Here is a 57671-nt window from a genome sequence, read left to right on the forward strand (position 1 = left end):
CCCGCCCTCCCGCCTCCCGGTTCACTGTGTTGCATGCTGTGGCATACCCCCATGTTGTCCCGGCGCCGATGTCTTCCTCCAAGTGTGGCAGCAATTCACGCGTGAACCGGGCGGCCGCCTTTTGCAGAAATATCGCGTATTTCTCGCGGTGCGCGCTTTGCAGGAACTTGTTATGGTTCACCACGGCAGTTGAAAATCGAACGATGCCGCAGGCGCCATTGATCTCACGCAAGGCGGCAATCAGTTGTTCTTGCTCGATTGCGTCTTGGCCGCCTTGAGCAGAGACATCGTCGATACGCCGCCCTCCTGGTCCTGCATTGAGATTGGACACGGTTTGCCCACGGGGCGGGCGCCCGCCTGCCTGCGAGCCTCCGGCCGCGCGATCGCTGCGCCAAGGTTCGCCCTCGCCTGCACGCGGTGAACTTTCTTGTCGGCGGAATGCGTCCCGATGCTGCCGATCAGTCTGGTGCACACCAGCTTGCGAACCTCCGGCCGTTCGACCAGGGCGCCAAGTTTCGCCGCGAGCACCTGCTTGCGAACTTCCGGCGGCCTCATTGCCGCGCCAGGGCTCGCCATCGGAACGCGAGAGGCTTTTTTCTGGGGCTGGCGCGTCACCCTCCGGCACCCAGGAAGATGGACGACGACGCCCAACCGCACGCGGCAACGCCCCGGGGATCACAGGGGGGGCAACTGAGGAGCTGGCAGGCCTGTCTCGAACGGCATCATCGGCAAGGGGCAGGCTGCGAACGGAGGACGTCCCTTCATGTTGAGGCTCAGAGCGCATCCGCGCCACGATGGAAGCGAACGATGGGGCGCCTGTTCCAGGAGCAAAACGTGATTCTGGGCGCGTGCTGCTCGATCCCGGCGGGTTGTCGGTTCTCGCATCCCCAATATGCGACGTCCCGACTCGGCCAATGCCCGTCATTATCCACCTCCGATGTCGGCGACAATGCCGCTGCCTGTGTTGTCAAGTCCGACCACCAGCCGGGCGACCTGTGCCGTCACGACCGCCCTGCGGCCTCCGACGCCGGACATGCCCGCTGCTTTCATCGATTGCGAAGGCGTCTGAAGGACACGCCCGTACCATAGACCTCTTGCAAGTCTTGTCGCCCGCCTTGGACGCCCTCGCTCAAGCCGCATAACCAGACCCGCTTGCATCGGCGCACGGCGACGCCAGCGCAGCCTGCGCCGAAGGCACTCCACAATCGGCCCGATGGAGAACACGGCTTGGCGCGCCCGTACTAACTTAAAGACTGAGACGACCACCCAGGCCCCCGAGCAAACCAGCGCGCATCCGATCGTCACTGCTCGCCGGCCTACCCATCGCGCCAGGCCCTCAACACCGAGAGGCAGATCGCGGGGGCAGGATTTGCTGGCTGAATACGCAAGTAAAGGTCCCCGTTCGCGGCATGACAAGATGTCCACCATCGCTGCAAATCAGTCGGTGCCCCTCGGCAGCCCGCGGCGCTCATTCCAAGCCACCACATAGCCTTGGTTGCTGACAAAAACCTGACTTGCTCGCAACGTCCCAAAAGGGAAAACCGGATTGCTTCTCTTCGGCGCTCAAATCACTGTTTAGGAAGTCGGCCGGAATATTGTTGGCGAGTAGCGCCGTCTCGGATTAGTGGCTCGTCTTCAACTACCAGAACCGCTCGATGTCGGAAACGTACGGCGCTGCCCATCCGTAGCAGGCCTATCCGAAAGCCTCGCTCCGGGGCGTGACTCAGGGGTCATGGATAGAATGCATGCCTCAGCCCGGTTCACGACCAGCGTAATTGGTCATGACAGCTTAACCGGCAAATTGATCGGCCCTCGAAAGCCGAAGCCGCGCCACTCCACCACCTGAGGATCCGGCAGCGTCATATTTGGAAAACGCTCGAATAGCATGGGCAGCATGATTGCCCCTACAGTTTGACGCGAGATTTGCGCGCCTGCACAGTGATGCGGCCCCGAGCCGAAGGACTGATGCGAAATCTTTTGGCGGAAGACGTTGAAGCGCTCTCCGTCTTCGAAGAACTCTTCATCGCGATTGGCCGAAGCTTGGATGGTCATCACGGTATCGCCCTTCGAGATAAGAAAACCGCGAATCTCCGTGTCCTCCCGCACGAGGCGGGAACTCGCCTGAATCGGAGCAATCCACCGCACGCCCTCCTCGAAGGCCTGCCCCCAGCATTGCTGCCTCTTGACCTCCTCCAACTGCTCGGGGTTGGTCAGCAATCCGTAGACGATCGTACCGAGAGCGTCGCGGGGCTCGTTAATTCCCCCGCCAATGGCGATCTTGATGTTGGCATACATCTGACTCATGGGTATCGGATCAGGCGCGTTCACCATGATCGCGAATGCCGAGGGGTTCGGTTCCGCCCTGTGCTTTTCGATTAGGTTGTCGAAGAGCCTGTTCATCTCGGCATTGGCTTCGTCAGATCGCTCGAATGGCTCCGGTTGCCATCCAAAATTGCCCGCCCCGTCGATCAGCCGCTGCGACCAGCGTATCATCTCTGCGTCGGATGCTCCGCAAATCCCGAGGATATGAGCGAGAATGCGGGCCGCCACCGGGCCGCAGATCTCTGCAAACAGATCCACTGTGCCGCCGCGCGGAAGGCGATCCAGATACTCGTTCACGATGTTTCGATAGATTGGCGCCCAATGTTCCGCGATAGTCTTGGGGGCGAAAGCCTTCGCCATGGCCATTCTTTCGCGGGCGTGTTCCGCGCCATCCTTTCGCATCAGAGTATGGGCCTGAAAGGCCGGCTTCATCGGTGTGTTGGGATCATCCGAACTGAAGAGCTCGGGCTGGTCCTTCACCATTTTCGTGTCGGACGCCTTAGTGAGAAACGTCCGCTTCACGGAGGCAACGTGCACCACGGGGGTCTGCGCGCGCATCCGGCGATAGATCGGATATGGGTCGAATGTAAGCTCGTCGATCGTGGATACCCGATCTACTGGCACCAGTCGCATGGCGGGACTTCTCCTCTTAGTTCATTTGATATCAGCCGATGTACGCTACATCCACGGCGGTTACCGCGATTGAGCACACCAAGCCGGGGGCCTTCGACCATTAGGGCGATGAAGCCTGATCCTTATCGCCATGGTTCAAACAGGGCTGCGGCTCTCCGGGTATGCCTCTAGTTTCGGGCGGGGAAAGTTCTGTCAGCCGCCCCAACCCATGGCCTCTTCCTCCGATTTGAACGCTCGCGTTAGATCTCGCGTATTTGGACAGCGCCGTCGGCAAACGCGATTTTCAAACCGCCATGCCAGCCGGTGGCCTTATCACCGAAGAACGCTTGCAGATTCGTCACTTTAACCGCTTTCCGGGGATCGACTCCTGCATTCTCTGCGAGGGTGGCCTTGAAGTGTTATTGGCTTTCGCAGACTTCTCTGAACTCAGAAACTCGCTCGCCTGCTCAATCGGCTTCAATTCATCAGCATTTGCTTCAATTCATCAGCCCTTTGGGCAGCACGCTCCTTCACGCGCGCCACGATCGCATCCAAATTCCTTTGTCACTCAGAACCAGGTATTTTTTCGGCCAGTTCAGATTCGCATTCGGCGCCGAGTGCTCTGACGCCAGTGGCAGCCAAACGGATGTCTGCATCAACCTCCTTCAAAGTTTCCCATTTTCTTTCGTACGGAACGGGGCGCTTCGATTCGACAGCTCTTGATCTGTCTGAGGCGCTGTTATCTCGCATGCCGGGTGGAGTATAGGGGGCGGACTGCGCCTCGCATGGACCAATGTGGAAAAGTCCAAGTGTAAGCGTCGGCGACGTGTGCGAGGTGACGGGACGATCGTGGCAGTCACACACTGGCGTGGTGCTGCCCATCCGCGCGCCTTTGAAATTCTGCTCATAGAACTCGACACAATAAAACGGCTGCCCGCTCGTACACTTTTCGCATTTTCCGCAGTAGGCGTACGAAAGGGCTATCCCCAGGTACAAGTCCCGAGACGGCGGATCCTGTCGCTTCGACCACACCCGATCCCTCGTGTCCCAGCACGAGCGGTAACGGGACCCCGTAACCCTGGTCATGCACCACCACGTCAGTATGACAGACACCAGATGCCACGATGCGGACGAGGATCTCGTCAGACCTAGGCTCGGTGATCAGGATTCGCTCAATCTCACGGGGGCCACCCTTATGGCGGGTAATGGCAGCGGTGGCTTGGGTCATACTCTTCTCCCGAATTCCCGGTCAGCGCGTCCGGCTGCCGCAGACAACCTGAGCGATCAACTTGCCCCGGCTCTTGGATGCCGAAGACGGTCAGCACCGCACGCAGAAAGCTGAGCGCAATGACAGCGACGAACGCGCCTGCCACGCCGCCGCGGTCGCCTCCAAGGGTGACGCCGCTAAGGATCGTGGCTGCAAGGGCGTTCATGAATACCCCGAGGCTCGACCATGCCTACCGAGGTCGCCGACACCTGCAGCAGCGCCCCGAGACAGATGAGAACGCAGCAAGAAGATGCGCCGTGAAGACAATCCGGGCATGTGGATACCGGACACCTGTGCTGCGCGGAGGTTATCGCCAGCCGCCCTGAAGTACTTTCCAATGATCAAGTTGCGGAACGCCAGGGCGACGAGGATCAACGCGATGATCCAGATGATGACACCCCAGGACATGCCGATGAAGCGCGCGTGGGTAAGCTCCCGGATCCCGTGCCGGGATCGATCCGGGCGCACGCCCGGCGCTGAAATATTGCATCAGGCCGACCAGGATTGCCACATGCTGAGTGCCGAGATCACCGCTGAGGCCCTGACGTAGGCTATGAGAACGCCGTTGATGAGGCCCACGACGGTGCCGAGGGCCAGTAGCATCAGGACGCGCACGAAGGCGGCATAGCCGTTCAGCTTTCCCGAACTGGCCAGATAAGATGGACATCGCGAACACACCGGCCACCAGACCGAACTCACTGAGTAATCAGCGGTCTGCATTGTTCATACGCCGCCTGCGCCACCGCCACGCCCCGATCCTTCACCAGGCTACCTCACGCTTGAACTCGCGGCTGAACTTCCTTCTGTGCGTTCCACTACCCATTTCGTTGAACAACTTATTTCGGTGTAGCAGGCCAAAGGACGCGCTTTCACCTTCCTCCGGGTCCAAGCAGCTTTCGATATCCCGCTTGCAGGGCAGCTGTGGCGGGGCATGGCGAAAAACCTAACCTTCTGCTTGCAGAGATAGAGCTACGTTATGACTTTCCGGGCTAAGCGTGCAGACAATACGCTGGTCGGGCGCGACGGATCGGAACGAACAGCCACACCCTACAGGTCTGGGCAGGCAAAAAGACGCACGGGAACGCGAGCGGGCTGCGCAAGCGCCGAGCGAACACCGAACACAACACGCGACGGCCTCGCATCATGTAGTGGTCGGACGGAACATGCGTGGCAGGGTTTCGGCCAGGAGTCGCCAGTCCTCGCGCTCGCCCTCGCCTTCACTGCGCTTGCCGAAGACCTGGATGATCATCTTGCCCTCGGAGTCATAGGCTTCGAGCGAGGTGACGTGACCGTCCTTGGTCGGTTTGCGAACGGCCCAGACCTCGCGAATGTGGTGGGTCCCGAGATGCAGGTGGAAGGTCTCGTCGAGCACATTTATGCACGGCCCGATCGGTTTGACCGACTTGATCGGGCCGGAATGGATCTGGACGCATCCACGATTGCCGACTAGGCACATAATCGGCATCTCGTCTTCAGCCACCTGTTGAAACATGGCGCCGATGGCATTCTTATCGAGCGCCCAAGCGTAATCCTCGCCGACCATACGCATCGCCTGACAGCGTCCGAGCTTCAACGTCTTCAACATGTCGAGGAACTGATGCTCATCGTTCAGCCGGCTCCAGCGGTCGCGCAAGTCCTCCCCCCTGGCGGCTTGGTCCGGAACCTCTGGTTCGCCTTCTGCTCGGCTCCCCTTGACCAACATGATTGGCTCCTGGCTCGAGGTTTCGAGTTGCGCCAGCAGCTGCTTATATCGATGGAGGTCTGAGGCGGGCCCGAGATACACTTTGTGCACCGCCTCGCCGGTGGCATCAAAGAATTGCATGCTGCGTCGAATGTCGTCACCATCGCACTCCTCGATGGCAAAGCCGTACGCCCAAGCTCTCGGGAAGATGCGCAGCTCGATGTCGTTACCGAGCACCATGGCATGGTGATTGCCCGTGACGACCTTGTCGTAGACGCCGATCTTTTCATGCACGGCACTTTCATTGCGGGTCTGCGCCATCACCTCGCCGACCGCTTCGAGGCCGATCAGAACAGTGTTTACGCTTGGTGCAATGCGCACCGCGCCGAAGCCACAATGCGCACCGACCAGTTCCGCTTCCGTTATGCCCAATTTGGCGGCGAGATCGTGCGCGCGTATTTTCGGGTTGTCTTGCCGCGCTTGGCGGATTTCGTGCGCCGATCGTCTCTCGCGCTGGTCCATGTCCTGCCTCTGCTTTCACCTGCTTGTTGAGGATCGGCTGTCTGCCCGATGGTCAATCGACAAAGCACGCCGCAATGCTCGATGCCGACCTGGTGCTCGTCAGGAACAGCGTTCTGCAGGGGAGCGTGCACGATCGCCGTCGAAACCGGCCGTGCCGTCTGAGCAGCAAGGAGCGGATTCCATCGGCGCAGAGTGGATCTGACCGACATGACATGTTGCTTTCCTTCCTTCTTTCCATCGATCGCGAGCGCACGCGCGGGATGATCATGGTCTCTGCCGTCCTCGCCGCATCGCCAACTGAGTTTCAAAAGTCATGCCAATCCGGCTGAACCGCGCAGAAATCCTTCTGCACACTCGTCAATGATCTTACCTGCGAGTTCAGCGGCAACCGAGGCCGGACAATCTGTGACGAACTCGACAAACCCGACAGTGCGTGTCGGGTGCACGACGTCTTTCCAGCAACGGCGCACAAGATTGATGGCAGCGTTGGAGAGATGGCGCCGTGCTGAAACGGTTTTTCCTTTTGGCACGGTTCATGCGACGCCATCCACGAAAACGTCACAAGCTGGGGAGAAGTCTCGCCATGATTACGCTCACCGACAATGCTGTTGCCGCCGCCAAGTCCGCTCTTTCCCGCGCCAGCGAGCCGGCGGAGGGCTTTCGCATTATGGTCCAGAGCGGCGGCTGCGCCGGCTTCAAATACTCAATGGGCCTGGAGAGTGTCTCGCGCCAAGGCGATGTGATCACTGAAACAGATGGGGTCAAGCTGTTTGTCGACGCAGACTCCCAACCCTTTGTCGCTGGCACGACCGTGGACTTCGTCGCTGGGCTCGAATCTTCCGGCTTTGTCTTCGACAACCCCAATGCGCGGGAGAGGTGCGGCTGCGGCAAGTCCTTCAGTTAACTGAGATAGTAGCTATGCGGCCTGTCTACCTCGACAACAACGCAACGACACGGGTCGATCCTGAGGTCGTGCAAGCGATGTTGCCGTTCTTCTCGGATGAATTCGGCAACCCTTCTTCGGCGCACGCTTTCGGCGCCTCGGTCGCGGCGGCTATAATGAAGGCGCGGCGGCGGTTGCAAGCGCTGATTGGCGCGCAGTTCGACGATGAGATCACCTTCACCTCGGGTGGAACAGAAAGCGACAACACAGCAATTCTTTCGGCGCTTGAGGTGTTGCCCAACCGAACCGAGATCGTCACGTCGTCGGTCGAGCATCCCGCCGTCCTGTCGTTATGCGCGCATCTTGAGCAGACCCGCCGTGTGAAGGTCCACAGGATCCCGGTGGACCGCTGTGGCCGGCTTGACCTCGATGCCTACAAAGCCGCGCTCACCCCACACGTGGCAATCGTCTCGATAATGTGGGCGAACAATGAGACTGGTATGATCTTCCCCGTGGCCAAGCTTGCGGAGTTGGCCAAGGAAATCGGCGCGCTATTCCATACCGATGCGGTGCAGGCGGTCGGCAAGATTGAGATAGACCTGAAATCGACGGAAATCGACATGCTGTCGCTCTCCGGCCACAAGCTTCATGGTCCCAAAGGGATCGGCGCACTTTGGGTAAAGCGTGGCGTGCACTTCCGCTCGCTGATCAAGGGCGGGCACCAAGAGCACGACCGGCGTGCCGGCACCGAGAACACTCCCGGCATAGTCGGACTCGGTATGGCAGCCGAACTCGCCTTGAAATTCTTGGACGACGCCGCGACGCGGGTAAAATCGCTCCGCGACCGCCTAGAGGACGGGATCCTCCAGCGCATCCCAGACACTTGCGTCACTGGCGATCCGATGGAGCGGTTGCCAAACACAGCGAACATCTCATTTGAAAATACCGAAAGTGATGCAATCCCACATCTGCTCAGCCGCCTGAGCATCGCCTGCTCCTCCGGCTCCGCCTGCACCTCCGGCTCAATGGAACCGAGTCATGTCCTGAGCGCGATGAAGGCGCCACACGCTGCGGTCCGCTTCTCATTCGCGCGCGACAACAACGAAGCAGACGTCGACCGGGTGCTTGAGGTTATGCCGGCGATCGTGGAGAAGCTGCGTGGCTCTCCCAGTTCCGGCCCGCGTGGGCGGAGGCCAGAAGTCGTGCGAGCAGGTCTAACCCTGAGCGGCGGCAGAACAGGACACTATTCATGAGCCGTGACGTCTTCCTCAACGATACGACCTTGCGCGATGGCGAGCAGGCGCCAGGCGTCGCTTTTACGATGGCGGAAAAGCTGGAGCTCGCCCGGTCTCTTGCGGCCGCCGGCGTCCCGGAGATCGAGATCGGCACGCCGATTATGGGCGCCGAGGAGATCGAAACAATTCGCGCCGCGGTCGCGCGGCGTCTCCCGGCTCGGCTCACGGCCTGGTGCCGGATGAAGTCGCAGGACCTCGAGGCAGCGATTGAGAGCGGCGTCGGCGCCGTCAATCTTTCGCTACCCGCCTCGGACATTCAACTTGCGGCCAAGCTCGGCCTCGATGAGGCAGGAGCGCTCCAGGTCATCGAGGATATGGTCCGGCGTGCAGCCGCTGCTGGCTTCTTCGTCGCTGTCGGCTGCGAGGATGCTTCGCGGGCTGATTTGGATCATCTTGGCCGAGTCATTGAAACTGCTGCGCGCGCCGGGGCAAGCCGCGTCAGGCTGGCCGATACGCTGGGAATTCTCGATCCGTTTTCGACTTTCGAACTTGTAGCCCAGCTCATCGCGAAGTCTGAGGTCGACCTCGAATTTCATGCACACAATGATCTTGGTCTTGCTGCCGCCAACACGCTGGCCGCGATCCGCGCAGGCGCGAGCCATGCCTCCGTCACCGTCCTCGGGCTCGGCGAGCGTGCGGGTAATGCCGCGCTGGAAGAGGTGGCAGTCGCGATGGCCGTGATCGACGGCGCGGATACCGGGATCGAACTGACCGCATTGCCCGACCTCGCTGCCAAGGTGGCTTGCGCTGCCCGCCGGCAAACCGCGGCTATGAAGCCGGTCGTCGGGGCCGATGTTTTCACCCACGAATCCGGCACTCACGTCGCGGGATTGCTGAAGGACACGCGCGCCTATCAGGGGCTAGACCCGGCTCTTGTGGGCCGCTGCAATCGTATCGTCATCGGTAAGCATTCCGGCGCCACCGCGATTACCCGAGTGTTGAGCGACAACGGTCGCGATCTCGATCCGGATCTGGCAGCCGCGATGGTAGCCCGCGTCCGCCGCAAGGCGTCCGAGACCAAATCTGCCGTCACTGCAACTCAACTGGTTGAGCTCTACGATAGTCTGCACAGCGAGGCATGTTCAGAGGGATCTGCGGATCCAGTTGTGGGACGAACGCACCACAGTTGCCGACGAAGGGGAATGCAATGAATTGTTCCGCTGACAACCGCTCCATCGATGTTAGCGACATCCTCGCGCGACTGAAAGGCCTGTCGGCCGCGGAGGAGTTCTTCGCAGTCCTTGGGGTCTCTTATGATCCGAAGGTGCTGAATGTCTCCCGGCTTCATATCATGAAACGCGTGGGCCAATACCTTGCGGAAGAAGATCTATCCGATCTGCCTGACCAAGTGATCGCCGCGCGGGTGCGCGCTACACTGCAACGCGCCTACGAGGACTTCGCGAGCTCCTCGCCGCTTACGCACCGGATTTTCAAGGTGCTCAAAGACCACGATCCGAACAAGCCTCCCACGTCGGACCGCACATTCGTCCCGTTCGACTCCGTCCTGAAGCGGTTCGCAGAAGAATGAGCGCGCGAGATGGTTGCAACGCGCCAATGTCGAGAAGCCTACAAATCCTGTCACCACGAAGGCGATCCCGGAAGGAACCAACCGAGTATCCAGGAAAAGGAGCACGAAAAGCGGTTGGTACGAATGTTGCTGCCAAGGATAAACTGCCAGGCTCAGATCCGGACAGAAGCCCCAAGAGACCGCCAATGCACACCGTAGTCTGCATCAAGCAGGTGCCGGACTCGGCACAGATACGCGTCCATCCCGTTACGAACACGATCATGCGCCAGGGCGTACCCACCATCATCAACCCTTACGACCTATTCGCCCTGGAAGAGGCACTCAGACTGCGTGACGATTATGGCGGCGAGGTCACCGTGCTCACCATGGGTCCGCCGATGGCAGAGGACGCGCTGCGCAAGGCGCTCGGTTACGGCGCTGACCGCGCGGTGCTCCTAACCGACCGCTATTTTGCCGGTTCCGACACGCTGGCGACCTCCTTCGCTCTTTCCCAGGCAATCGCGAAGGTTGGCGAGACGTTCGGCGCGCCAGATATCGTCTTCACTGGGAAGCAGACGATCGATGGCGACACAGCCCAGGTGGGGCCGGGCATCGCCAAGCGCCTCGATCTCCTGCAACTCACTTATGTCGCGAAGATTCCCCGCATTGATCTTGCTGCGCGCGACATCCAAGTCGAGCGCCGGTGTGAAGGCGGCACGCAGATGCTGAAGAGCAGGCTCCCTTGTCTCGTCACCATGCTGGAAGGCACCAACGAGATTCGCCGGGGCTCGCTCGAGGATGCCCTGCGCGCCGCGCGCAGCCCGGTTTTGAGATGGAGTGCGGCCGATGCCGGCATTGATGACCTGACCAGATGCGGCCTGCGCGGCTCCCCGACGGTGGTCAAGCGCGTTTTCGCCCCTACTGCTCGGGCGCAAAAAGCGGCACAAATTGACACCGCCGAAAAGCCCTTGCGCGATATAGCAGACGAGCTGATCGCCGCAATCTTGACCCGCCAACCAGCGCTGGAACATGAGCTGGCCTTCAACGGCGGCGCGTGAGGCAAGGAGAGACGATGTCGAGCGCGAACCAAGAAACCCCTCGCCCTACCGCCGGCCGCGCCGGCATAAAGAAGGAACTGCCCGAGCATTTCAAGGATTACCGCCACGTCTGGGTTTTCATCGAGCTCGAACGCGGCCAGGTCCATCCCGTATCGTTCGAACTGCTCGGCGAAGGCCGCAAGCTTGCCGACAAGCTTAATGTGGAGCTTGCGGGAATCGTGCTCGGACCACCGGCCGAGGCCACTCAGTCTGCGGTCGCCGACGCTTTCGCTTATGGCGCCGATCTTGTCTACAACGTCGAGGCGCCGCTGCTCGCCGACTATCGGAACGAGCCTTTCACCAAGGCCATGACGGAGCTCGTAGACACCCACAAACCCGAGATATTGCTTCTCGGGGCGACCACACTTGGCAGGGATCTTGCCGGTTCGGTGGCGACGACATTGCAGACAGGGCTCACGGCCGACTGCACCGAACTCGACGTTGATGCCGACGGTTCGCTCGCCGCGACCCGTCCGACTTTCGGCGGTTCCTTGTTGTGCACCATCTATACGCTCAATTACCGGCCGCAGATGGCGACAGTGCGACCGAGGGTCATGCCGATGCCGCAGCGGTTGAATAAGCCGGTCGGACGCGTCATCCAGCACCAACTGTCGGTAGCCGAAGACGACATCGTCACCAAGATCCTAGGCTTCCTTCCCGATAGTCAGTCGGCAAAGGCAAATCTTGCCTATGCCGACGTTGTTGTTGCGGGAGGCCTCGGTCTAGGCGCGGCGGAGAACCTGCAGCTTGTGAAGGATCTCGCACGGGCAATCGGCGCCGAGCATGGCTGTTCGCGCCCCTTGGTCCAGAAGGGTTGGCTGTCGGCAGATCGGCAGATCGGCCAAACAGGCAAGACCATCCGTCCCAAGCTTTACATAGCGGCTGGAATTTCCGGCGCCATCCAGCACCGGGTTGGCGTCGAAGGGGCGGATCTCATCGTGGCTATCAACACTGACCCGAACGCGCCGATTTTCGATTTCGCCCACGTCGGGATTGTCACCGACGCGATCCGCTTTCTGCCCGCGCTGACAGAGGCCTTCACGCGGCGACTGTCGCCCCACAGTCGCGATAAAATTGCGAACTAGGGAGCTGGACATGACCAGGGAAAAATTCGACGCCATTGTTGTGGGTGCCGGCATGTCCGGAAACGCAGCAGCTCACACCTTGGCAAGCCAAGGCCTGAACGTGCTGCAGTTGGAGCGGGGAGAATATCCGGGCTCCAAGAATGTCCAGGGTGCAATCATGTACGCTAGCATGCTGGAGAAGATCATCCCGGATTTCCGGGATGACGCGCCTCTCGAGCGCCACCTTGTTGAACAGCGGCTGTGGGTGATGGACGACACATCCCACACCGGGATTCACTATCGGTCGGACGATTTTAACGAGGCGAAGCCCAACCGCTATACGATCATCCGCGCCCAATTCGATAAATGGTTTTCGCGTAAAGTGCGGGAGGCCGGTGCGACGGTTCTGTGCGAGACGACCGTGACCGAACTCGTCCGCGATGCCGAAGACAAAGTGGTCGGCGTCCTCACAGACCGGACCGGCGGAGCGATTTTCGCCGACGTTGTCGTCCTCGCAGAAGGCGTGTCCGGACTGCTTGGCACGAGGGCTGGCCTTCGCGAGATGCCGAAGCCGAAATCCGTGGCGCTCGCCGTCAAGGAAATGCATTTCCTGCCCGAAGAGGTCATCGAGCAGCGGTTCGGGCTCAAGGCCGGCGAAGGCTGCGTGATCGAGGCCGTGGGTACGATCTCCCGCAGCATGGCTGGGCTCGGCTTTCTTTACACCAACAAGGAGTCGATCTCACTGGGCATCGGCTGCCTCGTTTCGGATTTCGCTGCGACGATGGAGAGCCCATATGCCCTTCTCGATGCGTTAAAAAACCATCCTTCGATCCGGCCGCTGATCGCCGGCTCGGAGGTGAAAGAATATGCCGCGCATCTCATCCCGGAAGGTGGCTACAAGGCGATTCCGCAGTTGTTTGGCGATGGTTGGGTCGTGGTCGGCGATGCCGCGCAATTGAACAATGCGGTGCACCGCGAGGGTTCGAACCTCGCCATGACCTCAGGCCGTATCGCGGCTGAGGCGATCGTGCACATCAAGAGCCGCAAGCGTCCAATGACCCGACAGAACCTTGTCCTCTACAAGACCATGCTGGACAAGTCCTTCGTGGTCAAAGACCTAAAGAAATATAAGGATATGCCGGCGCTGCTCCACACCAATTCCCGAAATTTCTTCACGACCTACCCGCGGTTGATGTCGCAGGCGGCTCAGAACGTCGTGCGGGTCGACGGCACTCCGAAGATCGACAAGGAAAAGGCGACCACTGCTGCCTTCATCAGGGCGCGTTCGCGCTGGGGGTTGCTGAGTGACGCGGTTCGCTTGGCATTGGCCTGGCGGTAGGAGACACGAGATGACAATCGCACCGGCACGCATTGAGGAGAAACTTTACCAGAACCGCTACCTGGTCGACCCGGGGCGCCCGCATATAAAAGTGCGACCGCACGAGAAGCCAAGCACCAACTTGCTTGCGCTGACCCGCGTCTGCCCGGCCCAATGTTATGAATTGAACGACGAGGGCCAAGTGGAGATCACCGCCGACGGCTGCATGGAGTGCGGCACCTGTCGGCTATTGTGCGAGGCCAGTGGTGAGATCGAGTGGAATTATCCACGCGGCGGCTTCGGTGTTCTCTTCAAGTTTGGATGACCTACGCACCTACGCTTCGTTGCCATGGCCGCAATTTCCGCAATTGCAGCCAGACAATTTGCAATTGAACAGGGGCTCGTCAATACTGAAGACTCACGACTCGGCAGACCAAAAGGCGCTTTGTGAGGAGCACCCATGCAGCCCCTGAGGTGTTTCTATGGCTCAAATAGTGCGGGAACGGGTTAATGAGATTGGGCTTCGCAATAGCCGCTCACCTATCGAAACCCCGCAAGGGATGAACATTTCGCTCAGGGGAATTTATGAGATATCCGAGATCCTGACCGCACCCACGCGGCTGGAGATCACGCTTGCCAACGTCGTCAACATTCTCGGCTCGTTTCTGCAAATGCGTCATGGAGCAGTGATCGTCCTAGACGCGAAAGGAGAGGTGGAGATTGCTGCAACTACCGGCGATAACCTCGCACCTCAATCAGACCATCGGCGCGTCATACCGCAAGCCGTGGTAGACCGAATCCTCGCCACGGGGACGCCGCTCGTCATAGACGACGTCCGCAAGTCCGAATTATTTCCGGGTGACCTTCAAACGGCTTCGAGCGGCGCCACCATGCCGGTCACCTTCATCGGAGTGCCAGTAGAGGCTGACGATGAAATTCTCGGGACATTGTCGATCGACCGTATCGGGGGCGGCGCAGCCGCCGTGCGTTGCGACGAGGACGTACGCTTCCTGATGATGGTCGCCAACCTTGTCGGCCGGACCATCCGTCTCCATCGTATCCTAAGCACAGATCGCCTGCGGCTTATCGAGGAGCAACGGAGACCGGAGAAATCGCTCGACGAGGAGACCCGCCCTGCCCGGCATCGGCATGTCAAAATCGATGGGATCATCGGGGAAAGTCCCGCACTCAAGCAGGTGCTTGAAACCGTCGCAGTCGTAGCAAGGACCAACTCCACCGTGCTTTTGCGCGGTGAAAGCGGCACGGGCAAGGAATTTTTCGCGCAGGCCATCCATAAGCTTTCATCTCGCAGTAAGAAGGCCTTCGTCAAACTGAACTGCGCCGCGCTGCCTGAAAGCGTTTTGGAATCGGAGTTGTTTGGCCATGAAAAGGGCGCCTTCACCGGAGCTGTCTCGCAGCGCGCCGGCCGTTTCGAATTGGCGCATGGCGGAACCCTGTTACTTGATGAAATCGGTGAGATTTCGCCGGCTTTTCAAGCTAAACTGTTGCGCGTCTTGCAGGAAGGCGAGTTGGAGCGCGTCGGCGGCACCAGGACGCTCACGGTCGACGTCCGGCTTATATGCGCCACGAACAAGGACCTTGAGACGGCTGTCGTGAATGGCGAGTTCAGGGCCGACCTTTACTACCGTATCAATGTGGTGCCAATCGTGCTGCCGCCGCTCAGAGAGCGACCAGGCGATATTCCACGCCTTGCGAAGTCCTTCCTCGATCGATTCAATAGGGAGAACGATCGTGAGCTCGCGTTCGCGCCTTCAGGGCTTGACCTGATCTCGCAATGCTACTTCCCCGGCAACGTCCGTGAGCTGGAAAACTGTGTGCGAAGGACGGCCACGCTTGCGCGTTCGAGCACGATCGCCGCTTCGGATTTCGCCTGCCAGAATAGCCAGTGCTTATCTTCGCTACTCTGGAAAGGAGCCCGCCGTCCAACTGGCAGCAATGCCAGCGATGAGTTCGGCCGCAACAGCACGCCGATTGCATCGCCACTGGAGCCCGGGCGCATCTGCGCATCCGAGGGCGAGGTGGTGCCCGTCAATGCCCCCCGTCCAAATGATCCTGCTTGGGGCGAGACAGGCATGCGTGTGACCGATCGCGCCCGGCTGATCGACGCGATGCAGAAGGCCGGCTGGGTTCAGGCCAAAGCTGCTCGCATCCTCGGCCTCACGCCGCGGCAAGTCGGCTATGCCCTGCGTCGGCATAATATCGAGGTGAAGAAGTTCTAAACGCCTTACGATGTCAAAATCTCCTCGCTGTGTGTTGAACCCGCCAGCGCCGTCTCAAAGGCATCATCCAAAGTCGCAAGCCCGACAAAACTTGTGGCGTAGCGAACAGACGTAATCGCACATGAAATCCGACATGTTGAACTAAAAACAGCCTTTTCGAGCTGGCACAACATTTGCGAACTGAACTGCGACGTCCACCCACGAACGGAGCCGTTCAATGTCCATACCGGCGATTTCGCTTGAGAGTTTGGTCAGTACCAAATCCCTCGACCAGTCGTTGGCGACCGCGAAATCCGCCGGCTGCACATCTTCATGCTGCGGCTCGTCCGAAAAACCGACCGAGATGGACCCCACCGTCTGGCAGAAGATCAATGACCATCCATGCTATTCCGAAGAGGCGCACCATTATTTCGCGCGCATGCATGTAGCGGTCGCGCCAGCCTGCAACATCCAGTGCAACTACTGCAATCGCAAATATGACTGCGCCAATGAAAGCCGGCCCGGAGTGGTATCGGAAAAGCTCGCCCCAGACCAGGCGCTACGCAAGGTTATCGCCGTCGCCAATGAAGTGCCCCAACTTTCCGTGCTCGGCATCGCTGGACCGGGCGACGCCTGTTACGACTGGCAGAAGACTAAGGCGACACTAGAACGTGTCGCCAGGGAAATCCGCGACATCAAGCTGTGCATCTCCACCAACGGACTCGCGCTACCGGATCGTGTTGCCGAGCTTGCTGACATGAATGTCGATCACGTGACAATCACCGTCAACATGGTCGACCCCGCAATCGGGGCAAAGATCTATCCCTGGATCTTTTACAACCATCGCCGCCACGCCGGCATCGACGCTGCCAGGATCCTGCACGAGCGGCAGATGCTGGGCCTGGAGATGCTGACCGCGCGTGGCATCCTCACCAAGATCAATTCGGTGATGATCCCGGGCGTCAACGACAACCACCTGATCGAGGTCAATAAATGGGTCAAGGAGCGCGGAGCGTTCCTGCACAATGTCATGCCGCTGATTTCCGACCCGGCGCACGGTACGCATTTCGGCCTGACGGGGCAGCGCGGCCCGACGGCCTTGGAACTGAAGACGCTCCAGGATCGCCTCGAAGGTGGCGCCAAATTGATGCGACATTGCCGCCAGTGCCGGGCCGACGCTGTCGGCCTGCTTGGCGAGGATCGTGGCCAGGAGTTCACGATCGACCAGATTCCGCACGGCATCACCTACGACGCCAGCAAACGCACGTCCTATCGGGAGGTGGTTGCGAGCGAGCGCGGCGATCACGTTGCGGCCAAGAGCCAGGCGGTCGCGACCGTCAAGGCAGCAGGTTCCGGCAAATCGCTCCTAATCGCAGTGGCGACCAAGGGCGGCGGCCGGATCAACGACCATTTCGGCCATTCGAAGGAATTTCAGGTTTATGAGGCCTCTCCGAGGGGGATCAGCTTCATCGGGCATCGCAAGGTCGAGCAGTATTGCCTCGGCGGCCGAGCCGCTGACGGCGCCCTCGACGGCGTCATAGCTGCCCTCAAGGGCGTCGACATAGTGCTGTGTGCCAAAATCGGAGATTGCCCCAAGGATCAGCTCGCTGGAGCTGGAATCCGGGCAATGGACGTTTATGGCTACGACTATATCGAAACCGCCATCGGCTCGCTTTACGTCGCCGAGTTTGGGAGCGAACCAATGGCGGCGACGGCCTGATCGTCTCGTCCTAACCGAATCAGGAGTTGATAAATGGCCTTCAAGATCGTTGCCTCCCAATGCACGCAATGCGGTGCTTGCGAGTTCGAATGCCCCTCGAGCGCAATCAAGTTCAAGGGCGAGAACTACGTGATCGATCCGGAGCAGTGCACTGAATGCAAAGAGGCCTTCGATACGCAGCAATGCGCCTCCGTATGTCCGGTGCCGAAGACCTGCGTTCCCGCCTGAGCTGCATCCTTTGCTGACAAACTGGAGCCGCGGGAAAGGAAGGAAGCCGGATGGGCCTCGGACGCGAACAGGAGGTTGAGATCCGCAAGCCTCCACGATTTGTGCCGGGCGAGCGGGTCCGCGCCACACGACACGTAAAGAACGACGGTACCTATCCCGGTAGCGAGATAGGCGCAAACCTCGTGCGGAAGGGCGATGAAGGCTATGTTCGCGACATCGGCACTTTTCTCCAACAGTTCTACATCTATGCGGTCGAGTGGCTCGATCGCGGCACCGTCGTTGGCATGCGCGCCCATGAACTGATCAGCCTTGACAAATCCGGAGAACCTTGCAGTGCCGAAATCGCCTGTGGTCACTAACAATGGAACAGCCCAATGAAGCTAATGATCCGCAGGACCGATGCCGGCCTATCGGCCTATGTGCCGAAGAAGGATCTCGAAGAGCCGATCATCAGCGTAGAGCATGAAGAGCTATGGGGAGGGTCCATAACGCTCAGGAACGGCTGGCGGCTCGTCCTGCCCGACCTGCCGCGAGATACACCTTTGCCGATCACCGTCGAGGCTAGGAAGATTTCCGACGAAGAGTGACGCCAACAGGTCGGCAATCTGAGAGCGTCAATGGGAAACGAGCATGGAAACCATCCTGGCCTTGCGCCACCTCATGATCAATCGGGACAGTCATGCCGCAAAGCAGCTTGCACTGCTGAAGAAAGCACTTTGCGCCGATGAGATCATCCCATACCTCGGTCCGGACCTGCCTCGGCTTAGGCACGGGGATCCACCGGTACCGCTCACGCCGCAAGCCGTCGCCTCGGCACTCAACGCGCGGGCGCCAGCTCCTTCGAAGATTCGTGCCAATATGTGGTCGGTCGCTCAATTCATCGAACAGCGTCGGCATCGGCGGACGCTCCAGGCCTGGATGGCCGAGATATTCGCGGGGCCGGTGGCGCCGACCGTCTTTCATGCCTGGCTCGCGACCCTTCCGCTCTCCCTGATCGTCGATAGCTGGTACGACGGCGCCATGCGCGCTGCCCTGGTAGCGACCGGGCGAACTGATGTCGTGGAGGTTCAAGGCGTACCGCGCGCGGACGCAATTGGCGACATCTGGACGAGAACCTACCATTTGTCTGGAATGGAACTCCAATCAGACTCGACGGCAGCGACGGTCCTCTATACGCCGCACGGCAGCATCAAGCCGGCGGCAAACTTCCTCATCGCAGATTCGGATTACGTCGAAGCCCTAACCGAAATCGATATCCAGACGCCTATCCCTCAAGCCGTGAAAGAACGGCGCACCAAGCGCGGTTTCTTTTTCTTCGGCTGTCGGTTCGACGATCAGATGCTGCGCATATACGCCCGGCAGGTGATCAAGCGCTCAAGCGGCCCACACTTTGCGGTTATCGATTCGGCAACGTTGACTAAGAACGAGCGCCGCTTCCTTGCAGCAAACGCAATTACGGTCATAGACATGCCCGCATGCGAAGCCGCAGCTCAACTGGTAGGGACAGGTATCTAGCCGATGGTGGCCAGCTTTGCACATCAGCGGCATTTGGCGGGGGAGTCGTTCGGCTCAAGGCCCTCCAAACGGCACAAGGCCGCTGGGCTGCCCCCTCCAACAGTAAGGCTATTCGTGGCGTGACGAAGCCCGGAAATTGGGTGGCGATCGGAGAAGTGGCCGGTTCAGTCCGGGGCTGGAGCACGATCGCGCGCATTACCCGGATGAATTTGCGGCACCCGTGGCAGGTCACCGGAGCGATCGGCTCGACGCTCGTTGCGGCATCGCTCCAATTGCTGATCCCCGTGCTCCTCGGTAAGGCCATCGACCAGACCCAGACAGCCGTCGGCGGCGGACTAAGCGGAGCGGCCGCGCAAGAGGCGCTGCAGAACTCGGCCCTCCTGCTGCTCACCGTTAGCATGCTGCGCGGCCTGTTCACGCTGGCTCAGAACTATCTTGCCGAAGCGGTCGGACATCACGTCGCGTATGCACTGCGGGTCGCTGTTTATGACAAGATCCAGCGGCTCAGCTTTTCTTTTTATGACCAGGCGCATTCAGCCGATCTGATCACTATCGGCATGCTCGACCTGGAAGGCGTGCGTATGTACTTCGCTGCCTCTCTGGTTCGTGCGGTCCTGCTCGTCATGCTGATCGGGATTGGTGCCCACATATTGATTTCCACCAACGTGTTTCTTGGTCTTCTCGCGCTGAGCTTCGTGCCCTTTGTCGCGTGGCGCTCATCAATCACCCAGCTCAAGCTGCGTGCCACCTGGCTTGATCTGCAGGAGCGGCTTTCCGTCCTCAGCCGCGTGATGGAAGAAAATCTCGTCGGCATCCGGGTTGTCCGCGCGTTTGCAGCGCAGGCTTACGAGATGCTGAAGTTCGACCGCGCCTCTAAGAATGCGCTTAGTCTCATCCTCGAACGGGTCGAGATTTACGTGCGCAACATTTCCGCGATGAATTTCTCGTTCTTTCTCGCCATGGGACTGGTCCTGTGGATCGGCGGCAACAAAGTTGCCGCAGGCGAAATCAGCGTGGGCAAACTTGCTACGTTCCTTTCATTTATGACGATCCTCCAGATGCCGGTTCGCCAGATAGGCGTGATAGTCGATGGCTTCGCCCGGGCCTCAACATGCGGTTCGCGCCTCTTCGGCTTACTCGACCTGGACATTGCGATCAAAGACGCATCAGACGCCGAACCGCTCGAAATCAGCGAGGGCACCTTGCGCTTCGACCATGTTTCATTCGCCTATCCGGCCGCCAAGGAACGCCCAATCCTGAAGAATATCAGTTTTGAAGCCCGCAAGAGCGAGACGGTTGCAATTGTCGGCCCGCCCGGCTCCGGCAAATCGACGGTGGCTCATCTGATCCCTCGTTTTTACGACGTCACCGGCGGTGCCATCACGCTTGACGGCCAGGATATCCGCGACGTCACCCTGGCCACGCTCCGCAGAGCCGTCGCGGTCGTGCAGCAGGATGCATTCGTTTTCACCACGACGATCGAAAACAATATCGCCTATGGCGATCCCTGGGCCAACGCACAGCGGATCGAGCGCGCGAGCGAGTCGGCTCAGCTTCACGACTATATTCTCCGGCTGCCGGCCGGCTATAAGACGGTCGTGCGAGAGCGCGGCGTATCCCTGTCGGGCGGACAGCGTCAGCGCCTGGCGATCGCCCGCACGATGATGCTGCGCCCCTCGGTCATTGTCTTCGACGACTCGACTGCCGCGATCGATGCAGCCACCGAACAGCGCATTCGCTCCGCCATGCGACTCTTTGCCAAGGATCGCGTGACCATCATCATCGGCCACCGCCTGAGTTCGCTCATGCATGCCGACGCAATCCTGTTGATCGAGAACGGCGAGATTGTCGAGCGCGGCACTCATGAAGATCTTCTGGCGAAAGGCGGACGCTACAAGGCTCTTTACGACCTCCAAGTGCGCGCATTTGATGACATGCTGCCCGACCAGAAGGGGGCGAGCTGATGCTCCAGGCCGGCGAAGTCGAGGCGGAACGCAACGATGCTCGAGACGACGACCGGCGCCCGCCGCATGCCGTCGTCGGCTCGCACCGCTTCGAAGAAGAGATGTTCGGATCGGCGTTTGACAAGAATATTGTCCGGCGCATTTGGGCGTTCGTCAGGCCCTACCGCGCCAAATTGATCATCTCGGTTGCCGCGATGTTGATCCTCACCGGTTCACAGCTTCTCATCCCCCTCATCATCCGCTTTGCGATCGACCATGGAATGCAGCCGGGAAGTGGCGATCGCTCAGCTCTGCTTGCGGCCGCCGGCGCTTTCCTTTTCACGATCTCAGTCAATTTTGCTGCCAGCTACACGCAGGAGATCATGGTCTACAAAACGGCGGAGAAGGCTCTGTCCGATATTCGCCGCGCCACGTTTGGTCATCTGCAAGACGTAGCGCTTTCCTTCATGGACAAGACAGAGGTGGGACGGCTGATGTCGCGCCTGCAGGGCGACGTCAATTCCATGCGGGAATTCTTCGAAACCGCAGTGTTTTCGTTGGGCGACATCGCCCTTCTCTTTGGCATCGTCTTCATCATGCTGTGGCTTGATGTTCGCTTGGGGCTCCTTACGTTCTCGGTATTGCCTGTTCTCTTCGTGGTGCGCCTCTTGTGGCTGCCGCGCGCGCGCGATGCCTTCATGGCCGCGAACGAGGCCAATTCGATTTCCAATGGCGCGCTGGCTGAAGCCATTCATGGCGTACGGGCAGTGCAGTCCATGGATCGGCAGCAGGTCAATTCGATGCTTTATGATGATAAAGCGCGCGCCAATCTCAAGACACATCTGACCGCTGCCAAGTACGCACAGATCATGGTGCCGATCGTCGATGGCCTGACGGGCGTTGCCGTAGCTGTCGTCATCGTTGTCGGCGGTTCAATGGTGATGAACGACCGCATCGATGTGGGTGTGATAGTCGCTTTCCTCTTCTACATTCAGCGCTTCTTCGATCCGATCCGCTCGCTCACCTTGCAATATTCGATCATGCAACGGGCGATGGCGTCGGGAAAGCGTCTGATCGAGGTTCTTGATATCAAGATCGAGGTCCAGGACAAACCGAATGCCAGGGTGCTTTCAGCCGACATGGACGGCTCGATCGAGTTCAGGAACGTTACTTTCGGCTATGATCCCGAGCATCCGGTGTTGAACAACGTGTCGTTCCGGGCCGATCCCGGCGAAACCGTCGCCTTGGTCGGGCCGACGGGTTCAGGTAAATCGAGTGCAATGGCCCTCGTCCACCGCTTCTATGATGTCCAGAAGGGCCAGGTGCTGGTCGGCGGCTACGATGTGCGAGATGTCACCCAGAAATCTCTTGGCCGTCAAGTTGCCATGGTGCTACAGGAGCCGTTCCTTTTTACCGGCACGGTCTTTGAGAATATCCGCTACCACCAGGCTGAAGCCACGCGGGAAGAGGTTATCGAGGCCGCCATGGCCGTTGGCGCGCACAGCTTTATCGTGCGCCTTCCTGGTGGATACGACGCCGCTCTAGGTGAGCGTGGCGGCAATCTCTCGCTGGGCCAGCGCCAGCTTATCAGCTTTGCACGTGCGCTTGTCGCAGACGCCAAGATCCTGGTACTCGACGAAGCGACCGCGAATATCGACAGCTACACGGAAATGCAGATCCAGAAGGCACTCGTCACGCTTCTCGAAGGCCGAACTGGCCTCGTTATCGCCCATCGTCTTGCCACAGTGCGGGGCGCCGACCGTATTGTCGTTCTCCAGAACGGCAAGGTCGCCGAAAGCGGAAAACACGACGAGTTGATCAAAATGGGCGGTGTCTATTCCAAACTTTACAGGCTCAACCACGCCTCGTTCGACACCCCCGATGAACAACTCGATACCTCCGAACCAGCGGGCTACAGATCTGAGGCGCGAAACTCCGAGGAGCCACCGCAATGGTGCAGGCGCATTGCCGAGCGGCGATAGCCGGCGCGTCGCCCGCTTGCGGAAGCAAATCGAGCGCCTGCGCAATACCGAGATCGCCACCACCCATGACGAGCATTTGATTGCTACACGGTGCCGGCGTGGCCGACCGTTCTCGCGGCCGAAGACAAGCCCGAAACAAACCGAAGCCGCCGTGGCGGACGCCATCGTAGCGCTGAGCAGGCAACGCTTGAACGGCAAGCACGTCGCCAGCGAAACCGGTGTATCCGAGGCAACCGTGAGTCTGGTGCTGGCACGCGTTGGCCTGTCGTGCCTCAAGGACCAGAAACCTTAGCCGGTGCGCCGCTAGGGGGCGAGCACCCAGCGTGCTCACCGACATCACGAAGCTCGGTCGATCGGCTCTGTGGGGCACCGCATTCCGGGCGATATCCTGGTGCGGTCGAATCGCCATCTCGGCATCGGCTGGGAGTTGGTCCACGTCTGCATCGACGATGCCTCGCGCGTCGCTTTCGTCCAAGTCATGTCCGACCAGCGCAATGAGAGGGCTGTCACCGGGCAGGCAATCACGTAGGATAGCCCATCCCTGGCCATCTCGCAGTCTCGCCTTTCGCCATGATGCCATCACCTTGAGAAATTCTGGAACCTCTCTCTAATGATTGCGGTACTCGACCATTACAATGATCGGACCCCTTCGTGGTCGCAGGTCTGCAGGGCGGGTTCGCAGAACGTGTTAATCGGAAAACACCGCGCTGCGGCTTTTGCAGCCCTTCTCCTCGCGCAGCGGGCGTACGCTCAGCCCGTTTAAGAGCAGTGCCGTGACCGATGTCACTTGCTCGTCGAACGACTATTACGATAAAGCTCCGCGCTAATCAGGAAGCGCTGGGAATTCGAGCGGCGACTTCATTCTTCCACTCGTTTTTATCAGGCGGGAACTATGAGGCGGCAAACGCGACCATTCACCGTGGAAGTCAAACAGAAGCGCCGTTATCAAAAAAACGCGCGTTCCATCTGGGGCGATTTCGACATGGCCGCGGCGAGCGCCGAAACCGCAGAGGAACTCCAGAAGAGCCGGCAGCCAACTCGTCAGCTTGTTGACCCTACTGTTGTAGCCCTCAATGCTGAACCTTGCAAAAACCATCGATGGAGAATTTCATGGCAAATCGCCTGGCAACCGAAACAGTAATTCCTACCGAAACGGCAGCCGAGGCGGAGACGTCAAAACCGGGGGCGAGAACGCCGCGGACGAGGAAGCCAAAGGCTGAGCCGAGCGCGCCTGGCCGGAAGAACGGCGCCAAGCCGATATCCGCGACCACTGAAGCACCGCCATCGGCAGGGATAGGCCGCAAGGTCCGCTCTGCAAATGAGCGCGGCCAGAAGTTTGCTCAAATCGAGACGTTGCTTGGCGGCGGCGCTACTCTCAAGAGCGCGGTGAAGCATGCCGGCATCTCGGAACAGACATACTATGTTTGGAAAAAAGCAGCGACGCCTGCAGCGGACAGTGACGAGCTGAAGGATCTCGTCGCGCTCGAGGAAGAAAACAAGCGGCTAAAGAGCCTGCTTGCGGATCGTCTGCGCAAGGAAAATGCGGAACTGAAGAAAAGGCTTGGGCTAGATTAATCAGACGAGCGTGCGGCTTTCTTTTGCTGCTGGGCTGTGAACGACTGGTTTAGGCTACTGGGTTCACCGTCCGTCGGCGGCGGTTGGAACGATTAAGATTGTCCCCGAGGCGGCCATTTTTTGCGGCAGTAGACTGGCAAACGATCGGGTTCCTCCCGAGGATGAATGCCGCTTTTCCTTGAAGTGTCATAAGGCTGACAACGCATTCTGCAATGCTCGGCGGTGTGGATGAGGCAGCCTTGCGAGTCGGCTGTTCAGCAGGTCGGGAGTAGACGAGATGAAGGCAAAGGCCTTCGGCAGCCCTATTTTCGTGAAGCGTGCCGCTTATGTCGTGCAAGAGATTGCAAGTCTCGAGGACGCTATCGATTTTCTCGATGAGTGGCCCGAGGATCGCAGAGACCTGATCCACGAGACTGCCCTTAAAGCATGTTTTGACGCCTACGATGGGCACAAGCCCTTAAGCACCGCCCGCGCTGCCTTCTACGGCTTCGCGAAGCGGGCCACCATATTGGAAGATCCAACCTCGTCAATGCAGTGGATTGCAGCGGACAGAGTCACACGGTCGGTGTGAACAGCTAACCAGTTCTCATCGTCGTCCGGGACGCGCATGCAGGCGTAGCGTGGAATCCCCGCCTGTGGACCATGCGCTGCCGGGCTATGTCTGCCAGAGGACTTGTCCCTGGCGTAGGGCGACTCCTTGGAAGCGCCCTACGCCACGGATTTACGCTCAGGCAAATCGGGCCATGATGTCGGAATGAATCGTCACTGCAGTGTATAGGGACGCTTCCAGAGGTAAGTCCCCAAACGCGAGCTGGCAAAGAAGATAGTTGGCGCCAGCCATTTCCAATTGACCAAGAAGGGCGTCCCGCACGAAAGCTGCCGTTCCCGCTACGCATAGCTCACTTTCAATCGCCGCTTCGAAGGTCAGCGGTAGGTTTGGTGGGGTGGGGATGCCATTGAGGACGTAAAGAAACTTGAAGCTCTTGAGCCATGTTTCATAAGCAGGTGCCGCGATCGAATAGGCATGCGCATCAGAACGACCAATCACGACCATGCGCAGCAATCCAAGAAACGGCACGGGATTACCTTTGTCCATAGTCTCCTTCCGGCTGGCGCGGAAGGCATCAGTTACTTTGCGGACGGAGGAGCTATGTCCTACGCATGCGAGATTTGCGCCGTTCGCGGCGGCCCAACTTGCAGATTCGGGTCGATTGGTGGCGACCCATGTCGGCGGATGCGGGCGCTGATGGGGGCTAAGCGTCAAGGGAACCTTATTGAGCTCAAAGTGACGGCCTCGATACGATAACTTCCCGCCTTTCATGGCCGCGATTAGGATTTCGCAGGCCTCCGAATAACGGCCCGGCACTGTGTCCGTGCCAATCCCAAAATAATTCAGTTCGGCCGGGAGAGAGCCTCGGCCTAGACCGAGCTCCAACCTGCCACCACTCAGTTGGTCGAGCATGCAGATCTCTTCGAACGCACGAAGCGGATGGTACAAGGTGAGGAGCATGACCAGCGGGCCTATACGCAGCTGGCGGGTGCGCTGTGCGACGCTCGATAAGAAGAGATTTGGCGACGAACCTCTCCCATGTGGGGTGCAGTGGTGCTCTGCGAGATGATAACCATAAAAGCCGAGGTGATCGCACGCCTCCGCCAGCTTCAGGCGATCGGCATATTGTGGGCCGATGTCGCGACCGTCGTCATCCAAGTGATCGAATATTCCGAAGGTCGGCTTCGAAAGAACGTTTTTCACTTTATTGTCTCCAGGATTTTGACGCGGAAAATCCTCGCTCCGGACCAAGGTCTAAGCATCAGGTGAACCAAGTACTTTTAGATATAAAGGTTTCCGCGATGTAATTATGACTTACATAAGCCTCATTGGCTTATTATACATCCGACCGTCTTATCAAAATACTTGCGATCTGATCTAAAAATAGGTCCATATGCTGCCGTGTGCCTATGCTTACTCTTATGCAATCTTGCAGAAATTCTTCGAAAGGAACGGTGACAAGTACTTTGCGCCGCTCTAACGATTGCTGCCACCATCTACCGTCTTGTCCTGTCGGCACGCGGGCCAGCAAGAAATTTGCATGGGAGGGGGTCACGGAAAAACCCAGTTGCGAGAGCGCGAAGGACACGCGCTCCCGCTCCTGCTTGATTTGCCGGTGGTTCTCTTCATAGGCGGCGCGATGCGCAAGGATGCTGATGCCAACCGCATGGCCGATCACGTTCATGTTGAAAGCATTTTGGATGTTGCGCAATCTTCCAATGATTTCAGGATGACCAAATCCAAAACCGATACGAATACCGGCGGCGGCATAGCTTTTGGAAAATGTCCGTAGGAGCAGAATATTGGGATAATTATCGATAAGGCGCAGGCCATTATCCGGTGCGAAGTCGACATAGGCCTCATCCAAAACGATCAGATGATCCGATTGCAACGCGAGGCGTTCGATCTCGGCCACCGGAACGAATGTTCCAGTTGGATTGTTCGGATTGGCTAGAAGAAAGAACTTGGCGCCTTTTGCTGGACCAGAGAGCAATTCCTCTACTGGCAGGGTATTAGATCGACCGCACTCGATTTCAATAAATTGAGCCTCCTGCAACATGGCGAGTTTGCGGTTGAACCAAAAGCCGGGCGATAGCATTGCCACGCTGTCGCCAGGGGCAAGGAAGGCCTTGTAGATGAGTCCCAAAAGTTCGGAGGATCCGTTTCCGACAATCACTTGATCCTTGGTGAGGCCATAGGTGTCGGCCGCGGCTTCCCTCAAGCTGATGTTGTCGAGTTCTGGATACAGATACTGCCGTTCAAGGGCGGCAATTCCACTTTGCATTACGACTTCCGGTAACGGAAATGGATTCTCATTCGCATTTAGCCTGACGTAGCTATCGTTCAGCGAAGGGCGACTGGACGGTAAAGGCTCTAGTTCCCTTGCCACCTGCGAAAACGACGAAAGCACGCTTTCCAGTTTTGGTTCCAACATATCCTCTCCTTTTTTGAGGGCGAAATTATACCCTCTGCTTGCTAAGGTTTATCCCCGCCGATTTCGCTGCACTTAACGTGCAGATTCCAGTATCATTTCATCTAAAGTCATTTCAAAAAATGGGGTTACACTTTCTGACTCAGGCGAATTATTGTTATTATTGCTGTAGGTAAATTTTATCGGCCCGCGCGGCCTGTTTCAGGCGGCGCATAGAATACCCTCTCTTCTCGAGGCAGTGCTTCGGTCACGCGTGCCTCGTCTTTCTTGGGCCGATGTATTGGTGGGTTGCGAACCGGTTGATCTGCGCCAGACTGTTTTTCGCTCACGGCTAACGAGGCGCCACGATATCGCTAGGGAGCGCGTCAACAGCCGACCAGGACCTCCCGATCCTTGTGCTGGATTTGCCAGGGTCAACTCGTTTGAATCCCTCTGGTCGAGACCGTACCGGTGAGCAGCGCTCCAACCGAAAACGCGGCGCGTATTGATGCTCGTTGTTGGCTCAGCGCGGTGGTGCTGCTTTCAGCGCTTTGGATTGCTCAATCCGCGAGTCCTCGCTTGGTGTCTGCGGGTCGACCTCGCTGTGCTTGCGACCGACTAGGCGGATGGACGAGTCGCAACGATGCGGCATCACTCAGTGGCGGTGAGACGGGCGGTTGATCGGCCAGGGTCTCGGCAAGATGATGCCCTGCAAAGGCAGCTTCCAACCGCGCCTCATCCAATTCGCCTTCCCAACGGGCGACCACGAGCGTTGCCACGGCGTTGCCGATGACGTTGGTGAGGGCCCGGCACTCGGACATGAACCGGTCGATACCGAGGATCAATGCCATGCCAGCCACCGGAACGGACGGCACCACAGAAAGAGTGGCGGCCAGCGTGACGAAGCCGGCGCCTGTGACCCCCGCAGCGCCCTTGGAGGAAAGCATCGCAACGAGCAGCAACAGGATCTGATCGCTGATCGAGAGATCGGTATTCGTCGCCTGGGCGATAAAGAGGGCCGCAAGCGTCATATAGATGTTGGTGCCGTCCAGGTTGAAGGAATATCCGGTCGGGATGACGAGCCCTACGACTGAACGATTGGCGCCAGCCTTCTCCATTTTCTCCATGAGAGCAGGCAGCGCGGCCTCCGAGGAGGACGTCCCAAGGACCAAGAGCAGCTCTTCCTTGATGTATCGGATAAGAGAAAGGATCGAGAAGCCGTTGTAACGGCTCACAGCGCCCAGAACTATAAACACGAAGAGAAAGGCCGTGATGTAGAACGTCCCGACCAGCATCGCGAGATTGACGACGGAGGCGATGCCGTACTTCCCGATTGTGAAGGCCATGGCACCGAACGCGCCGATCGGGGCCGCCTTCATCAGAATGCCAACGAGCGCGAAGACGGGCACGGTGAGTGCCTGGAGGAAGGAACTGATCGGCTTTCCCATCTCTCCGACCATCGCAAGGGCAATGCCAAACAGCACCGAGAAGAAAAGGACCTGCAGGATGTCGCCGTCAGCGAACGCGGCCACAATCGTGGTCGGAATGATATTCATCAGAAAGCCCGTCACGGACTGCTCATGGGCCTTCGCGGCATAGGGATTGATGGCCTGAACGTCGAGCGAGGCCGGATCGATGTTGAGGCCGGCGCCCGGTTGGACGACATTGGACACGATGAGGCCGACGATCAGTGCCAGCGTCGAGAAGGTGAGAAAATAGACCATCGCCCTGCCGGCTACCCGGCCGACCTTTTGAAGGTCATGCATGCCGGCGATGCCGGTCGCGACGGTCAAAAAGATCACCGGTGCGATGATCATCTTGACGAGCTTGATGAAGGCGTCACCAAGCGGCTTCATGTTTTCGCCGGCTTCGGGGTAGAAATGGCCGAGCGCGACGCCCATGGCGATGGCGGCAATCACCTGCACGTACAGCCGTGCATAGAAGGGCTTGCGAGGCGCGACGTTCGCGCTAGCGTTCTGTGGGTTCGACATTGATCTCTCTCCCAGACCCGGAAGTTGGCACTGCCTCTCCTCCCCGGGGTTTCTTGATCGCTGCGCTCCGGTCGAACGCTGCTGCGGTGTTTTCCGCAAGAGCCATGCCAAACCGACAGGCCGAGCGGATGGCGCGGTTTCGGTTCTTTTCGGGCGGGTCGCGCCATGTAAGTGTGTGGATTTCCGCACTTTTTGGTTTCATCTGGCGAAATCCGGCACTACTCTGGAGCACTCGGTAGAAGACGACTGCATCAGCGAGGGTGGCTTGCAAAAGGCCCCGTTCAACTTCCTTGGCAGATTGAGTGCCGGCCGATTTCTCTGGCTTGCGGCTTTGTTTGCAGTTCTTGGTCCGGGCCTTGGGTTTTTTGTTTTTGCAGCCGGCCGGATTGCCGGCACCAAAGCTGAGGCGGACCTACGCGACCGCGCTCTTGCGGCGCGCCCACTTGCAGCCGACACTTTGAAAGGAGACGTCGAAAAACAACGACTGATTCCGCGGATCCTGGCTCGTGACGGTGCGGTTCAGGAGATGCTTCGCAGTCCGAGCGCCGGTGGGGAAGCTGCGCTGGATGACAAGCTGCGCGCCGTCGCGCGCGACGCCGCCTCTTCAGTCATTTACGTCATCAACAGTGAGGGAACGACGGTTGCTGCGAGCAACGCCGGCGAGCCTACCAGTTTTGTCGGCCGGGACTTGCGTTTCCGTCACTATTTCGTTGAAGCGATGGCGAGCGGCATGGCCACGCAATACGCACTTGGTACCGTCAGCAAGCGCCCCGGCCTCTTCTTGTCGAGCCGAATCGATGGACCTGAGGGACCACTCGGTGTCGTCGTGGTGAAGGTCGAGCTGGACCGTGTGGAGTCGAGCTGGCGCGAGAGCGGTTTCGTGGTCTTCACGAGCGATGAGCACGGCGTCGTCCTTTCAACCGGCGTGCCTCAATGGCGTTTTAGCGCTCTATCCCCGCTGTCCAAGAAAGAGGCGGAAATCGCCCGCGATCATCTGCAACTGCCTGGCGCGATGTTCGAGCCCGTCCCGCTTTCGCACCGCGGCGGCACACTGGTTACCGCAAGTACCGCGGACAAGGCGGCAGGCTTTGTCGCGGTTTCTCAGGATCTCGGCAAAGTGGTCCCTGGTTGGCGGCTGTCACTGCTCATTCCTGCCGATACAGAGATTTCCGCGGCGATGATGACAGCCCGCACGACAACACTGCTTGCCCTCATGCTCGTGGCATTTGCTGTTTCCGTTATGGTTCGACGGCGGCAGGCGATCCGGCAACGGCAGGACGCGCTTGCGAGCATCAACGCGGAACTGGAACATCGCGTCAACTTGCGTACCGCAGAGCTCCGCCGTTCGAACGAAACGCTCGCAGCTCAGATAGCCGAGCGGGAGAATGCCGAGGCAAGAGTGCGCCGGTTACGTGATGAACTCTCTCAGGCGAACCGCCTCTCAATTCTTGGACAGATCGCAGCCGGAGTTGCCCACGAGATTAACCAGCCGGTGACAGCAATTCGCACCTATGCCGAAAATGCTACACGTCTTCTCCAAGGCGAGAAGCCGCAAGAAACCGCGGGGAATTTGAAATCGATCATTGCTATAACGGGACGCATCGGGGCGATCACCGAAACGCTGCGGTCGTTCTCCCGCCGCGCAACAGGTGCTGTGGGGCCAGTATCGGCGGAAGAAGCGATCGACGGGGCGCTTTCGCTGCTTTCGGGCCGAATCCGAGAATCTAGCGTGACGATCGAACGGAAGCGGACAAATCCGTCTCCGATGGTGATGGCAAGTTGCGTTCGGCTGGAGCAAATCCTGGTCAATCTTCTGCAGAATTCGCTCGATGCCCTGAAGGGCCTGCCGGAGCCGCGGATTGAGATAGCGCTTGCCCAGAACAGAGAAACGGTCGCCCTATCGGTTCGAGACAACGGAACCGGCCTCGCCCCTGAAATTCGCAAGAGCCTCTTCATGCCATTTACCACAAGCAAGGAAAAGGGGCTGGGTCTTGGCCTGGTTATTTCAGCTGAGATCGCCCGGGAGTTCGGCGGCTCGCTGCGACTCGATGCCAGCCACAAAAAGGGGACTTCCTTCACCATCGAACTGAGGCGTGCTGAATGAGTGACGAAAAAGGGAACGTCATCTTCGTTGACGACGACGAGGATCTGCTGCCCGCTGCCGCGCAGATGCTGGAACTTGCCGGCTTTAGCCCTATCGTCCTCAACTCGGCCGAGGCCGCACTCGCCAAAATCGACGAGAACTTCAATGGTACCGTCGTCAGCGACATCCGCATGCCTAGAATGAACGGCCTTCAGCTCTTTGAGCGGCTGAAGGCAATCGATCCCAACATCCCTGTTGTCCTTATCACTGGGCACGGCGACGTCGAACTCGCCGTTGCCGCCATCAAGGACGGCGCTTACGATTTCATCGCTAAGCCATATGAGACTGACCGGCTTTTGGTGACGCTGAATCGCGCTTCCGAAAACCGGCACCTGGTCTTGGAAAACAGGCGCCTTAGAGATGCGGTCGTCCGATCCGCGGGTGATATGCCCCTGTTAGGCAACGCACCGAGTATGACATGGCTGCGCGAAACGCTCCGCCAGATCGCCGATACGGATGTGGATGTCCTTGTCGAGGGTGAAACCGGCGCGGGTAAGGAGGTGGTCGCGGACCTGCTTCACCGCTGGAGCGGACGAAGCACGAAGCCGTTCGTGGCCTTGAACTGCGGGGCGCTGCCCGAAAGTGTTATCGAAAGCGAACTTTTCGGCCACGAAGCAGGCGCGTTTACCGGCGCGCATAGGCGCAGGATCGGTCGTCTCGAATACGCGAATGGCGGCACCCTATTCCTCGACGAAATCGAGTCCATGCCGCCTGCACTCCAGATTAAACTCCTAAGGGTACTGGAGACCCGGCAGGTCACGCCACTCGGTACCAACGAAACCCGCAGCATCAATGTTCGTGTCGTGGCTGCGACGAAGGTCGATCTGGGCGACCCGAACGCTCGCGGTGACTTCAGGGAAGATCTATATTTCCGCCTAAACGTCGTCACGGTCCATATCCCGCCGCTTCGCGAGCGCCGCGAGGACATCCCGATCCTCTTTGCGCATTTCTTGGAACGCGCTTGCAAACGCTTCGGCAAGCCAGTGTGGGAGATAACCGCGGCCGTGCGTAATCATCTCATGGGTCACGACTGGCCCGGCAATGTTCGCGAACTTGCGCATTTCGCCGATCGGGTTGCGTTGGGACTTGAAGGCGCGTCGAATTCGCTTCCCGGAAAAAGAGAAGCCGAACTAAGTCTCTCTCTTTCCGAAAAGGTTAGCCTTTACGAGGCGACCGTGATCCGCAACGCATTGCGGGAATGCGATGGCGACGTGAGGAAGACAACCGAGTTTCTGCAGGTGCCCCGCAAAACCTTCTACGACAAGCTGAAACGTTATGGAATAACCCCGGGCGTGTATCGAAGCAGCAGCGATTGTTAGAAATCCCCTTGATCTCGCTCGACGCGGAAGGGGTGCTATAGGCTTCTTGGCACCGGGAAAATGAAAGCTGCTTGCGCCCAAGAATACACTTCCCCTTTTCGGGTACATCAGTGGCGCGCCCTGCGGTATGCGGATCGGGTCGTCAAAGGGGCGCCTGATGATCGTGCCGTTTGGGATCAGTCCTTTCTGGCTCAGAGGCCTGAGAGACCTCGTGCTGCATATCTGTTCTTTCGGTCAATGCGTGCCACAGAGCTGCGTCGAAGTGCCAACGGGTACGCGCCGTTACCGCCGAGTTCACCAAGAATCGGCTGCGACATTGGCGACATCAAACCGGGCTGACTAATTCTGTCAAATTCTGTGACCCGTCCTCTATGTTCCCCATCACTTCCTGTTGGATTCGAATCATGACTAAGCGGCCCACAATTGCAGATCTCGCCCGCGAAGCAGGGGTTAGCGTAGCGACGGTCGACCGGGTATTGAACGGTCGCCGACTGGTGAAGGAAGAGACTGCACGGCGGGTCTGCGAGGCGGCCCGCGCCATCGGCTACAACGCAGCTGGACTGATGCAGCAACGCACGCAGCGAATTTTGCCAGAGTACCGGCTAGGTTTTATTCTCAGAATGCCAGCCGAACATTTCTATCAGGATTTCGCGCGCGAGATTAAAGCTGCTGTCAGCGCGGCACAGTCCTTCCGGGGCATTCCATTCGTTGAATTTGCGCCGTCGCATAGGCCTGGCGACCTGGTCGCGCTGCTCGAGGACATGGGTGCACGCTGTCACGCGATCGCGATGATGGCGCCGGATCATCCAACCGTCACGGCAGCTGTCGAAGAACTCAAATCGAACGGAACCCCGGTTTTTTCGCTGCTTTCTGATTTTGCAGCTGGCGTGCGCGAGGGCTATCTGGGCCTCAACAACCGCAAGGTTGGGCGGACAGCAGCCTGGATGTTTTCCAAGGTTGCAAAAAGGCCCGGCAAGGTGGCGGTGTTAGTCGTCAGCCATCGTTTTCACGGACCCGAATTGCGAGAAATCGGCTTTCGCTCATACTTCCGTGAGAAGGCGCCAACGTTCGAGGTGTTAGACACGCGCGTGAATCTCGACACGCGGCAAACCACCTACGACGCTACGCTCGATGTTTTAAGACGCGAACCCGAACTTGTCGGTTTGTATGTCGCCGGCGGAGGCACGGAGGGCGCCATCGCTGCGCTCCGGGAAGAGGGCGAAGGTCGGAATCTCCTTGCGATCGTCAATGAGATCACGCCGGAGTCGCGGGCAGCTCTCGCGGACGACGTCATTACCATGGCGGTTGCCACACCCTTGCGCCAACTTTGCCAGGAGTTGGTAACGCTGATGGCCAAGGCAATCGAGACAGGCACCGCAGGGGCGCCATGGCAGACATTCTTGCCGTTCGAGATCTATCTGCCGGAAAATATTTGAGGCGAGATTCGCTTTCTCCGAGCGGTTCGGTCGCGCATGGGTGGAGGCGGAACTGAAGGACGTCGGTGATCAAGCTCGGATGCGCGGGTTGGCTACCGCATTCCCGATTGTGCGTCCGGGGCTGTTCCTATCTTACTGCGGGCGCGGCGTTCGCCGACCACAAAGCGTCTAGTCTAACGGGCATTCCCCTGCCGTGGTCCCGCCTCCGCCCATGCGCGACATGTGCGCCGTCGCGGCGAGCGATTAGGTGACGCGCCTCCCTTGCGACTGCCCAGACGAACTCTTCGATCACACGCTCCAGCCGGTCGCCCCGTTCTTTCGAGACGCGCACCGCCTCGACGATCTCCTGGAGTGCGATCTGATGCGCGGGATGATCGAACCGCTGTTCCTGAAGCCAGCGTAGATAGCGCATAGTTCAGCGCTTCCTTCGCGGATAGCTATGGCCGTGCTTGTGCAGGAATGCGCTCGCCTGCTGGCGATGGACCCGCAGCGCCTCGACCGCGGCCTCCCGCGAGCGAACAAGATCCCGTATGACTCATGTCCTTCATCCGGAGCCCGCACCGCGGTCAGCTCGCCGGCGCGCAGTAGCCGGGCAAGGGAAATGGCGTCTCGGCGGCTCGTCTTCACCCGATCGCTGGGCTTCCTCGGGATCAATGACGCTGCAACCACGGCGCACTCATGCCCGAGGGACCGGATCAGGCGATAAAGGCCGTACCCAGTCGGACCAGCCTCGAAGCGGTATGCACGTAATCAAAGCGGCTGGCGATCCGGCCTATGACCCGCCGCATGCTGGTCGCTGACGCGTCGACCTCACCGAAGAACCGAACCTCTCCTTCCGGCCTGCCTCCGCAATCGAAATAGCGTTCTTCAGCTCCGCAACATCGATTCCGACAAATTCTCTATACTCCGCCACGGCTCATCCACCTGTGGTGAGAATCGGCTCGGCCCCGCCCGAGCACCCCTGGGACGAGCAGTGTAGGGCGAGCCACCTCATCAGCAGAAGCGGACAGACAGTCTTACGATAAATCCCCGCTTTGTGCGTCCATGAGACCGCCGGCGAGCCGGATTGCGCCTTCGGAGCTTGACGGGGAAGATGATTGAATTATACAGCGACGCAAGCAGTTAGGAGAATGCCATGCCTGCTTCCGGCCAGCGCCTTCACTACCGTTTGGTCTGGCTCGCGTGATGAAACGGGCCATCCCCTGGGCATTGCCAAATTGAGCCTGCCCTCGCGGATACCGTTCACGATCGCGGTGGCGGGCTGCCCGATTCTGGTCCTTGGAAACCGTTAAACGGCCGCCGCGCGATTTGTCACCGCAATCCTCAGACTGGCAACCTCGAGCACAACGATGTTCTTTTTGTTCGACGGACGCTTGCTGATGAGATCGCGCCAATGTCGCAGGAGGATATCGAACAACGTCGATGGTTAGGTTGTCGCAGAGCCAATTGAAGAGCAGTCTGTCTCTCGTCGTGGTTCCATGATTAGGCCAGACCTATCGTCGTGGGAGCGAAGGAGAAGGCTCCACAGTTCGACTGCAGCCACATACTAGGCTGGAGGAATGTTTCCTTCGGCCGCTCGGAGCGTTTTTCACGATGCAGTCCAATAACGACGGCAAGATTGTCCCGGTCATCATGGCGGGTGGGGCAGGCACGCGCCTGTGGCCGATCTCGCGCGAGAAGATGCCGAAGCAGTTCGTCGCCCTGATGCAAGACGGACTGTCAACCTTTCAGGCAACCGTGAAGCGGGTTTCGGGACCGGAATTCGCGCGGCCGATCGTCATCAGCGGCAATGACTTCCGCTTCATCGTCGCCGAACAGATGCAGGCGATAGGGATTGAAGGGCAGATAGTGCTCGAACCGGAACGGCGCGATTCCGCCGCTGCTGTGGCAGTTGGCGCATTGCTGACCGAAAGCATCGGTGAGGACGCGGTCTGCCTCATCCTGGCATCAGACCATGTGATTTCAGACGAAGGCAGTTTTACGGCCGACTGCGTACTGGCAGCCCGCGCCGCTTTGAGCGGCCGCATCATGACGCTCGGCATCGCACCAACCGCGCCGGCTACCGCCTATGGTTATATCGCCGTTGGTGAGCGGCTGAAGGAAGAAAACGCCTTTGCGGTCGACCGTTTCGTGGAGAAACCTAACGCCGAGACCGCTGCCAAATACGTTTCCGAAGGCATGCTCTGGAACAGCGGCAACTTCCTCTTTGCGCCGGCAGTGATGCTGCAAGAACTCGAGGCGAACACGCCGGAAATCCTGGCTGCCGCCAGAGAGGCCGTGGAGAAGGCGGTGGTTGATCTCGACTTCCTGCGCCTCGACCCCGAAGCGTTCCGCAAGGCGCCGACGAACTCCATAAACTATGCCGTGATCGAGCGCACGCGCAACGTAGGCGTGGTGCGCGCTGCGTTCGGATGGTCGGAGGTCGGCGCCTGGGATGCGCTCTACGATATCGCGACGCGCGATGAAAATGATAATCTGCTGGAAGGTCCGGTTGTTGCCATGGACACAACCGGCAGCCTGGTGCGCTCCGAAGGCGCGCTGACCACTGTCATTGGTCTGGACAACGTCGTCGTTGTGACCACGTCCGACGCCGTGCTCGTTGTGTCGAGGAACAAGGCGGCCATGGTCAAGGATCTCGTCGCCGGCCTAGTCAGGCTGGGACATGCGGCCGCGACAGAACACCTGCGCATCCATCGCCCCTGGGGCTGGTATCAGCGCATTGACATCGGCGCTCGCTTCCAAGTCAAACATATCTGCGTGAAGCCGGGCGGTACGCTGTCGCTGCAGCGGCACCATCACCGCGCAGAGCACTGGGTGGTGGTGCACGGCACTGCCGAAGTTTCCATCGACGGTGTTGTCAAGTTATATCACGAGAACGAAGCGGCCTACCTGCCGATCGGTTGTGTGCACCGCATGCGCAATCCGGGGAAGATCGATCTGAAGATCATCGAGGTGCAGGTCGGATCTTACACCGGCGAGGACGACATCGTGCGCATCGAAGACATCTACGCGCGGGTCTGATGTCCAGCCTTAAATTCGGCAACAGTGGCCTGCGCGGCTTCGTCACCGGGCTCGCCGGTCAACCCGCGCGCGACTGGACAAAGGCGTTTCTCGCCTATGTAGACGACGCCGGGCTGGCAGGCCCTAGGGCCCTCTATGCACGGGCGCGATCTGCGGTCATCCAGCCCCGGCATTGCCACCGACTGCCTGGAGACCGCCCGCCAGGCCGGCTGGCACCCGGTCGAGTGCGGTGCGCTGCCGACACCGGCGCTGGCGCTGGCCACAATCGCTGCTTCGGCGTCGGCAATCATGGTCACCGGCAGCTATCTCTCAGACGACCGCAACGGCTTGAAGTTCGATGTCGCCGGCGCGGAAATCAATAAGGACGACGAGACCGGCATCGCTGCCAGGATCGGTGCTCTTGCCGAGGCCGGCGGGCCGAGAATCGCGGGGAGCAATCCGCCGGTCACCTCCAAAGCCGCCGAGGCGCTGGACGGATACAGGTGGCGCTATCTCGACTTTTTCAACAGTGACAGCCTGTCAAGCCTTACCGTCGGCCTCTACGAGCATAGCTCCGTGGCGCGTGACCTGTTACGCGACATCCTGGAGGCGCTCGGCGCGAAAGCTGTTTCCTTCGGCCGGTCCAGCGAATTCATTCCGATGGATACGGAAGCACATCGTCCGGAGGATCTGGCCCTGCTGCTCGAGTTTGCGGTGCGCAACAAGGTTGACGCGATTGTCTCTACCGATGGCGACGCCGACCGACCGCTGGTGGCGGACGCTGACGGCACTGTGGTTCGTGGCGACGTGCTCGCCTGCTCTGTGCCGAGTTCCTGGGCCTGCGCACAATCGTCACGCCGCTGACGTCCAGTTCATCGATCGAAAGTTCCGGCATCGCAAGTTCCGTCATGCGCACGAAGATCGGATCGCCGTTCGTCATCGCCCGCTGCCTTCGAATTGCCCAGGCCATCACTTCTGTACTCGGTGACCGAAAGGATCGTCTTCAATCGCTCAACCGACCTACAATTCATTCCGTGGATGAGTTGTATCGAAACAATTGATTTTTGGAATTTTTTGAATGGGGCAAATTCCGTCTGGTTGATTTGAAGCCACGGTCGAGCGCGCCTAGGCAAGCTCGCCTGATACGATTCGCCGAAAGGCTGATTGCGGCTGCTCGTTAGGGTCGTCCCATCGTTCGAAAGCTAGAGGGCGAAGCTTCGGCAGCTGGGGCCCAGTGTCGGGGCTTTGATCAACCTCGCTAGATCGAATGTGTCTGTCGTCGAACTGCACTTTCTTTCAATTGGAAGAGCATCAGTCCGCGTAAGGAAGGGAAAGCAATATGCATCGTCGTCACCTGATCAAAGGGTTCGTTGCACAGGGCGCCTGCCTCATCTGTGCCGCTGCCGCGCGTGCGGATGAGGCCCATTGGGGATACACTGGCCAGGTGGCGCCCGAGCACTGGGCTGATATGGACAGGGAAAATTCCGTCTGTTCGGCGGGCACGCAACAATCACCCATTGATATCACCGACGCCGTCAAGGCCGACATACCGCGTATCACCGTGGATTGGCACAAAGGCCGTGGCAAGATGGTGAATAACGGCCACACCATTCAAATCAATATGCCGCAAGGCAGCACGCTGACCCGTGGGAATCGCACTTTCGAATTGATCCAATTCCATTTTCATGCGCCAAGCGAGCATCGCCTAGCTGGCATGAATTTCCCGATGGAAGCGCATTTCGTGCACAAGGACACAAAGAGCGATAGCTTTGGCGCCCTGGGCGTTTTTCTGATACCGGGCGCGACAAATGCCAGCTTTGCAGGGCTGGCAGCGGCCTTCCCCCCGCAGCCTGGCGCGGCAATGGCCCTCGATATCGATCCCAGTGGGCTTCTCCCGGCCTCGCTCAACTACTGGACTTATGAGGGATCATTGACCACGCCGCCCTGCACCGAGAACGTCGAATGGATGTTGGCAAAAGAACCGGTGGAGGTCGATGCTGGAGATATTGCGCGATTTGCCTCCCTCTACCCCCAGAACGCGCGGCCTATCCGTTCACCTAGCCGGCGCTTCATCCTAGACTTCAACTGAGGCCATACAATGTGGCAGTAAAGAACGTTGGCCGCAGCGGAGGTGGCCGCAGACCGCGAAAGGGGACCGCCTTTGTTGACGCTCCCGATGAAGATGAAAGGGGCGGACCATTGCGGCCGAGATAGCCGCAATGCAGGTCGGTTTCGTTAATGCGCCAGCGGCGTGTCATCGGCACCAAAGCATTCCATAAAATCTTCAGACCGAGGACTTCAGGAGGCAGGTCTGCACACCCTATTATTTCCGTCGGCAAGCCAACCTGAGGATCCTGATATCGCTCGGAAACCGCCTGATAACAAGTGCGTCAGTAATCTCGGGAGCCGGTATCGAACCCAAGGCTGGTCGAATCCTTAACAGAGAAAAAGCCCGCTGCCGAGTAAGGGGGCAGCGAGCTTGATTTGAAAAGGCAGTGCCGGCGGAGAGGGACCGCATTCAGCACCAGCGTCGTATCTGCGAGGAGATACGGCAACGACCATGGCTTACACGCCGTGCCGCCCTCTCATCCCAACAGCTTCCTTCAGGCGAGCAGCTTTCGGTTGGCTGCGGGCGTCATAAACATGGGATGGTTCGCCCGTCCTCCTCGCTCAAGAAGCCGCTTCAGGCGTCCTCGCTTGATCCCCGCGAGCAACGTGTGGGGGATGGAGCCGAACAAGACGCTTCTCCCATAATTCCCGCAATTCTTGGAGGAGTGCTTCATGCCTGACCACATCGTGCGCAATCATGTCGAGAAGATCTGCGAGCACCGCTTCGCCTTCGATACGCATCAGCAGATCGAACACGTCATGTGAAATACGAACACCGTCACGGCTGGAATGATTTGCACGGATTTCGCAGACCGTCTCTTGGCGATCTGGGGCTGTGAATGCGCGGGTTTGGTGCAGCGATACATAAGGTGGCAATGAAACCGCGAGCGCAGTCCAATCCTGCAGCGTTGCAGCCCGCTTTTTGACGAGGAACGACCCGACCACAAGTCCGTCCAGCTCTGTCGTTAGAAACGTGGTTATTGCGTCTGCAACCGAGTCCACGATCGGCTCTGCATTGTTATTAAAGGACGTGTTGAGCAGGATTGGGATGTCGGTCCGCTTCTTGAATGCATTAATAACATCCCAGTAGGCCGGATTGGTGTTGCGCGACACTGTCTGCAGCCGAGCTGTACCGTCGATGTGCGTGATGGCACCGAGCAAGTCACGTTTTGAGTCACGCACCCGAACGACGAAATTCATGAACGGAAATTCGCTTGTACCATCCGGCAGGTCGAAAAATTCGCGCGCATTCTCCTCGAGCACCGATGGCGCGAAGGGTCGATAGCCTTCCCGCTTCTTGACCATTGCGTTGATCCGGTCCTTATTCGCGGCCGGTCGCGGGTCAGCAAGGATGCTGCGGTTACCGAGCGCACGTGGGCCGAACTCCGAGCGACCCTGCACCCATCCGATCACGGCGCCATTGACTATCCAGTCCGCTGCACTGTTTGCCACGTCATCAGTACGTTCAATATCGAGGTGACCGGCCCATGCCGTAAGTTCCTGCTCCACCGCGCGGTCGCCCCCGAGATCGGGGCCCCAATACACTTCCTGTAATCGCTTACGTGGCGCAGGGTGGCCGACTTCGTTAGATATCATTAATGCGGCGCCCAATGCGCAGCCAGCGTCATGCGATGCCGGTTGAACGAAGATGTCTTCGAAGAGCCCTGAATACAGCAGTTTACCGTTCACGGTGCAGTTGTGCGCTACCCCTCCGGCCAAGCACAGCCGCTTCATACCGCTCGTCTCACGATGGTGCCGGAGAATATGAAAAACGATCCGCTCCAGCGCTTCCTGCAATGATGCACTTATATCCCGATGCTGCTGGGTAAACGGCATTCCCTTTCGCCTAACCTGGATGTTGCGGAGCAACGTCGGCCCGATACGGTCGAGGTGGACACGGTAACCCCCGTTGGCGGAGAGCTCGTAGAACTGCTCGAAGAGTTTGCGATAGGGAACGGGATCCCCGTAGGGGGCGAGCCCCATGACCTTGTATTCGTCGAATAAGCCATAGCCGAGATACCGGATCGTCTCGAGATAAAATAGCCCGAGCGAGTTATTGTCCGGGAATGTCTCGATTTGCGTAACGTCGGTTCCGTCCCCCAGAGCCAAGAGCCCGGAGAGAAAATCACCACCGCCATCAATCGAAAGGATCAGGCTTTGTTCGAAGCCGGACATTGCAAAAGCGCTCACAGCGTGCGCCTCATGGTGATTCACGAATGAGATACGCGAAGCATCGACCTCGAAATCGAACTCCTGCGCCAGTAACCTCTGCAGCAACAGTGTAGCATCCAACGGCATGGAGATGTCCGGCTGGGAAACGACCAGGTGTTCGAGCACAGAGTTGCAATAGGCCTCGGTAGAGTAGTACCCGATACGATCGATTTCGCTGAGCTGAACGCCGGCGACTGAGAGACAGTATTGAATCGAATTGCTGGGCAATTTGTTGGAGTGTTTAATCCGATTGAGGCGTTCTTCTTCTATAGCGGCTATTACCTCTCCGTCCCGGACTAGAACCGCGGCGCCGTCATGCATAAATGTATTCGGAAGTTCGAGTCGGCTTTCGTGGACTCTCTCAAGTCCGCCACTCAACCCTAGACACAGCATATCACTCTCCATTCATCATAAAAAGGGACCTCATTGATCTGGCTCAAGACCATTTCCAAGTACACATGCTGCATTTTCGCTGGTTGCCGCGATGAGTAGCTCGGCCACTTTGTGTTCAGAGGTTCTGGAAATAGTCTGCAATCGCGCAGACCCTTCGAGATGCGCGACAGCGGGCACTTTGTCCGCCATTCCTCCGGTGTCTGGTGGTCGAACAACATGTAAGGATCCGGCGTTCCTGGGCTGAATATTTCAGGGGCGCGATCCTCAAGGCAGATCGGTGCCACGGGGCGGAAGTGTTCGCGAAGTTTGATGTTGCTTAGATGGTCCGTCATCTCCGGCGAGGTCGCAGCCGCGAGAATGCTTCTGCCACCAAGTGCGCGCGGTCCGAGATCGGCTCGCCCAGTGAGGAAAATGACGGGTTTGTTGCTGGCGAGAATGGAAGCGAGTTCTCGCATACCGCAAGGTGCGGAATTCCATCCAGAAGGAAGTTGGCTATCTGGCAGAGCCGGCCCGCTGTAGACCGAACATTCCAGAGGTACGAAGCGCTCTTGCGCAACCGTTGCGCTGCAAGCGGTATCGATTGCCGAGCCGCCGTCATTCGGAAATGGGGGCACCCAGACCGCATCGAAGAGCCCCGTCTGACGTGAGGCACTGTTCCCTTTAATATTGAGACCGCAGCCGCCGGCGATACACAAGCTTCGCGCCCCCGAAAAATGTGCGTGCCGCTCGATAGCGGTCACCATTTCGCTGACAAGAAGACGCTCGAGAAAAAGATGAAACGATGCGAGCACATCTTCGCAGGCCTGGTCCCTCAATCGGAGGGCACTGGCTTCGAAGAAGTCATTCACGGACGCAAGCGAGGGCTCAGCGGCGTTGATATCCGCGCGGTAACGGCTGGCCAGCTCTGTGTCGCCCGCAAATCTCTCCTGAAAAAGTTCCTGAAACACCGCCCCGATGTCTTCGGCGACCGCCCCGAGTGCGATGTAGGCCATCAGCTTGCCGGCAACACCGAGGTCCCAGTCACGGGGACCCGACCGCTTATAGGGCACGAAGTGATGGCCCGCTGCTGCATAAACATGGCCTATCACCGGGAACAGGCAATCCAGGAGCCGGGCGCCGTGGCGTTCTACATAATAGAGGCGTGGAAAGATGCACCCGTCCCAGACCAAGCAGAATGCGGGCTCTCCGGTTTTGGCGAATGGGCTGGTGCAGTATGCCGAGGTCACATGGCCGGTAACATGCGGGTAGCTTCTATAAGAGAAAAGCCGGCCATCGATCGAAGTGAGGAGGCCATCGGCATTCCGTTCGACGTAGGGGCCCCCTCTGAGAGTGATCGGAGCCGCCCCGCTAAGGACATGGAACTGCGACTCCACATGCCCGTCCCAGCCGTCGATAAAGAACTGATCACCGGCCCGCGCATCCAGCCCGTGCTCCGCCAAGGCGGAGACAATGGACTCCAGATCATCGATGGCTTGATACCGTCGGTTATTGTCCCGCTTCTCCTCACTCCGAAAACGGGCTAGCAAGCAGTCTTGGTGGGGGGCGTCGCCTTGGCAGTGCAGATGATCGACAGCGATCAACATCTCGTTGAGCATAGCCATGACAGTCTCGGCACCAGCGGCGTGACCCCAGCGCCGACAAGTGGCATCACGCGCCGATCCGAATACCAGGTGCCCCCCTGGAGCAAGCATCCGCACAAGGTTGCGGATAGCTGCGCGCATCTCGGCTATACCATTGAGGTAGTACAGGACCTCCGCCACGACGATCAGATCGAACGGTTCCTCAGTCGAGAACTGTCGAACATCGGAGACTGACCAGGTGATGTGGGTGAGCTCCTTCATCCGACGGCGCGCTCGATCAATCGCTCGCGGCACGAGATCGATTACTGAGAGCCATTGGCAATGGGGCGCTAGCCGTTCGGTGAATGCACCTGCAGCACACCCGACTTCAAGTGCATTTGTGATGGATCCCTGGGAAAGCGACAGCCGGAGCATTTGGGTGTGACGCTCCCGCTCGAACGGGCTGGCATCGAGCAACCACGGATCGTCTGCGGCCAATTCCCGATCTAACAATCGACGACTATTATCCAGACCCAAGATTCATCTGCCTCGATAACGCAACCAACGCTCGCCAGAAGTCGCCAGGGCTGACCAATGCCGTGCAAGATGGCGGATACGATTCTGCACCGCATTCGCGACAATCATGCCGTCCACGCCCCCGGCCAAAAACCGGAACTGGCTACGTCGTCCGAGACCGGAAAACGCTTGCCGGCACGCATAGGCGGCTTGCATTCTTTTACCTGCGGTCCAAAGCAGCGCATAACACGAGACGCTGACAGTGCTGACTGCGCCAAGACGGTCCATGAGATTTTGGTTCGTTGTCTGTCCGAGAAGCAAGCGCATTACAAAACCGCGGTCATGCAATGCGGGAGTGACTTCGCAAGCCGGTATCACTGCCCGGCTTCATTTCGCTGGGAGGGCACTCGTCGTGCAAACGGCGCCGCAAGGACATATATCCCGGAACACTTGAGTCATACGCGATCGCAACGAACCCAGGTCTAGCTCCGGTCTAGTTTCGGCTGCCTTCGAGGGATCGATATTAGAGGTCCCAGTACGTCCGTAGGTCCTTCGAAAGAACTCGGCGAGTTCGACATTTGCAGTTGCAACTCGTCTTCCCAGCACAGCTTCCACCGCACTTGAACGCATACAAAGACTCCTTTTCTGATGATTTTCGAGAGTGCCCATCCGCGATCGTCGCGGCGTGATTTGGCGGGCATCAGGCGCTATCGTCGGCTATCGCGATGCCAGGCAATTGGACCGAGAGAAGCTCGTACGAGGGGACTTTTGCGTTGATGGGGCTCTCTCAAAAGTTGCCGTCGTTCCCGATCCCCACCTTTCATTTCAGGTTTCTAATGCAGCATCCCCCCGGATTGGTAAAATCCATTGTTTGGATAGCAAACATTCATTTCGGGTATAGGTCCGTCCGTTTCAATGTTCTCGATCAAATCTACTCGTTCGCGCGCGATGCTTCTGCTGGTCGCGGTACTTCACGGTGGCGCACAGTTCAGTCTGCCGTCCATGTGGCACCGTTCATCAGGGTTGCGTATCGATTTCGGTGACGAGCAGAGGCACCTCGCCGAGCCAGTAGTGCCCCAAGCCGGCCGGCGCGGGAACACGTCCCGAGTGCGGCGCGCCGATAATCGCCATTCACGTGCGGATTCGTGCGTCGGCGGAGCACTCCCGATAGACTGACCAACGCGGTTTCCTTCTGGGAAGACAAGCACCCGCCAGGCCGGCTGAACCATGACCCTGCGGAGCCAGGCATTGTCGGCAGGCGATAGTCCGCGCTCGCGTCGGCGGCCCCGCTCTCGTCGGGCGACCCGGTGCACCGACGAGACGAGAGAACGGAGCCCATCGACCAAGGCGATCAAAGACTTCCTGGGACACGATCGCAGGCCCACATGAGCCGCGAGCCATAACCAATCGCTACGCAGCTCAGGTGTCGCACCGCCCAGATTCGACCGGTTTGCATTGAAGGCTCTTATCGGTCCCCAGGTCTCTACAAAAGGATCTTGCGAGGTTAATGCTCGACTGCTCCTACCCAAGAGTGGCGCCTGCAATCACCTCCTTCCATTGCCGTTTCCCGACGCCCCGATCGTGGTCGAGCCCATACCGCCCGGGCTACCGCCTGCTTCCTTTTGCCGCTCCGATTTGATTCACAGCTGAGGCACTTTTCAAATGCAGCGTCTCGTGACATTTGCAAAACCTATTGTTCGGATATAATGCATCCATACGCCAGATTGGAAAGAGAAATGCGGTTTAAGGGACTAGATCTGAACCTCCTCGTCGCGCTCGATGCGCTGATGGCTGAACGCAACCTCACGGCGGCGGCTCGCAGCATCAACCTTAGCCAACCAGCCATGAGCGCGGCTGTTGCCCGGCTGCGCGGCTATTTTGGCGATGAGCTGTTTACAATGAGAGGCCGCGAACTCATCCCGACACCGCGAGCCGAGGCGCTCTCCTCCCCGGTTCGCGAGGCGCTGCTACATATTCAGCTCTCGATTATTTCTTGGGAAGAATTTGATCCCAAGAAATCCGACCGCCGGTTCAGGATTATAGTTTCTGATTACACGACGATCATTTTCTTCCAGAAAGTTGTTGAGCGTGTTGCGCGAGAAGCCCCTTTCGTCAGCTTCGAGTTCCTGCCTCTGACTGACAACCCGGAAGAACTTTTCCGGCGCGGTGAGGCCGATTTTCTGGTCCTTCCGGACTTGTACATGTCAGACGCACATCCCAAAGCGAAGCTTTTCGACGATTCATTCGTCTGTGTCAGCTGTTGGACAAACAAGGAACTGACGAGGAAGCTCACATTCGAGAAATACATGTCAATGGGCCACGTCGTGGCCAAATTCGGACGCTCGCTCAGAGCATCCGTTGACGAGTGGTTTTTGATTGAGCATGGCCTCAAGAGGCGTGCCGAGGTGGTCGTGCAGGGGTTCAGCATGATCGCTCCTATGCTACCGGGCACCAGTCGCCTTGGGACCATGCCGTTGAGGCTGGTTGAGCATTTCGCAAAAACGCTACCGCTGCGGGTCGTCAGACTTCCGTTCTCTTTGCCCCCGTTGACTCTGACGATGCAGTGGCCTGCGCTTCACAATGGCGACCCAGCGAGCATCTGGATGCGGAAGACTTTGTTGGAGGAGGCATCTCACCTAGCGCCAGCGCCGGACCCTGCCATTTGACTAGCGCGTTTGCGGCGAGCGGCCTAGGCCAGGAGGCGCCCGTCTTTCGTGATGCAGGCATTGTTGACCAATATGTCGACGCCTTCGAGATCGGCTTCCGCAATTTTGCGCCGAGCGGCTTTGACCTTGTCGCGGTTCAGAGGTTCGCCGGAAACGGCAAGGACCAGCTTCGCACGGAATCGCCGGCGGCGCTGCGCCTTTCTGACATTGTCGGATGAGGCTTTGGGGCAGACCCTCGAGCCTTACCCGAAGCGCCTAACTTGAGCTTCCGGGTAGCGGTAGACGTGCCGCTTCAGCAGTTGAAATTTTTCAAGAACGGAACCCCGGCTCATCGAGCTTCCGCTGCCGCTTGGCGCATTCATCCAGTTGGTCCAAAGGCGCTTCTTTCATAATCGCCAACCGGTAACTCATTCCGGAAAAGAAATAACGTTACGAAGCACCTCGCATGCCTAAACCTTCCTGAATGCCAGAACTGCGTTCATGCCGCCCATCGCGAAAGCATTGCTGAGCGCCACGCGCACCGTGCGTTCTCGCGGCACGTTGGGCGTGACGTCGAGATCACAATCGGGGTCTGGCTCGCGATAATTGGCGGTCGGTGGCACGACCCCCTCCTGGATCGCCATCACGCAGGCAATCATTTCGAGCGCGCTTGCTGCGCCGAGGCAATGCGCGTGCATGGACTTGGTGGACGATACAGACATCGAATAGGCATGGTGTGCGAAGACGCGCTTGATTGCCGCCGTCTCGGCCTGATCATTGGTCTTGGTGCCGGTGCCATGGGCGTTTAGGTAGTCCACGTCCTCGGCATTCAGCCCGCCGTCGGCGAGGCAAGCGTGCATCGCGGCCTCCGGCCCATCGATAGACGGCGCTTCAACGTCGAAGGCATCGCTGGAAAGGCCGATGCCCGCGATCTCGGCAAGCATCGTGGCACCGCGCGCCGCGGCATGTTCATAGCTTTCTAGTACGGCTATGCCCGCGCCCTCGCCTAGCACCACTCCCTTCCGGTCGGCGGAAAAGGGCCGGCAAGTATCCGGAGCGAGCGCGCGCATCGTTTCCCATGCCTTCAACATAAGCCATGCGAGTGGCGCTTCGGCGCCTCCGGCAAGCATCACGTCAGCCCGGCCCAGCCTAATCTGATCCGCCGCCGAAGCGATCGCATGGTTGGCTGAAGCGCAAGCGGAAGCGACGCCAAACACTGGCCCGCGCAGACCGAGGCTAATACTGACCTGGCTGGCAGCGGAGCGCGGCAACCCCTTTGGTGCAGAGTAGATGCCAGCACGCTTCGCGCCGCCCAAAAGGAGCGCTCGGTAGGTTTCTTCGACCGTTGCCCAGCCCCAGCCGCAGACGCCCACGGTCGCACCGAAGCGATAAGGATTTCCCTCGCCGCAGGAAAGCCCAGCGTGGTGCATGGCTTCGCGCGCTGCAAGCACAGCGAGCAAACTTAAGCGGTCCATGGTGACCAGCTGCTTGCGCGCAATGTCATGCTCGGGCAGGACCTTGATCTCGGTGCCGACAGTGCCCTTCAGTCCACGAAGCTCGGGAGTGGCCATTGGACCGATGGCGGAGCGGCCTTCGCGCATCTCTTTCCAGATGGAGGCGGCGTTGTTGCCTAGCCCGCAAAGCCCGCCCATTCCAGTAATAACGACTCGCCTGTCCATATCAGGCCTCCTTGGCGAGCAAGCCGCAGAAGGGTTCCAACACGTCGCCGATACTGGTCAGGTTCGACCGTTGCTTGGCAGTCGTTATTTCCCCGGATAGGGACGCAGTCGTTGCCGCGCCGCGCTCGGATTCGACGCGGTTCATGATAGTGGCAGTGACTCCCGTTGTGAATTGATCAGCCATTCTATCTCCTTGCTTTGATAACGCCTCTTGACGTGGGCGCGGCGCCTTCTTCCAGCCAGACGGCAAGCGAAATTGTCTCTGACCGGCCTTGTGCCACTCACCAAAACCAATTGGATTTTTGATTGCAGAGACGAGATGAGTTCCGGCGGGTCTGCGACGGAAGATGGAGAAAAACGTCGGCCGGCAGCCGAGTTTGCGCCAGCACATCGAAACCCGGTGTGCAACGTGGCTCGTCTTCAAACGTCTCGGCCGCCAATGGCTTTGCGTCGAGGTAGTCGGTGCTAGGTCCTTCGGAATACGTCGGAGAGTTCGAAATGGTCTGGCAGAAATGGTCTGGCAGATGCAATTCATTTTCCCAGCACAACCTCCACCGCACCTCCGAGCTCATGGGTGCTTCATGCGAGATCGAGGAAGATTGATAAAATCATTTGTTTCGATGAGACCCATCAGCGCTTTGGATGTCCTAAGCGTGCCTTGTCACCGGCGCCCGATACCCATGTATCCATCGTGCGCATGCGTTCCATCAACACAATCGATTTTACCAACATATATATTAGCGGATATGAAACCGTCGGCCGGGGACCAGGTCCACCCCGGAACGCGAGCTGCCTCTCGCGGACCATGTCAAACTGTCTGCTTCTTCAGGAAGGCTTATGGACCTGCCTGCGCGGCGGGACCCTTGGAAAGCAATCGAAGTTGTCCGGTGTCAGCCCTGAGTTCCGGTTGATCTACCAGGCGGCGCGTTGAGACGAATTTCGCTGGAAATATTTCAGCTTTCTAGAAGGCCCATGCAACTGCTCTCGGGCTTTGCCTGGTGGTCGCGCGCGAACCACTAGATCCAAAGCGGAAAGTAACGACGGAAAAAAGATAGGCTGGCGGATTGATGCTTAATCACATAACGGTGGGCGCGACGGGGCGCGACTCGTGCCCAGAAGGGGCGAAATCCCGAGACATAAGCTTTGATTTCGCCAAAGGCGTGCTCATTATACTGGTTATAATTGGCCACCTATTGCAATATCTGATTTATCGCGACTCTGATACCTTTTGGTTGTCGCCGTATTTCAAGTCGATCTACATGTTTCACATGCCACTATTTATGGCGATAAGCGGATATCTTTCCTTGGGAGCTGTCCTGCGCAAATCGCTTCGTCAAGGTGTCAGTGATCGAGCGATGCAGTTAGTATTGCCAATGTTTTTTTGGTGCGCGTTCATTTGGATATCGAAGGCCGCCGTAATTTCGCGGGCGGATAATTTAACCGGCGAAATGTTGGATTTTTCAAGGGAATTAATTGGGACGTACTGGTTCATCTGGGCGGCATTCACTTCCTTCGTGGCCGTTAAGTTACTTATGACTTTCAAACGCTTGCCGGTGTGGATCATAGGCGCATCTGCAATTGTGGTCGCTTTCGCGCCAGTTACCTGGTCAATAGCTCCGTTAGTACGATATACTTATCCATTCTATTGCTTTGGTTTCTTGTTTGCCAAATCGATCGAGTGGAAGACCAGCGTCATCTGGCTCAAGAAGCAACCATTATTTATCTTTCTTTCGATAACATCGTTCATATGCTTTCTGCATTGGGGAAAAAATACTTATGTCTACAACAATCTTGGTTTGATATACGATGAAGAGTCAGCGAAACAAGTGCTTCTAATGTTCGCCGGCTCGGGAGCGGCGTCTGCGGTAGCTATGCAATTTATATTCCTATGCTGGAGAGCTAGCTATTCAACTCGATTAGCTCGCTTTGTCGCGGAGGAGCTTGGTCAGAGCACACTAGTGCTTTACCTTGTCCAAGGTGCCGTTTTTCGCCTCATGGATTTTATACAGTTCGGAGAACCCTGGAATATCACGACCAAAATCGGGGTCGCAAGCGTGGTTGGAGCTGCGATTGTTGTCACGGGGATGACAATTCGCAGGATTGTGCGCCACCTTGGATATCTGTCGCTATGGCGAAAATTTATCTGGCGACGCTGTTCAAGCGGCGCTCCGCCGCTTGGTCTCGATAACCTTAATTCCGTCAGGGAACACCTAGCTTCTTGCTGCCGCGACACGGGAGAGCGTCCAGGAAGAAGCTGATCAAAACCCGATATTTCAATGCAGATACATAGATTCGAAAACTGCTCCGCCATAAGACTTGATTTTGTTATCTTTTTTGGCTTTTTTTTGCCTCTTGCCATAACCGCAAAAAGGCCGGCGAAACCGGGCTTCTAGGAGCGCTTGCCGCGTCGGCGCCGCTGAATGGTGACGACTTTCGCTATGTGTCGTCTCGCAGTGGGTTCAGAAACCCCTGCGCGTTTTGCGGACTACCTTGACCAAGTCGATATCACCGTCCTAGCGAGCGCGGGATATAGCTTTCGCGTTCACCTCTTCCAGGTCGTTCACATCGATAATGTAACAGCGCTCGACCGCCACTCGCAGATTTTCTGTCTTACGAGCAGAGACTTTGACGTCGTATATCATGGCCTAGCGTCCTTTTCCTTGCGAAGGGGCAGGAGCTGTAGCTGCCGCCGATTCACACCATAAGACGCACCTGCCGAAAAAATCTGCGCGCGCCATGATATCACGGCTGCTCTCAACCTCATCTCTACCGAAACCTGTGCAGTTGTACAGGTAGCCATAGCGTGCGGTGCTCTGGCAATTTTTCGGCCGAACAGTAACAAGGAGATGATTGCAATGGCCCGTACGCAAAGGCTCATGAAGGCGAGCGAAGTCCCGGCTTTTGTGGAGAGGGTGATTAAAGCCGGCTGTGATCTGCGCCATCGGCGACTTTGGCTATGTGATCGGTGAGACCTGGGAGCAGGAAGCGGCAGAGGATGAGCTGCGGCGCATAGATGACGAGTTCGGTGATCGAGATGCATTGCTGCCCGAGATCGTCGCCCACTTCAAGTCGCTCGGTCGGCAGATCGATCCTAGATCGCCAATCGAAAACTGGTATGGGAACCACAAGCTACACTAGCGCTTGATGCTATATCATCTGCGGCTAATTCGTTGGCCGCCTTTGCCTACCGCATTCACCAATTTACCGAGTTAAAACAAATGGTTGACTCCATAGTGGCATTGTGGATTCCTTATGAATGAACGATATTCCTCCGCCAACACAACTAGGTAATATTTACTCCGCAAAGGAAGCGGCCAGCCGGCTCAAGATGACGCGGCGGGGGAATATACAGATTGGCAAGCGCTACGGCTGCTGCTCCACTCACGGACGCAACGTAATGTTCTCAGAGCAGGATCTTGTCGACATCTGGCAGATCATGCGGGCACCTGCCACCGAGAGCAAACCTGTCACTGGCCGGGCGATTGCATTACTTCGGACGCTTCCTACAAGGATCTTCTCCGCACGAACCAACGAAAACGCGATGAGAAGCGCCGGCTGCGTAAGGAACGAGATGCGGCCGAACGTGAACGGCGCCTAGAGGAGAAGCGCCAGGCATCACGTGACAAACTCGCTGCGAGAGCAGCTAAGCGGACAGCCGCATTAGAGGCCAAACGGCAAAGCGCGCTCCGGCGGACTCCGAGCCGCTAGACGTCAACAATCGCGATCCGGCGTACTGGACTGAGGAGCGTAAGACGCGCCTGCGTCGGCACGCCTTGTCAGGATGAACAGGGTGGCGGAATGATGCCCGAACCTCGCACAAAATAAGAGAAGCGCCCCCCCCGGTTGCGACACCGGAACGCGCTTTGGCTTCGGAGCGCCGAAGCCGGGATTCGCGAATTCACTGCTGCCAAATCAGGTACCGGCCTTGTCAACGCGGAGACCCCAGCTGATGCAACCTCCGGATAAAATTTTGCAGCAGCGATAAACCTTTTGTGCATTGCACAATTTTTCCGTTCGCCCATACTTTTGCCTGTCGGCCGATTCACTCCCACCATGGAACGGTCGACGCTGAAGGCAGCACGCCTTTTTGCGCTGCATTCTCAAATAGAGCCCGCTGCCACCTCCTCCCGGCAGCGGGTTTTTCGATCCTTGATCGCGCGTATTGTAGGCGCGCGGCTCGAAGACCTGGCGGAATCCAAGGCGCGCATGGCTGCGATCTTGAAGGGCAGGCCTAAAGCTTATCAGTGCAAAGGCGGAGCCCGAGGCGCTAGATCATACCAATCGCGATCCAAGCTATTGGACAGCGGCCCGCGAGCGGCGGCTACGGGCCGAGCGCAAAGCTAGCGGAAGTGAGACGTGGCCAAGGCCGAAATGAAGCAGCGCATCGAGGACCTAGAAGCCAAATCCGGCCAAGCCTACCAAGTAATCGGAAAACTTGCTCTATCGATGCGGCCTGCACGAAAGTGAAGAAGGCACGAGGGCATTGGATTATTTTAGCCAAGACGGCTTTGATGACGATTTCCTGCCATGGCCAAGAGCCTAAGATTACACACTTGGGCGTAACCAGCTTGCGCTCAAAGCACATTAGCGCCAAAGTATCCTTGGGGATTTCTGAGGGGTAATTGGGGGATGCGACCTATAGTTTGGCTTGCAGCCGCGGGTGCCTTCAGCGCATGCGCGGTGGGGGCAGGCGAGAGGCAAAGCTGCCGGCTGCCGCATCACGGCCCGTGAGGACAAAGCGTACGATACGGTCGATCATGTGGCCAATCTTCGCGCCATCAACGTGACACCGCATGTGACGCAGAACCAGGCCGTCACCAAAACCGGCAAGACCCGCAACAGCGCCATCGACCAACGAACCAGGCAGCATCCGGGCTATGGAATGTCGCAATCGCGTCGGGCGATGATCGAGTGCATCTTCGGCTGGAGCAAGCAGCACGACACCATGCGCAAGACCAAACATCGCGGCATCGCTCGGGTCGCTACCGACTTCATACTCAATCTGATCGCCTACAACCTGATCCGCATCCCCAAACTGGTTGCAGCGTAGCCAACTTGGTGTCCAGACCGCCAAAGCGCTTCAAACTCTCAAACAAATCATCCCAACAATGGCACCCGCGACAGAACAAACGCCCAATTCTTTGGATTTTTCCGTAAACTGCTAGGCTCGTATCCAGTGGATCGTTGCCACTGTCTCAGCAGGCTGTTGTCATCCGAAAGACGGCAAACCCGGGCGCGGCTCCGCCTTTCTCCTTGAGCTCGTCAGCTTCTCGAAAGCCAACCTTCCTAGCATTCGCACTCGGCCTCTAGATGCCAATGCCGCCTATGCTGAACTAGGGTACCCGCTGGGCGGATCTGCAGGAGACTTTGTTATCATAATCGAAAGGAGAGCTTTATGAATTCCAATCGGATAAACGGTGTTGGCGCGCAAGGGTTCCCACCGGGATACGTCCGGACACAGGAGGATCATGATCTATTTAGGCAGGCCGCGAATGAAGCCGGGTCATTATCATCTGCCGCGCTTGTATCGGCGCAGGCTCCGATTTGGAGTTCGAGCGCTCCATACGGAAGCTTTTCACGCGATGGCTACTCTTGGAACAACGACGTATGGGGTCCGCGCCCTGGGCCTCAGACGATTTCGGTGAGTGGCGTCAACCGGTGGAGCGTATGGTCGAACCAGCCTAATACGCCGGGCATCAAAAGCTATCCGCACGAGGCTTTTAGTATCGGGAAACCGCTCAGTTCAATCAACACTCTGAGCTCGAGCTTCAATCAGGAGGTTCCTACTGGCGGCGCCTGGGATGTCGCCTACGATATCTGGGACAGGTCAAACCAGCATGAGGTAATGCTCTGGACAAACTACACCGGAAACTCGGACGGGAGCGGCAACGTTAAGCCCATTTCATATCATTATGCCCCTTCCGGTGCGGCGATTCCGGTCTACAGCAATGTCAATGTAGGCGGAGCGACTTGGAACGTGTTTGAAGGTGAAGGCCCCGACGGTCACAAGGTCATCTCATTGCTGCGCACTTCTAAGACCAACAGCGGGACAGTGGACATCAAGAGTATCCTGCAGTGGATCAAGTCGACGGGGTACTTCGGCGACATAAACGTCGGTAGCGTCCAATACGGCGTCGAGATTACCTCGTCCCCGGGGGGAAAGAACTTCAATTTCAACAACTGGTCTGTGACCTCGAAGTGAAGACCCGTGTGCGGGCGGCAAGGTGAGCTGCGCTTATGCCAATGAGCCTCGCTGGCTGACGGCCTAGCTTGCGCTTACCGGCTCGCTCGGCCAAAGCGATGGTTGTTTCCCGGCCGCGACGACGAGCGTCCGCTCGTCCCCAACGTGCTGCACGCCGCCTGCCGTTCAGAGGAGATACGTTCATGCTTAAGGCCTCCGGCGTGGTGGATCTGAGCACGTCCCTGTCGGGGCGGCTCAACCTCAAATGCTTCTGCATCACGCTCGACCGGGCCAAACTTTGGGCGGCGCTGGACCACGAAGCCGGCGAGCCTGGTTTCTGCGAAACATTCATGGCGTCGCGGCCGCATCTGTTTTCCAATGTTCCAGTCTTCCTTGCCGTGTCCGCCCTCGACGAGATGCAGAGAATCGTGATCGCCATCGAGGCGACAGCAAAGTTGCCAGCTTACCGCGAAAGGGTTCTCTCCTGGGCTCCCGCAATTGCGCAACGGGACTTTGGACCGGTCGGCGCGCTGATGGGCTACGACTTCCACCTCGACGATCAAGGTCCCAAGCTGATTGAGGTCAACACCAACGCCGGCGGGGCTTTCCTCAATGCCCTGCTGGCCAGAGCTCAGAAGGCTTGCTGCTCCGTGGTCGACCGGGCGCTGATTGGCACAAGGGACGATCACTTCGAAACCAGCGTCATCGCGATGTTCGAGAGCGAATGGCGCAGGCAGCGCGGAGCCGGTTCGCCGCGAAGGATCGCGATCGTCGATGATCAGCCTACGGAGCAGTATCTTTATCCTGAATTCGTGCTGGCCCGGCAGCTATTGCTGAAGCACGGCATGGACGCGATGATCGGGAACGCGAGTGAGCTGAAATATGATGGCGGAAGGCTTCTGCTCGACGGACAAGAGATTGACCTAGTCTACAATCGCCTGGTCGATTTTGCGCTTGATTGGCCGGAGCATGCCGCGCTCAGAGCGGCCTATCAGGACGGCGCCGTGGTGCTCACGCCCAATCCGCACAACCATGCGCTCTTTTCTAGCAAGCGCAATCTGACATTGTTCTCCGATCCGGCAGCGCTGGAGGCATTCGGCCTTTCTCCGGAGATGCGCTCGCGGCTCGCCGGCATTCCGCGGACCACACTGGTCACGCCCGACAATTCGGATGCCGCCTGGCAATTCCGCAAGGACATGTTCTTCAAGCCGCTCTCCGGCCACGGCAGCAAGGCGGTCTACCGCGGCGACAAGGTGACGAAGGGGGTGTGGGCCGAGATCGCCCGTGGTGGCTATGTGGCCCAGGCATTTGCTGCACCAGGGCAGCGCATGATCGAGATCGATGGCGCGCCCACGCCGCGCAAGATGGACGTGCGGCTTTATACTTATGATGGCCAGGTCCTCCTCGCGGCTGCCCGCCTATACCAGGGCCAGACTACAAATTTCCGCACACTAGGCGGCGGTTTTGCCCCTGTACTGGCCATCTGACCATGCGCGGACCATCGCTGCTGATGATCTACGGCGCCTCCTTGAGCATCAGGTTGCATCATTCGCGTGGCGGACACACCAGGTATGGCGGAGCGTGGCATTAGGGTCGATCATTCAACGATCCATCGCTGGGTCGTTCATTTCGCGCCGCTGCTGATGGAACGCTTCAACCGGTGCAAGCGCGCCGTGACCGGCAGATGGCGTGCGGGCGAGACCTACATCAAAGCGCGCGGGCGAGACCTACATCAAAGCGCGCGGGCGATGGATGTACCTCTATCGCGCCATCGACAGCGTCGGCGACACCGTCGAGTTCTGGTTCAGTGAATACCGGGATTTGCCGGCCGCCAAGCGTTTCTGCACAAAAGCGTTGGCACGCCATGGCCGTCCCGATCCGCCGTCATCGACGGCAGTCAGACCAACCGGGAAGCCATCCTTTCCTGCGATGCCACAAGTCGATTGCAGGATTGCTCCCAGCGCCGGTCGAGCCGATCCCAGGATCATCGGCGCATCAAGCGCCGGGTGCGGCCGATGCTCGGTTTCAAATCGACGCACGCCGCCGCGGTCACCCTGTCCGGCATCGAGATGGTCACACGATGTGCAAACGACAGGCGCGGCACGCCTTCAATCCGAACCCGTCTCTCGCCGAGCAGTTCGAAATCCTCGCTGCCGCATGATTGCCACCACTCTGGCAAATTCTCTGACCAGACAAAACTTTGCAACCGGCAAATTGTCGATTCGCAACCCAAAGATCGGGAAGTTGACAATGCGTACTGTTAGGCATCGCGCAAAGTCAGCGTTTTGAGGTTTGGTACGGCGCTTGCATGTTCACGGAACCATCATCCGATCGCTTGTGAGAGCGAGATGGATAGTTTGGCAACATCGAGCAAAGGCACGAATTCGTTATGCGGAAAACTGAGTTAGAGCGATTCGTCAACGATTTAGGAAAAAAAGGCAGTCCGCTTGAAAATCTCAAACGACGCCCTGGAGGGCTTGCACCGATCGTGGCGATCCGAAACAGCCTCAACTACAACATCACGCTTGACAAGGTTAGGAGAAGAGGGGGGAGTTCCTGCGTGAAATATCTGTTCGTCGGTGCCACAATGGTTTTGGCGTTACTGCCTCCGGTCGCCCAGGCCCAGGATATCGAAGGAGGCAAGGCGGTCTTCAAAAAGTGCATTGTCTGCCACAGCGCTGATACCGAAGCAAACAGAGTTGGGCCATCCTTGAAAGGCGTCGTGGGCCGGACAGCGGGGACCGTCCTTGTCTATTCTTATTCGAAAGCCATGAAGGAT

General features: G+C 58.4%; 48 protein-coding genes and 5 pseudogenes (1 of these 53 running past the window's edge). 37 read left to right on the top strand and 16 right to left on the bottom strand.

Annotated elements, in window-relative coordinates:
• Together AC04SH_RS29635 and AC04SH_RS29640 are read right to left on the bottom strand one after the other, a co-directional pair.
• Nucleotides 1-331, bottom strand: a 331-nt coding sequence (locus tag AC04SH_RS29635; protein ID WP_488577671.1) for a hypothetical protein, incomplete at its 3' end; no start/stop codon positions are given.
• Between the two features lie 1448 nt (nt 332-1779).
• Entirely contained in the window at nt 1780-2955 is a 1176-nt protein-coding gene (locus AC04SH_RS29640; protein ID WP_488481330.1) for a cytochrome P450, read from the bottom strand.
• Between the two features lie 254 nt (nt 2956-3209).
• Here AC04SH_RS29640 and AC04SH_RS29645 point away from each other — a divergent pair, with 254 nt between their 5' ends.
• Nucleotides 3210-3560, top strand: coding sequence for a hypothetical protein (locus tag AC04SH_RS29645; protein WP_488481331.1), 351 nt, complete (start codon nt 3210-3212; stop codon nt 3558-3560).
• A gap of 278 nt (nt 3561-3838) precedes the next feature.
• Here the strand turns inward: AC04SH_RS29645 and AC04SH_RS29650 are convergent, their stop codons facing one another.
• The 4 genes from AC04SH_RS29650 to AC04SH_RS29665 all read right to left on the bottom strand — a co-directional run bounded on the left by AC04SH_RS29650 (nt 3839) and on the right by AC04SH_RS29665 (nt 6404).
• Nucleotides 3839-4162 carry an alcohol dehydrogenase catalytic domain-containing protein gene (locus AC04SH_RS29650; protein ID WP_488481332.1) on the bottom strand — a complete coding sequence of 108 codons (324 nt, stop codon included), beginning with the start codon at nt 4160-4162 and terminating at the stop codon, nt 3839-3841.
• Nucleotides 4128-4367 (bottom strand): hypothetical protein, encoded by a 240-nt coding sequence (locus AC04SH_RS29655; RefSeq protein WP_488481333.1) that lies wholly within the window; start codon nt 4365-4367, stop codon nt 4128-4130. Before AC04SH_RS29655 ends, AC04SH_RS29650 begins: the two co-directional genes overlap by 35 nt.
• A gap of 323 nt (nt 4368-4690) precedes the next feature.
• Complete coding sequence (locus AC04SH_RS29660; protein WP_488577672.1) at nt 4691-4921, bottom strand: hypothetical protein; 231 nt, start codon at nt 4919-4921, stop codon at nt 4691-4693.
• Nucleotides 4922-5342: 421 nt separating this feature from the next.
• A complete protein-coding gene (locus AC04SH_RS29665) occupies nt 5343-6404 on the bottom strand; it encodes a hemin-degrading factor (protein ID WP_488481335.1) in 1062 nt (353 codons plus the stop codon).
• A gap of 74 nt (nt 6405-6478) precedes the next feature.
• On the opposite strand from AC04SH_RS29665, the gene AC04SH_RS29670 reads away from it, so the two are divergent.
• From AC04SH_RS29670 to AC04SH_RS29770, 21 genes are all read left to right on the top strand, one after another.
• Nucleotides 6479-6733, top strand: coding sequence for a hypothetical protein (locus AC04SH_RS29670; RefSeq protein WP_488481336.1), 255 nt, complete (start codon nt 6479-6481; stop codon nt 6731-6733).
• A gap of 254 nt (nt 6734-6987) precedes the next feature.
• On the top strand, nt 6988-7308 hold the full coding sequence (locus AC04SH_RS29675; RefSeq protein WP_488481337.1) for a HesB/IscA family protein: 321 nt from the start codon (nt 6988-6990) through the stop codon (nt 7306-7308).
• 14 nt (nt 7309-7322) lie between these two features.
• On the top strand, nt 7323-8540 hold the full coding sequence (gene nifS, locus AC04SH_RS29680; RefSeq protein WP_488481338.1) for a cysteine desulfurase NifS: 1218 nt from the start codon (nt 7323-7325) through the stop codon (nt 8538-8540).
• Nucleotides 8537-9733, top strand: coding sequence for a homocitrate synthase (gene nifV / locus AC04SH_RS29685; protein WP_488481339.1), 1197 nt, complete (start codon nt 8537-8539; stop codon nt 9731-9733). Before nifS ends, nifV begins: the two co-directional genes overlap by 4 nt.
• On the top strand, nt 9730-10110 hold the full coding sequence (gene nifW / locus AC04SH_RS29690; RefSeq protein ID WP_488481340.1) for a nitrogenase stabilizing/protective protein NifW: 381 nt from the start codon (nt 9730-9732) through the stop codon (nt 10108-10110). Before nifV ends, nifW begins: the two co-directional genes overlap by 4 nt.
• A 185-nt stretch (nt 10111-10295) precedes the next feature.
• The gene (locus AC04SH_RS29695) at nt 10296-11147 is read left to right on the top strand and encodes an electron transfer flavoprotein subunit beta/FixA family protein (RefSeq protein ID WP_488481341.1); all 852 of its coding nucleotides are present in this window, start codon (nt 10296-10298) and stop codon (nt 11145-11147) included.
• Nucleotides 11148-11161: 14 nt separating this feature from the next.
• The gene (locus tag AC04SH_RS29700) at nt 11162-12271 is read left to right on the top strand and encodes an electron transfer flavoprotein subunit alpha/FixB family protein (RefSeq protein ID WP_488481342.1); all 1110 of its coding nucleotides are present in this window, start codon (nt 11162-11164) and stop codon (nt 12269-12271) included.
• A gap of 10 nt (nt 12272-12281) precedes the next feature.
• Entirely contained in the window at nt 12282-13589 is a 1308-nt protein-coding gene (locus tag AC04SH_RS29705) for an FAD-binding protein (RefSeq protein WP_488481343.1), read from the top strand.
• 10 nt (nt 13590-13599) lie between these two features.
• Nucleotides 13600-13893 (top strand): ferredoxin family protein, encoded by a 294-nt coding sequence (locus AC04SH_RS29710; protein WP_488481344.1) that lies wholly within the window; start codon nt 13600-13602, stop codon nt 13891-13893.
• Nucleotides 13894-14050: 157 nt separating this feature from the next.
• Nucleotides 14051-15808 (top strand): nif-specific transcriptional activator NifA, encoded by a 1758-nt coding sequence (gene nifA, locus AC04SH_RS29715; protein ID WP_488481345.1) that lies wholly within the window; start codon nt 14051-14053, stop codon nt 15806-15808.
• Nucleotides 15809-16025: 217 nt separating this feature from the next.
• Entirely contained in the window at nt 16026-17507 is a 1482-nt protein-coding gene (nifB, locus tag AC04SH_RS29720) for a nitrogenase cofactor biosynthesis protein NifB (RefSeq protein ID WP_488481346.1), read from the top strand.
• Nucleotides 17508-17540: 33 nt separating this feature from the next.
• Nucleotides 17541-17735 (top strand): 4Fe-4S dicluster domain-containing protein, encoded by a 195-nt coding sequence (locus AC04SH_RS29725; RefSeq protein ID WP_488481347.1) that lies wholly within the window; start codon nt 17541-17543, stop codon nt 17733-17735.
• Nucleotides 17736-17785: 50 nt separating this feature from the next.
• Nucleotides 17786-18094, top strand: coding sequence for a nitrogen fixation protein NifZ (locus AC04SH_RS29730; protein WP_488481348.1), 309 nt, complete (start codon nt 17786-17788; stop codon nt 18092-18094).
• Nucleotides 18095-18109: 15 nt separating this feature from the next.
• Complete coding sequence (nifT, locus tag AC04SH_RS29735) at nt 18110-18322, top strand: putative nitrogen fixation protein NifT (protein ID WP_488481349.1); 213 nt, start codon at nt 18110-18112, stop codon at nt 18320-18322.
• Between the two features lie 43 nt (nt 18323-18365).
• Nucleotides 18366-19250, top strand: coding sequence for an SIR2 family protein (locus tag AC04SH_RS29740; protein WP_488481350.1), 885 nt, complete (start codon nt 18366-18368; stop codon nt 19248-19250).
• A gap of 203 nt (nt 19251-19453) precedes the next feature.
• Complete coding sequence (locus AC04SH_RS29745; RefSeq protein WP_488481378.1) at nt 19454-21214, top strand: ABC transporter ATP-binding protein; 1761 nt, start codon at nt 19454-19456, stop codon at nt 21212-21214.
• Nucleotides 21214-23175 (top strand): ABC transporter ATP-binding protein, encoded by a 1962-nt coding sequence (locus AC04SH_RS29750; RefSeq protein ID WP_488481351.1) that lies wholly within the window; start codon nt 21214-21216, stop codon nt 23173-23175. The genes AC04SH_RS29745 and AC04SH_RS29750 overlap by 1 nt, the downstream gene beginning before the upstream one ends.
• Nucleotides 23159-23467 (top strand): hypothetical protein, encoded by a 309-nt coding sequence (locus AC04SH_RS29755; protein WP_488481352.1) that lies wholly within the window; start codon nt 23159-23161, stop codon nt 23465-23467. Before AC04SH_RS29750 ends, AC04SH_RS29755 begins: the two co-directional genes overlap by 17 nt.
• Before the next feature lie 99 nt (nt 23468-23566).
• Nucleotides 23567-23704 carry a hypothetical protein gene (locus AC04SH_RS29760; RefSeq protein WP_488481353.1) on the top strand — a complete coding sequence of 46 codons (138 nt, stop codon included), beginning with the start codon at nt 23567-23569 and terminating at the stop codon, nt 23702-23704.
• 569 nt (nt 23705-24273) lie between these two features.
• Nucleotides 24274-24750 (top strand): transposase, encoded by a 477-nt coding sequence (locus AC04SH_RS29765; RefSeq protein ID WP_488577673.1) that lies wholly within the window; start codon nt 24274-24276, stop codon nt 24748-24750.
• A gap of 277 nt (nt 24751-25027) precedes the next feature.
• Nucleotides 25028-25321 carry a DUF982 domain-containing protein gene (locus AC04SH_RS29770; protein WP_488481355.1) on the top strand — a complete coding sequence of 98 codons (294 nt, stop codon included), beginning with the start codon at nt 25028-25030 and terminating at the stop codon, nt 25319-25321.
• 156 nt (nt 25322-25477) lie between these two features.
• On the opposite strand, the gene AC04SH_RS29775 is transcribed toward AC04SH_RS29770, so the two are convergent.
• The 3 genes from AC04SH_RS29775 to AC04SH_RS29785 all read right to left on the bottom strand — a co-directional run bounded on the left by AC04SH_RS29775 (nt 25478) and on the right by AC04SH_RS29785 (nt 29701).
• Nucleotides 25478-26503, bottom strand: a complete 1026-nt coding sequence (locus AC04SH_RS29775) for an LLM class flavin-dependent oxidoreductase (RefSeq protein ID WP_488481356.1) — start codon at nt 26501-26503, stop codon at nt 25478-25480.
• Between the two features lie 133 nt (nt 26504-26636).
• The gene (locus tag AC04SH_RS29780; RefSeq protein ID WP_488481357.1) at nt 26637-27734 is read right to left on the bottom strand and encodes a pyridoxal phosphate-dependent aminotransferase; all 1098 of its coding nucleotides are present in this window, start codon (nt 27732-27734) and stop codon (nt 26637-26639) included.
• A gap of 536 nt (nt 27735-28270) precedes the next feature.
• A complete protein-coding gene (locus tag AC04SH_RS29785) occupies nt 28271-29701 on the bottom strand; it encodes a dicarboxylate/amino acid:cation symporter (protein WP_488481358.1) in 1431 nt (476 codons plus the stop codon).
• Between the two features lie 250 nt (nt 29702-29951).
• Between AC04SH_RS29785 and AC04SH_RS29790 the strand changes: the two genes are divergently transcribed.
• The 3 genes from AC04SH_RS29790 (at nt 29952) to AC04SH_RS29800 (ending at nt 34599) form a co-directional block, all read left to right on the top strand.
• Nucleotides 29952-31805 carry an ATP-binding protein gene (locus AC04SH_RS29790; protein WP_488481379.1) on the top strand — a complete coding sequence of 618 codons (1854 nt, stop codon included), beginning with the start codon at nt 29952-29954 and terminating at the stop codon, nt 31803-31805.
• Nucleotides 31802-33163, top strand: coding sequence for a sigma-54-dependent transcriptional regulator (locus tag AC04SH_RS29795; protein ID WP_488481359.1), 1362 nt, complete (start codon nt 31802-31804; stop codon nt 33161-33163). Before AC04SH_RS29790 ends, AC04SH_RS29795 begins: the two co-directional genes overlap by 4 nt.
• Nucleotides 33164-33567: 404 nt before the next feature.
• Complete coding sequence (locus AC04SH_RS29800) at nt 33568-34599, top strand: LacI family DNA-binding transcriptional regulator (protein WP_488481360.1); 1032 nt, start codon at nt 33568-33570, stop codon at nt 34597-34599.
• 244 nt (nt 34600-34843) lie between these two features.
• On the opposite strand, the pseudogene AC04SH_RS29805 reads toward AC04SH_RS29800, so the two are convergent.
• A pseudogene (locus AC04SH_RS29805) lies at nt 34844-35512 on the bottom strand (IS110 family transposase); the annotation flags it as partial.
• A 680-nt stretch (nt 35513-36192) separates the two neighbouring features.
• Between AC04SH_RS29805 and AC04SH_RS29810 the strand changes: the two are divergent.
• The 3 genes from AC04SH_RS29810 to AC04SH_RS29820 all read left to right on the top strand — a co-directional run bounded on the left by AC04SH_RS29810 (nt 36193) and on the right by AC04SH_RS29820 (nt 39688).
• Nucleotides 36193-37620, top strand: coding sequence for a mannose-1-phosphate guanylyltransferase/mannose-6-phosphate isomerase (locus AC04SH_RS29810; protein WP_488481361.1), 1428 nt, complete (start codon nt 36193-36195; stop codon nt 37618-37620).
• Nucleotides 37621-37755: 135 nt separating this feature from the next.
• Nucleotides 37756-38463 carry a phosphohexomutase domain-containing protein gene (locus tag AC04SH_RS29815; protein WP_488481362.1) on the top strand — a complete coding sequence of 236 codons (708 nt, stop codon included), beginning with the start codon at nt 37756-37758 and terminating at the stop codon, nt 38461-38463.
• Between the two features lie 475 nt (nt 38464-38938).
• Nucleotides 38939-39688 carry a carbonic anhydrase gene (locus tag AC04SH_RS29820; RefSeq protein ID WP_488481363.1) on the top strand — a complete coding sequence of 250 codons (750 nt, stop codon included), beginning with the start codon at nt 38939-38941 and terminating at the stop codon, nt 39686-39688.
• Nucleotides 39689-40269: 581 nt separating this feature from the next.
• On the opposite strand, the gene AC04SH_RS29825 is transcribed toward AC04SH_RS29820, so the two are convergent.
• From AC04SH_RS29825 to nodS, 3 genes and pseudogenes are all read right to left on the bottom strand, one after another.
• Nucleotides 40270-42312, bottom strand: a complete 2043-nt coding sequence (locus tag AC04SH_RS29825; protein WP_488481364.1) for a carbamoyltransferase family protein — start codon at nt 42310-42312, stop codon at nt 40270-40272.
• Nucleotides 42313-42402: 90 nt separating this feature from the next.
• A pseudogene (locus tag AC04SH_RS29830) lies at nt 42403-43838 on the bottom strand (carbamoyltransferase N-terminal domain-containing protein); the annotation flags it as partial.
• Nucleotides 43818-44408, bottom strand: a pseudogene (gene nodS / locus AC04SH_RS29835) (nodulation methyltransferase NodS); the annotation flags it as partial. The pseudogenes AC04SH_RS29830 and nodS, both read right to left, overlap by 21 nt.
• Before the next feature lie 1715 nt (nt 44409-46123).
• Between nodS and AC04SH_RS29840 the strand changes: the two are divergent.
• Nucleotides 46124-47053, top strand: coding sequence for a LysR family transcriptional regulator (locus tag AC04SH_RS29840; protein WP_488481365.1), 930 nt, complete (start codon nt 46124-46126; stop codon nt 47051-47053).
• 38 nt (nt 47054-47091) lie between these two features.
• Here the strand turns inward: AC04SH_RS29840 and AC04SH_RS29845 are convergent.
• The 3 genes and pseudogenes from AC04SH_RS29845 to AC04SH_RS29855 form a co-directional block, all read right to left on the bottom strand.
• A pseudogene (locus AC04SH_RS29845) lies at nt 47092-47210 on the bottom strand (beta-ketoacyl-ACP reductase); the annotation flags it as partial.
• Nucleotides 47211-47502: 292 nt separating this feature from the next.
• On the bottom strand, nt 47503-48711 hold the full coding sequence (locus tag AC04SH_RS29850; RefSeq protein ID WP_488481366.1) for a beta-ketoacyl-[acyl-carrier-protein] synthase family protein: 1209 nt from the start codon (nt 48709-48711) through the stop codon (nt 47503-47505).
• Nucleotide 48712: 1 nt separating this feature from the next.
• Nucleotides 48713-48895 (bottom strand): hypothetical protein, encoded by a 183-nt coding sequence (locus AC04SH_RS29855; RefSeq protein WP_488481367.1) that lies wholly within the window; start codon nt 48893-48895, stop codon nt 48713-48715.
• 883 nt (nt 48896-49778) lie between these two features.
• Between AC04SH_RS29855 and nolL the strand changes: the two genes are divergently transcribed.
• From nolL to AC04SH_RS29895, 8 genes and pseudogenes are all read left to right on the top strand, one after another.
• Complete coding sequence (gene nolL / locus AC04SH_RS29860; protein ID WP_488481368.1) at nt 49779-50969, top strand: nodulation factor fucose acetyltransferase NolL; 1191 nt, start codon at nt 49779-49781, stop codon at nt 50967-50969.
• 670 nt (nt 50970-51639) lie between these two features.
• Nucleotides 51640-51849 carry a hypothetical protein gene (locus tag AC04SH_RS29865; protein ID WP_488481369.1) on the top strand — a complete coding sequence of 70 codons (210 nt, stop codon included), beginning with the start codon at nt 51640-51642 and terminating at the stop codon, nt 51847-51849.
• A 118-nt stretch (nt 51850-51967) separates the two neighbouring features.
• Entirely contained in the window at nt 51968-52309 is a 342-nt protein-coding gene (locus tag AC04SH_RS29870; protein ID WP_488481370.1) for a hypothetical protein, read from the top strand.
• A gap of 1062 nt (nt 52310-53371) precedes the next feature.
• On the top strand, nt 53372-53761 hold the full coding sequence (locus tag AC04SH_RS29875) for a transposase (RefSeq protein ID WP_488481371.1): 390 nt from the start codon (nt 53372-53374) through the stop codon (nt 53759-53761).
• Between the two features lie 345 nt (nt 53762-54106).
• On the top strand, nt 54107-54913 hold the full coding sequence (locus AC04SH_RS29880) for a glycoside hydrolase family 12 protein (protein ID WP_488481372.1): 807 nt from the start codon (nt 54107-54109) through the stop codon (nt 54911-54913).
• Nucleotides 54914-55095: 182 nt separating this feature from the next.
• On the top strand, nt 55096-56379 hold the full coding sequence (locus tag AC04SH_RS29885) for an ATP-grasp domain-containing protein (protein WP_488481373.1): 1284 nt from the start codon (nt 55096-55098) through the stop codon (nt 56377-56379).
• Nucleotides 56380-56463: 84 nt separating this feature from the next.
• Nucleotides 56464-57053 (top strand): annotated as a pseudogene (locus AC04SH_RS29890) (IS6 family transposase); the annotation flags it as partial.
• A 426-nt stretch (nt 57054-57479) separates the two neighbouring features.
• Nucleotides 57480-57671 carry the 5' portion of a c-type cytochrome gene (locus AC04SH_RS29895; RefSeq protein WP_488481380.1) on the top strand. The gene runs 159 nt beyond the window's last position, so 192 of the gene's 351 nt are visible here — the first part of the coding sequence; it begins with the start codon at nt 57480-57482; its stop codon lies off the right edge, out of view.

It is taken from the genome of Mesorhizobium sp. CNPSo 4688, from assembly GCF_057784295.1.

Excerpts from the sequence above, each read along its gene's own strand:
- AC04SH_RS29765 (WP_488577673.1), top strand. The coding sequence starts at position 24,274 with ATGGAGAATTTCATGGCAAATCGCCTGGCAACCGAAACAGTAATTCCT.
- AC04SH_RS29650 (WP_488481332.1), bottom strand. The coding sequence starts at position 4,162 with ATGACCCAAGCCACCGCTGCCATTACCCGCCATAAGGGTGGCCCCCGT.
- AC04SH_RS29850 (WP_488481366.1), bottom strand. The coding sequence starts at position 48,711 with ATGGACAGGCGAGTCGTTATTACTGGAATGGGCGGGCTTTGCGGGCTA.
- AC04SH_RS29745 (WP_488481378.1), top strand. The coding sequence starts at position 19,454 with ATGAATTTGCGGCACCCGTGGCAGGTCACCGGAGCGATCGGCTCGACG.
- AC04SH_RS29700 (WP_488481342.1), top strand. The coding sequence starts at position 11,162 with ATGTCGAGCGCGAACCAAGAAACCCCTCGCCCTACCGCCGGCCGCGCC.
- nifT (WP_488481349.1), top strand. The coding sequence starts at position 18,110 with ATGAAGCTAATGATCCGCAGGACCGATGCCGGCCTATCGGCCTATGTG.
- nifB (WP_488481346.1), top strand. The coding sequence starts at position 16,026 with ATGTCCATACCGGCGATTTCGCTTGAGAGTTTGGTCAGTACCAAATCC.
- nifV (WP_488481339.1), top strand. The coding sequence starts at position 8,537 with ATGAGCCGTGACGTCTTCCTCAACGATACGACCTTGCGCGATGGCGAG.
- AC04SH_RS29705 (WP_488481343.1), top strand. The coding sequence starts at position 12,282 with ATGACCAGGGAAAAATTCGACGCCATTGTTGTGGGTGCCGGCATGTCC.
- AC04SH_RS29655 (WP_488481333.1), bottom strand. The coding sequence starts at position 4,367 with ATGAACGCCCTTGCAGCCACGATCCTTAGCGGCGTCACCCTTGGAGGC.
- AC04SH_RS29750 (WP_488481351.1), top strand. The coding sequence starts at position 21,214 with ATGCTCCAGGCCGGCGAAGTCGAGGCGGAACGCAACGATGCTCGAGAC.
- AC04SH_RS29730 (WP_488481348.1), top strand. The coding sequence starts at position 17,786 with ATGGGCCTCGGACGCGAACAGGAGGTTGAGATCCGCAAGCCTCCACGA.
- AC04SH_RS29710 (WP_488481344.1), top strand. The coding sequence starts at position 13,600 with ATGACAATCGCACCGGCACGCATTGAGGAGAAACTTTACCAGAACCGC.
- AC04SH_RS29880 (WP_488481372.1), top strand. The coding sequence starts at position 54,107 with ATGAATTCCAATCGGATAAACGGTGTTGGCGCGCAAGGGTTCCCACCG.
- AC04SH_RS29820 (WP_488481363.1), top strand. The coding sequence starts at position 38,939 with ATGCATCGTCGTCACCTGATCAAAGGGTTCGTTGCACAGGGCGCCTGC.
- AC04SH_RS29825 (WP_488481364.1), bottom strand. The coding sequence starts at position 42,312 with ATGCTGTGTCTAGGGTTGAGTGGCGGACTTGAGAGAGTCCACGAAAGC.
- AC04SH_RS29810 (WP_488481361.1), top strand. The coding sequence starts at position 36,193 with ATGCAGTCCAATAACGACGGCAAGATTGTCCCGGTCATCATGGCGGGT.
- AC04SH_RS29770 (WP_488481355.1), top strand. The coding sequence starts at position 25,028 with ATGAAGGCAAAGGCCTTCGGCAGCCCTATTTTCGTGAAGCGTGCCGCT.
- nifA (WP_488481345.1), top strand. The coding sequence starts at position 14,051 with ATGGCTCAAATAGTGCGGGAACGGGTTAATGAGATTGGGCTTCGCAAT.
- AC04SH_RS29670 (WP_488481336.1), top strand. The coding sequence starts at position 6,479 with ATGCTCGATGCCGACCTGGTGCTCGTCAGGAACAGCGTTCTGCAGGGG.
- AC04SH_RS29885 (WP_488481373.1), top strand. The coding sequence starts at position 55,096 with ATGCTTAAGGCCTCCGGCGTGGTGGATCTGAGCACGTCCCTGTCGGGG.
- AC04SH_RS29695 (WP_488481341.1), top strand. The coding sequence starts at position 10,296 with ATGCACACCGTAGTCTGCATCAAGCAGGTGCCGGACTCGGCACAGATA.
- AC04SH_RS29855 (WP_488481367.1), bottom strand. The coding sequence starts at position 48,895 with ATGGCTGATCAATTCACAACGGGAGTCACTGCCACTATCATGAACCGC.
- AC04SH_RS29640 (WP_488481330.1), bottom strand. The coding sequence starts at position 2,955 with ATGCGACTGGTGCCAGTAGATCGGGTATCCACGATCGACGAGCTTACA.
- AC04SH_RS29840 (WP_488481365.1), top strand. The coding sequence starts at position 46,124 with ATGCGGTTTAAGGGACTAGATCTGAACCTCCTCGTCGCGCTCGATGCG.
- nifW (WP_488481340.1), top strand. The coding sequence starts at position 9,730 with ATGAATTGTTCCGCTGACAACCGCTCCATCGATGTTAGCGACATCCTC.
- nifS (WP_488481338.1), top strand. The coding sequence starts at position 7,323 with ATGCGGCCTGTCTACCTCGACAACAACGCAACGACACGGGTCGATCCT.
- AC04SH_RS29795 (WP_488481359.1), top strand. The coding sequence starts at position 31,802 with ATGAGTGACGAAAAAGGGAACGTCATCTTCGTTGACGACGACGAGGAT.
- AC04SH_RS29815 (WP_488481362.1), top strand. The coding sequence starts at position 37,756 with ATGCACGGGCGCGATCTGCGGTCATCCAGCCCCGGCATTGCCACCGAC.
- AC04SH_RS29785 (WP_488481358.1), bottom strand. The coding sequence starts at position 29,701 with ATGTCGAACCCACAGAACGCTAGCGCGAACGTCGCGCCTCGCAAGCCC.
- AC04SH_RS29780 (WP_488481357.1), bottom strand. The coding sequence starts at position 27,734 with ATGTTGGAACCAAAACTGGAAAGCGTGCTTTCGTCGTTTTCGCAGGTG.
- AC04SH_RS29675 (WP_488481337.1), top strand. The coding sequence starts at position 6,988 with ATGATTACGCTCACCGACAATGCTGTTGCCGCCGCCAAGTCCGCTCTT.
- AC04SH_RS29800 (WP_488481360.1), top strand. The coding sequence starts at position 33,568 with ATGACTAAGCGGCCCACAATTGCAGATCTCGCCCGCGAAGCAGGGGTT.
- AC04SH_RS29870 (WP_488481370.1), top strand. The coding sequence starts at position 51,968 with ATGAACGATATTCCTCCGCCAACACAACTAGGTAATATTTACTCCGCA.
- AC04SH_RS29665 (WP_488481335.1), bottom strand. The coding sequence starts at position 6,404 with ATGGACCAGCGCGAGAGACGATCGGCGCACGAAATCCGCCAAGCGCGG.
- AC04SH_RS29660 (WP_488577672.1), bottom strand. The coding sequence starts at position 4,921 with ATGCAGACCGCTGATTACTCAGTGAGTTCGGTCTGGTGGCCGGTGTGT.
- nolL (WP_488481368.1), top strand. The coding sequence starts at position 49,779 with ATGCTTAATCACATAACGGTGGGCGCGACGGGGCGCGACTCGTGCCCA.
- AC04SH_RS29740 (WP_488481350.1), top strand. The coding sequence starts at position 18,366 with ATGGAAACCATCCTGGCCTTGCGCCACCTCATGATCAATCGGGACAGT.
- AC04SH_RS29725 (WP_488481347.1), top strand. The coding sequence starts at position 17,541 with ATGGCCTTCAAGATCGTTGCCTCCCAATGCACGCAATGCGGTGCTTGC.